Source organism: Alkalihalobacterium sp. TH-98 (assembly GCF_057473385.1).
Genome location: NZ_JBYCKM010000049.1, coordinates 1 through 40,923, shown reverse-complemented (window position 1 = coordinate 40,923; position 40,923 = coordinate 1). Strand labels below are relative to the sequence as shown.

Genomic DNA, 40,923 nt, shown 5'->3' with positions numbered 1-40,923 from the left:
TAGGGATAGAACCAATTTTTAAAAACTTTGCATTAGCGTCTTGTAAATCAATCATTGCTAGATCAAGCGTTGAAAAGATCTCATCTGTTGTCCGTAACGATAAAACTGAATTCACAGATTTAATTGCCACAGTTTCTTCAATTCCTGACTGCAACACTTTTTGCAAGAGTTGTAATGTTTCATTACTTTCCAAATGGGCACGTTCACCATTACCCATTCCATCACTGATCGCAATTGCGTATTTTCCAGAACCTAACTCGATCGTTGAATAACTATCGCCAGAAACATAGGCTCCGCCCTTTGCAACTGTAGCCACTCCGGTTTCAACTACATACTTTTTGGCTGACCCGAACGAAACATGACTATAGCCGTTCGGATAAAAACCTCGTTCCTCATTTTTAATAATTATGGTCTCTCCTAATATGTCAGAAAGCATCGGCGCAACAACCTTTTCACATTGGCCATGGCCGCCATCATTAGCAACACTCATTTCAATTTCGATATTTCCTTGTTCTAGTTGATAAATATCAATATGTCCTACTTCTAATCCAACACTTCTTAACGCTTCTAGTATTTGCTCCTCTTGAACATAATGAGCCTCTTTTTCTCTTTGAATTTCCTTTGCAAAGTCATTCATTACTCGAGAAACACCGAGTAACTGATCCGCTACCAGTTTTCGACTTTCTAATACTTGCTTTTTGAGCTTCTGGTTCGCTTGAAATTGACCTAACTCATTCCGGACAACATGAACAACCTTTTCATGTTTCACGCAGTACTTTTTCCATTCTGCTTTGAAAATAGGATCTTTAATCTCACCATTTTTTTCAACTTCATTCATAATCTTGTACATCGACTCATAAGTATTATTAAAGTTATTTACCCAGCAACGGTCTTTTTTGAAACAAGCCTGACATGTTTTTTCCGTAACATTGCTTAGGAAATAATCAACTTCTTTTTCAACATCATCTACTTCTACGTTTGCAGATGTCGATGAAAAACTATTCGATAAGGTTTGGAATAAATGGGAGAACTGCTCTACTCTACCAGCAGTAACATCTCTTATTTTTCGCAAGTATTGTTGTTGTTCCTTGGAATGCTCTACTGTACCTGGAATGTAGCGAGCTAGTTTACTAATCCATGATCTTGGTGTAATAAGAAAAACAGCAATGGCTACACCTGACTCCATCACAGTAACTAATACATGTTCTGACCCCTCACCATACAACCCAATCAGGAGAGTACCGATGAGCAAACCAATACTTACCCCTATCTTTCTTCCCTCTTTTAATAATCCACCAAGAAGACCAGCAAAAGCGAGTAAACTCATTTGATAAAGGCTGGCCACACTAGCCAAACTCAATATTAAACCAGTAACTACACCTACTGTGGATCCTATTGCCGCCCCAGCCACAAATGCAAATAATAAAACTAGATACCGGGCTAGTATATGTTCAACTGTTAAATCATAAATCATCCAACCGATCGTTCCTGTCATTACGGATGCTAATAATATAATTAAACAAACAATTTCTTCATTTTTTAACGGCTGTTGACTTCGTTTGGCTGTAATTAACGGTACACTTTGCAGAAAAATCATCGTAAGAATAAAGCTTAGACTCGCCTCTACTCCAGCCATCATCCAATCATAGCTCGTGATTTGTCCTTGCATAAAAAACGTCAATAAAATGCGTGCGGATAGACTTGCAAAGAAAACGGTAAAAGGTAAGACCTTTGTCGTATTGTCATTAAATTTCTCGACTACTTTTTGATAGATTATAAAGATTAACAGTGAGGTTAGTACAAACCAACTGCTCTCTACCAAATGTGTCATTGCCCCTGCAAATACTGCAAGTGCTGCAATTCCTAACTTGTCCCGTTTTAATACATAGATAGCAGCAACAAAAGGTAAGACAAATGGTGTGATTTCCGATAGGATCATAGCTCGTCCAAGTAAAAAACCAACCACAAAAATAAGCAGTCCCCATTGATAGAACACAATGTTTGTTCCCTTTTTGATTTTTTCTGTTGCTGATGTAGTTAACGTCAATGCTTTGTCAGGAAATGCCAAACCACGAACGGGCTCAATAACTCCTTTTGTAACTCTACGTAACATTCGCAACACCCCACGGTTAATTTTCGTGGTTTCATTATAAACATAGGTTGGATTCAGTTTTTGTCAGAATTACAAGTCGAATAGAAAAAAGTCTTCGACGCCTTTCGTGTAAATGGTCGCTCGATTTCCATTCTTACCCATAACTAAGACTAGATTGACAGCAAAGTTTATAAAAATTGCAAAAACAGTGACTTATCACCGATAGTTATGACGAAAGCTTTTTAGTATATAATGGTTGCAAAAACAAAAAAAACCGCATCCTATAAGGATACAGTTTGGTCATTAATATGTATGGTAGCGGCGGAGGGAGTCGAACCCACGACCTCACGGGTATGAACCGTACGCTCTAGCCAGCTGAGCTACACCGCCATAATATAAATATGATGTTAACGACAAGTTTTATTCTATAATAGATATCCTACTATTGTCAACACTGTATTTATAAATAGATAGGAGATTATTGAAAAAAATAAAGACAAGCGTATAACGCTTGCCTTTCATTTATTTTATTAAAAAGCCGGCAGCAAGACTTACCCACGTCTAGCGCCTCGACCACCTCGCTTCGACTCTGTTTGGCGTTTTAGCGTGGAGAGACGTTCTTCACTATCTTTTAAGAAGCGATTCATTTTATCTTCAAAAGACAAGGATGGACGCTGGTTGCGCGCACCACTATTTCCACCTTTACCGTAATTTCCTCCAGATCTTGCTGGGCGAGGTGGTCGGGCCGGACGAGGAGGACGGCTTGCCATCTCCTCTTTAGGGCGTTCTTGAGCTTTTCTGATTGAAAGTCCGATCTTTCCATCTTGCTCAACATTGACAACTTTAACTAGAACCTCATCGCCTACTTTTAAGACTTCTTTAATGTCTTTTACATAATTGTCAGCGACCTCACTAATATGAACCAGACCAGTAGTACCTCCTGGCAGCTCCACAAATGCCCCAAAATGGGTAATACCCGTTACCTTACCTTGCAACTTGCTGCCTACTTCGATTGACATGTTAAAAATTGCTCCTCCTTAAAAAACAAATAAAATAATGTTTTATAGAGATGCTTCAAAAGATTAAGCACGTAATGCCTTCTTTTAAAAACACACTTATATTATAAATTATACTTGATGCGGAAAAAGAGTGTCAATCTGTTGATAATTTAGGTAATTTAAACAAAATTTCCCCATCCTTAGCTAAAAAGTAATCTCGCCTTGCAATTTCTGCTATATACTCTAAGTCGTTATAGTTTTCAATCTCTTGTTCGAGATAAACTTGTTCAAGCTGCAGCGCTTCTAACTTTGCCTCAAGCGCTTTTCTCTCTTCCGTCTTCTCATCTATTAACTGAGCTTGAGTATGAATAGTCATAAAAGCAACGATACTAAGGGTGACTACAATCACTGCGAGTGCTGTTAAACGGCGAAATAAACCTCTTTTCTTACGAAGCTGTTCTTCCGACACTTGTTCCTGCGCCCGATTGAAGCTGGCATCCAACTCCCTTACCTTTCGCTTTCGTTCCGTAACCATTAATCATCCCCCTTGTTGCCACGGGTGCGTATATACTTCCATAAGGCAACTGCTTTTTTCACCCATTTACTCTTCTTTATACTATTCACTAGTCGATCTAACCTAGAAAGCTTGTATACTATTTTTCCAAGCCAGCTAAGCGGTTTAAAGATGACCTTAAAGATAAACATGAATATGGATAATACTAGTGATATTACCATGATAACCAAGGAATATAAGAGTTTCAATAGCCATTTAATAGGATTGATGAAGATACTGATAATAAGTGCACGAACAAAACGATAAATAGCAATAGATGCACGGATGCAAGTTTCTAAGCTTCGTAAATAAATCCGTTGAAACAGGGCCTGATAGGCAGCATACCCGCATATAAGAGCAAGAAAGATATAAAATCTCATTTCACCCTCATTGACTTTGAGCAGAACATAGAAAATGAGAAGACCTTGAATTAACCAGAATAAGAAATCATTGAATATCGTCATCCATGACCATTTAGGCCGAGGCTGTCTGGCAAATCTCCTATATGTATCAATAGAAGCCCCAAGCCAAGTGCCTGCAGCCACCATTGATAACATTGTATAAAATTGGATAGTTAAGCTCACTTGAATAACTTCCCAAACAGGCCTTTTGTTTTTCCGCCCTGGCTTTCATCAAGGTATACAAGGTCAAAGATTTTACCTTCAATCGAAACTAGCCCTTGCTCAACATTTAAGTTTTTCATATGCAGGTTTTGCCCTCTAATTGATAGAAAGCCCATTTCTGTTTCTAGTAAAAACTCCTCATTATCAAAGCTTTCTACTTGTCTTACACCGGTGATATCCAGCTTTTTTCGACCCCGTAACGTAATGTCATGTTCTTTTGTTTGTCTTGCATGCCCCATCGGTGTACCAAACTCGTAATTCTGTTCCATTCTGACTCCTCCTCAACACGTCATTTATTACAAATTTATGATTAGAGGATAAAGAATAGAACAAGCTGTTTATTTTTCCTATTCGGATGTTGCTACGGGTTCTTCTTTAATGATTTTATACATCATACTTGCTTCTTCTTTTCTCGTTGTATCCTTAATAGCTTCTACTTTCACTGTTACGAGCTTTTGTCCGAAACGAACAACTAGCTCGTCATCTACACTGACATTTGTTCCCGCTTTTGCGACATGTCCGTTTACAGTAATTCTTCCTTGATCACATACCTCTTTAGCTAGCGTGCGACGCTTAATTAATCTTGACACCTTTAAAAACTTATCCAACCTCACTAGAAATTCCTCCTTTTATTGAAACTTTTCTTTACTTTTTTCCCAAATTTCATCCATCTTTTCTAATGTAACATCTGCGAAAGTTAAACCTTCCTCTGTTAGCTGGTCTTCAATGGCTTTAAATCGACTTGAGAACTTTTGATTCGTCATATGTAGTGCTTCTTCTGGGTTGATCTTATAAAACCGTGCTAAATTAACGACAACAAAGAGTATATCCCCTAGTTCCTTTTTCTTCTTCTCTTCATTATTCACTTTTAATTCGGTAAAGAACTCGCCGATTTCTTCTTGAAGTTTCATCCACATTGGAGCAGCATCATCCCAATCAAATCCTACCTTTGCAGCCTTTTTCTGTATTTCAAAAGCTTTCATTAGAGCTGGCATACTTTTTGGTATTCCATCTAACGCAGATTTTTTTCCTTGATCCTGCTTTTCTTTCCGCTTAATTTCTTCCCAATTGGCAACAACTTCGGCGGCGTCTTTTGCATCCTGATTGGAAAAGACATGAGGATGTCTGCGAATCATTTTTTCCGTAATCGATTGAATGACATCATCAATTGTAAACCATCCATCATCTTCACCAATCTGTGCATGTAACATCACCTGAAGCAAAACATCACCAAGCTCTTCTACTAAGTGATCGTCATCTTCTTCATCGATGGCTTCTAACACTTCATACGCTTCCTCTAACAAAAAAGGTTTCAATGATTGGTGGGTTTGTTCTTGGTCCCATGGACAGCCTTCTGGTCCTCTTAATGTAGCGATAACTTCTCTTAGTTTTTGGAAGTCTTTATACAATAGTTGATCATTCTCTACAGGAGGAACGTAAACAGCCGTTAAGTTGTTCAGCTCAGTCACGTGGTCAAGTTCATACAGTGGACACGTGATAATCGTTTCCTTTGACGTTCCAACTGCTGTTGCAACACTAACTTCATAATCGTCTGGCAGTAATTCCATTAACGTAAGCTTTACTTCCGAAGCAATAAACGCATCATATACTTGGCAAATTATGATGTGTTGGCGTATTTGCAAGTCTTCTCTTCTTAACTGGGTTCCATCCACAATCTGACACCCATCAATCGGGTCAATTTTCAACGCATTGAACATTGGATCTAAGAAGCTTTGTCCTCCTTCGATCTCTACTTGAATGTCACGTTCTTTTCCTTCCTTCAACAAAAGTTGGACCGTCTCTTCTGCAACTAATGGGTGGCCAGGTACTGCATATGTAACTTCCGCTTGCGTTTCTAGTTCAGTTATAAGTAATTCGACAATCGATCGATAGACCTCTTCAAAGCGCTCATGCTTTTCATACTCATCATCAAATGATGAATACGTTAAACCTTCGCTTTTTAACTCTTCAATAACCGGGTGCCTCTCTGTTCTTAAAAAGAGCGGTTTCGCCTTTTTTAGGATTTGATAGGTACCTAGTGATAATTGAGCAAGCTCACCAGCCCCTAAGCCAATGACCGTTATTTTTTTCACTACAAATCTCTCCTTCGATTAATTACATTGTATAGTTTAGCGAGAACAGGAATAATAGATACTTCATTCTCAGAAAACACTCGCAACTTTATAATTAAATAAATCGCCAAAATTCCTCCCACAGATACACTAGACAATGCAATTACACCATCTATTATTCGTGAGGACTCATCAAGCACATACTCTAACCCGCTTCTCCAAACTAACGTTGAAACTCCCATTATAATTACTGTAAAAACGATGCCGAAGAACTGTTTTCGTTTGATTGGGGCAGCTCCATCCAATTTATATATGATGACGATATTTAAACAGGCAATAACCGCTAAAGAAAACGTCGTTGACATTGCCGCACCTGCTGTCCCAAGTAAAGGAACGAGCCATACATTACTGAGAACTTTCATCACTAACCCGATGACGATATGTCTAGCTGCAATATGCCCTTTATCATATCCTTGAAGGATCGCTGCTGATGTCATAACGAGTGCTCCAAAAATAATCGAAAACGCTAGAATAAATAGAACGTTTGAACCTTCACGATTTGTAAACAAAAGGTGATTAGTTGGTTCAATAATAATGGCCAATCCTACCGATGCTAATAGGCCAAACACATAAGTTAAACGAAGTGTTAATTCTGTTTTCTGCCTTGCTTCAGTTTGATCTCTTAAAGATTTTGCTCTTGATATCATTGGTACAATAGTTAACGCAAAAGCCGTAGCGACAATGGTTCCTAACTGAATTAAAGGTTGACCTCGATCGTAAATTCCTTTAGATACTTTAGCAACTTCTATATGAACACCGCTTTCAAGTAATAAACGCAGTACCGTTAAACTATCGATAAGCTGAATAAAGACGATTACTAAAATGGTCATCGAGAAAAGGACGCTGTTTTTTACAAAGGGTAATATATAATCTTTATTTACTTTCCCTAAACGTATTGAAATTCCTTTTCTTTTCTTATTTTGACGATAATATAATAATAAGCAAATCGCACCTGCTACTGCTCCTAGTACTGACCCAATGACTGCCCCTAGCCCCGCCCCATAAGGACCATACCCTAAAAACATCATGACGAAAGCTAAAACTAAGATTAAAATGACACGCAGGCTTTGATCCGTTAGCTGAGAAACAGCTGTAGGTGTCATCCATTCCTGGCCTTGAAAATAGCCACGAAAAACAGAAAGAATTGGAACAATGAAATATGTCAAAGCGGTTACGCGTAGAGGAGACGTAAGCAGTGGATCACCCATCCATTTTGCAAGCGGCTCAGCTAAGAAGAACAATAATAAACCTGTTACAGTTGAGATTAAAATAAGCGCAAAGAAATAGGTTGATAAAAGCGTCTGTTCTTTCTTATTTTTTTGTTGGCTTGAAAGCTCCTTTGAAATGATGACAGGAAAGCCATAAATGGATAAGATAAATGCAACTGCATAAAAAGGATACACTTGTTGATATACATAAAAACCGACATCACCTGCAATATTTTGGTAAGGGATACGGTACACGGCGCTTAGCACTTTTGTTAGTAACGCAGCAACTGTTAATATTATTGCGCCTTGCCATACTCTCTTCGTTTGTTCACCATGTTGAGCCACAAACCATTCTCCTCCCCCATCTTGAGTGTTTACTTGAGGCCCACACGCGATGCGGGTCAAACAGGATAAAACTAATCGCTATTATATCACAGTACATCGATATTCGGTTATTTACACAGTACATAGTCACAGCTGTCATTTATGAAAAGCCGCAACGGTTAGTTAGCAGACAGCCGATAAGAATTTCGGGGGCCTTCACACGAGCCGCGTAAGCACCCGTTTAGCGAGATATCGCTAGTCACTTATTATAGTTTACCTGTGAATAAAAAAAGAGGAGGGATATCATCCCCCCTTCTTTTTAAGCTTACGATATTAAATAATTTCGCTTTCAATTACTTACATTGCGTAAGCTTCCTGTCAGAGTTATTTTTCTCTTATTGTTCCATTTGTCGTGCTAAAAATCCGGCCGCGGTCTCCGCTAATTTTTGCTCAACCTCACCTGAAAAAGTCTCTTCTTTATTAAACATGACCACTGCACCAATTGGGTCACCATTAGCAATAATAGGTGCAACAACTAAACCTTTTACATCTTCTTTATGGTCACCTACAATATTGAACTCTCCTGCTGAAACCTCTACTTTAGATTTTCTCTCATCCATCGTAGCTTCTACAATTTCACCAATGCTCTTACTGTAATACTCTTTCTTTGAACCTCCAGATACAGCAATATATGTATCACGGTCCGCGATAAGTACAGTATGGCTTAAGCTGTCGTAAAGAGCTTCAGCATACTCTTTTGCAAAATCACCTAACTCTGAAATAGGTGAATATTTCTTTAATATAACCTCACCGTCTCGATCAACGAAGATTTCCAACGGATCCCCTTCTCGAATTCTCAACGTACGTCGGATTTCCTTGGGGATGACAACACGACCTAGATCATCAATGCGACGAACAATTCCAGTAGCTTTCATACCTAGATGCCTCACTTTCTAATGATGTAGTAGCATAGGAAATGGTTGTTAAAAAACCTCATTTAGTTTTTTTAACCTTTGAAAAACCATCCACAAATGTTGAATTCGTCTTGTCTATATTATCTATTGCTTGGAAAAGAACTATTCACCAATTTTTCATATTTCTTGTCAAGTTTCTATTTCCAATTTTTGTGAAAAATTAGAAATACAAGCTTACTTTTGCTTTTTGACAAGGTTGAGTTCACTTAAAAGCCTTTCGCAAGTCGAAAGTAAATCTTTACTCGTCATCCCTTTTGTTTTAATTACAACTTTAATCTTATCGCCAGAAGTTCCTAAAGTAACCGCTCGCCCAAGTTGATTCACTAACTCAAACAACTTAGCCCCATCGATTCGCTTACTTTCCTCTTCTGTGATCATTAATGTGCAGTTATCTTTCGTTTGCGTAATTTCACTTACTTTCTCTTCTCTTGCGTAGAGCTTGAGTTTCGTAATACTTAATAGGTCAGCAACTTCCTCAGGATATTCCCCAAAACGGTCGATGAGCTCATCTTGTAAATCTGACAGGTCTTCCATATTTTCGACGCCACGGAATTTTTTATACATTTCTATTTTCTGCTTAGCATCTTGTATATAGGTTTCCGGAATATATGCATCCACTAACATATTGATTTCAACTGAAAATGGAGGTTCTTTCGGTTTGTCTCCTTTTCGCTCCTCAATCGCTTCTTTCAGCATTTGTGAATAAAGATCGAATCCTACAGACTCGATAAATCCATGTTGCTGAGCCCCTAACAGGTTCCCGGCACCACGAATTGATAAATCACGCATCGCAATCTTAAATCCAGAACCAAGCTCCGTAAACTCTTTAATTGCCTGTAAACGTTTTTCAGCAACTTCTGTAAGGACCTTATCCCGCTGGTACGTAAAATAAGCGTAAGCAACTCGATTAGAACGACCTACCCGGCCCCTTATTTGATAAAGCTGGGATAAGCCCATCTTATCTGCGTCATAAATGATCAACGTATTAACATTTGGAATATCTACACCCGTTTCAATAATAGTAGTCGTAACTAACACATCACTGTTTCCTTCAAGGAAGTCAATCATAATCGACTCTAATTCACGCTCATTCATTTGACCATGCGCAAATGAAACTCTCGCATCTGGGACAAGCATTGATATTTGGTCTGCCATTTTTGTAATACTTTCCACACGGTTATACAAGAAGTAAACTTGACCACCTCTTGTCAACTCTCGTTCAATCGCTTCTTTTACGAGCGAAGCGTTATATTCAACAACATATGTTTGAACTGGAAAACGGTTTTCTGGCGGGGTTTCAATGACAGAGAGATCACGAACACCTAACATCGACATATGCAGCGTTCTCGGAATAGGCGTTGCAGTTAATGTTAAAACGTCAACGTTGGATTTTAACTGTTTAATCTTTTCTTTATGTGTAACGCCAAACCGCTGTTCTTCATCAACAATCAGTAAGCCTAGATCCTTGTACACGACATCTTTCGATAATAATCGATGAGTTCCCACGACTATATCAACTGTACCAGCTTTTAACCCTTTTATCGTTTCATTTTGTTCTTTTCGGGAACGGAAGCGACTCAGTACACCAATTCCAATCGGAAACTCTGAGAACCGCTCCTTGATCGTCTCATAATGCTGTTGAGCAAGAATCGTTGTCGGTACAAGTACAGCAACTTGTTTCCCATCCATAATTGCCTTGAATGCTGCACGAATAGCCACCTCAGTCTTACCGTAACCTACATCTCCACAAAGAAGACGGTCCATCGGTCTTTGTCTTTCCATATCTTCTTTAATTTCCTCAATAGCACGTAGCTGATCTTCTGTTTCTTGATATGGAAATGAGTTTTCAAATTCTTGTTGTTCTATCCCATCTTTTGAAAATGGATGTCCAACACTTGCTTCTCGTTCTGCATAAAGTTTAATAAGATCATCGGCAATATCCTCGACAGAAGATTGAACTTTACGCTTTACCTTCTTCCAATCACTACCACCTAAAGCATAGATCTTTGGTTCTTTTTCTTCACTACCTACGTACTTCTGGACTTGATCAATTTGTTCAACCGGAACATAGAGCTTGTCATTTCCTGCATACCTTAAATTTAAGTAATCTTTATGTGTTCCGTTAATTTCAAGTGTTTCAATTCCTAAGTACTTCCCAATTCCATGATTCGAATGAACGACAAGGTCACCCACTTGTAACTCGGAGTAACTTTTAATTCGTTCTGCATTAGAAATTTTCTGTTTTCGTTGCGAGCGTTTTATTTTCTTTGTAAAAACTTCTTCTTCAGTGATCACAACAAGCTTTTGAAGCGGTAGCTCGAATCCACTATTTAAAGTCCCAGTAAAAATTTGCGCTCTACCTTGTAAAAGCGGACTCTTCTCCTCTATTAATTCTGCTTCTATTTTATAATCGTCCAGAACATGTTGAAGCCTTTTAGCGCGGTCTTTATTTGCCGCTAGAAAAAGGACAGTCCATTTCGATTTAAACCAGCGATCGGTCTCCGTCTTGAGCAGATGTAATTGCCCATGAAAGTTTTGCATGGCCTTACAATTAATATTGACAATATTTTTTGGATTGGTCGAAGGTACATGCTTTAGAAATAGTGATAAGTAAATGATTGGAAACCTGCCTGTGTTTAACAAACCTTCAAATGATCTAGACATTTCCAAATCTGAGATAACTTCTCCTTGTTCTAACAGAGCGGTTAACCATTCAGCTTCCTCTTTTTCTAAATTTGTCGCCATCTCCTGGACACGACTAATCTCATCGATGATTATGACACTATTTTTGCTAGCATAATCAAGAATTGTCGATTTTTCATCGTAATATAAGGACATGTATTTGTTCATACCTTGGAAGGCAATCTTTTGTCTTAATTGACTCACTTCATAGGATATATGTTGAGTGATTTTTTCTTTTACTGTTTTGTTCTTTATTTTCTTTAACGTCTGTGACAACCCTTCCTCCAGACGCTCTGCACCCTTAACATAATGCTCTTCATCTAAGATTAGCTCGTTCGCTGGACCAATTACAATCTCGTCCAATTGTCCTTGTGAGCGTTGGTCTTCAACACTAAAATAACGAAGTGAATCGATTTCAGTATCAAAAAACTCAATGCGAATAGGCTGCTCTTCAGTGAGGGGGTAAATATCTACTATTCCTCCACGAATAGAAAATTCCCCTGGCGAAGCAACCATGTCTGTTCGGACGTAGCCAATCTTTATTAATTTTTTCAGTAATATCTCAAAATCAATGTCTGTACCGACTTTTAAATGACATTGACTTTCTCTCCATAATTGAGCAGGTGGTAATAACCGTCTGAAACCTGCCATTGGTACAATAACGATTCCATCATACCCATTAACAAGCTGATTTAACACTTCAATTCGTTGAGCTCTCATTTCAGGACTGGCTATTGCTATTTCAGATGAGATCAACTCATTGACAGGATAAAGAAACACTTTGCTGCTATCAACAAGTGTGGAAAGGTCTTCATATAATTTTTGAGCTTGAAAAAGATTATGAGTGATAACGAGCTGAGGACTTTCAATATCCTGGTAAAGTGCCGATAAAAACAGGGTTCTTGCTGAACCTGTTAGCCCTGTGATTAATTGCTCTGAAAGTCCTGCTTCAACACTGGTTGAAACCGCTTTAATCTCGTCACTTTCTAATATATATTGTTGTAAGCCAAACATGGATGTTCCCCCTATTACTTCCGACCATCTATTATTAACATACTGATACTATGGTTGTACCTATTCTACAGTTCTTTTGTATTTTCTATGTAGTAATCGTATTTCCCTTTTTTTTATTTTATGTTTCTTTTTAAATCCCTAGGATTATAAAACTGTTAGTAGACAGGGATCTTACAATAGAAAAATGCTTTGGCTTTTCAACCAAAGCTGTAAAACATTGTTTTGATTTTACTGCATTATTGAATAAAAGATTCAAGTTGGTGGAGATCTGGATTTCTATTTAAAGCTTCTTGACAGTCTTCACAGATGACTTTTACATGGATATTGCCATTACCATCATAATGAAGCATCTCTTTTCGTTCCACATCATTTAAGTGATCAAAACCTAATTGTGTAGATGTGAGCGTGTGTTCCTCTATCTTACCTAGATCTAATTGACAATGCCGACATTGGTAATGAATAGCCATAGATTTTCCTCCTTGACGATTGACAGTCTTATTGCTAGTCTCTCCACATTAAGGTAATCTATTCAGCACTTATCCATAGTTCTAATTATACTGATTCATGACATTTGGAAATTCATTTTTCAGCCAAAATCGACAAGCTTCCGTCGCTTTGCTTATCGCTTGATCAAGTGCATCCTTCTCTTCCGCTCGAAAAGTCCCAAGTACATGATTAACGACACTCACACCTGGATCTGGGCGTTCAACACCAATTCGAATACGCTTAAATTCGTTAGTACCTAAATGCGCATTTAATGATTTTATCCCATTATGACCACCATGGCCACCTTTTTGCCTCAATCGGATTTGTCCAACCGGAAGATCCATATCATCAAATATAATAAGTACATCTTCAAGATCTATCTTAAAATAATCCATAAATGGACGAACACTTTCTCCTGATAAATTCATATATGTAAGCGGCTTTAAAAGAAAGACTTTTTCTCCGTCTATAACCGCTGAGCCATACACACCTTTGAACTTCGTTTCACTTAGTTCAATACCCATCGATTTGGCACATTCATCGATCACCATAAACCCAGCATTGTGTCTCGTATTTTCATATTTTATCCCTGGATTACCAAGTCCGACAATCAGCTTCATTTCTCCAACTCCTCAACTCTATATTCTGCTATAAAGGTTTTCCCCTTTATTCTCTAGAAAAAGGTATAACCTTTAAGTAGGCTATACCTTTAGTTTCTTACTGCTCTTCATTTCCTTCTGTTTGTGCTTCATCGCCTTGTACAGCTTCAGGTTCGCCTTCTTCCTCTACTTGGCCGGACTCCTGTTCCGCTGGTTGTACAAGAACGGTGACAATCGTTTCTTCAGGGTCATTCGTAATTTCTACAGACTGCTGACCCATTATATCTTTCACTTGGATAGAGTCACCAATATTCAGGTTCGATATATCCACTGTAATTTCTGATGGAATCTCTGAAGGTAATGCACGTATGGATAGTTGGTGAACTAAATGAGATACCATTCCACCTTCACCTACACCTGGTGCTTCCCCTACAAGATGAACTTTTACTTCTGTATCGACTTCAGAACTCATATCGACCGCACAGAAATCAATGTGAACAAGTTCATTTTTTAATGGGTCGACCTGCATATCATACACCATTACTTCATGCTTCTTCCCATTTACATCAAGTGAAATAATAGAATTGCGTCCTTCATCTCTTATTAACTTTACAAAGTTAATTTGGTCAACGGCAATTGGTTGACTCTCAATTTTTTTCCCGTATAATATCCCAGGAACTTGGCCGTCTTCCCTAAATTTCCTCTTTGTTGAATTTTTCAAGTCTGGACGTGTTGTTGCTTGAAGTGCTACTGCCATTCGAATCACCTCTAACTTGTTTTTCATTCCTCTATATAAGGTTTTCCCTTTTTATAGTAATTCAAACAAATAAAGTGAATAAACTAAGCAGCCTTACAATTTTTAATCAAACAACGTACTAACTGACGTGTTTTCATGAACTCGAATAATTGCTTCTGCCATTAATGGAGCAACAGACAATTCGGTAACTTTATCAATTTTCTTTTCTTCCCCCAAAGGAATTGTGTTCGTGACAACAAGTTCACAAATTTTTGAGTTTTGAATGCGTTCAATTGCTGGACCTGAAAGTACAGGGTGAGTACAGCATGCATATACATTTTTAGCTCCATGCTCTACAAGAGCATTTGCTGCTAATGTAATCGTACCTGCAGTATCAATAATATCATCAATAATAATCGCTGTTTTTCCTTCGATATTACCAACAATATTCATCACTTCTGCTACATTTGGCTTTGGTCTGCGCTTATCAATAATCGCAATTGGTGCTTTTAAACGATCAGCAAGTTTACGCGCACGAATAACGCCGCCATGGTCTGGAGATACAACAACAACATCATCTAATTCTTTGCCTTTAAAATAGTCAGCTAAGATCGGTACACCCATTAACTGATCGACAGGAATATCAAAGAATCCTTGAATTTGTGTTGCGTGTAAATCAAGTGTTAATACTCTAGAAGCTCCGGCAGTTTCTAAAAGGTTTGCTACAAGTTTAGCTGTAATTGGTTCACGCGAACGGGCCTTACGATCTTGACGTGCATACCCGTAATACGGTAATACAACGTTGATCGATTTAGCTGATGCGCGTTTACAAGCATCGATCATAATAAGAAGTTCCATCATATGCTCATTAGCTGGAGCACTTGTGGATTGAATTAAGAAAACGTCTCCACCACGGATGCTTTCTTCAATGTTAATTTGTACCTCACCATCACTAAATCTTGTGACAGAGCTTTTTCCCATCGGAATTCCGATATGCTCGACAATTTGATGAGCTAATTCTGGGTTTGCATTTAATGTAAATACCTTTAAACTTGGATCACCATATTTGGGCATTGTTGTTTTACCTCCAACCACTTAGTCGTTCTTCTTTTTATCTTTAATTTTTGATACATAGCCTTCTTTATTCACTTGCCTTGCCCGTGCAACAGAAAGTGCTTCGCCTGGTACATCGTCTGTTATCGTTGAACCTGCAGCGACATAGGCATTTTTCCCAACTGTAACTGGAGCAATTAAATTGCTATTGCAACCAATGAACGCACCATCTTCAACCTTTGTTAAATATTTATTTATACCGTCATAATTTACGGTTATTGAACCACAACCCAAGTTTACATCTGTACCTATTTCGGCATCGCCGATATAACTTAAATGGGAAGCTTTGCTTCTTAACCCCATCGTTGTTTTCTTAATCTCGACAAAGTTGCCTACCCGTACTTCATCTTGAATAGAAGATGACGGTCGAATATGAGCAAATGGGCCAATGGAGACTTCATTTCCTATTGAGCTTTTATGGACAACCGATTGTTTAATCGTTGTTTGATTACCAATTTGACTATCCACAATTTCTGATTGAGGACCAATTACACAGTCACTGCCAATAGTTGTCGTCCCCATAATCATTGTTCCTGGGTAGATAATAGTATCTTGCCCAATTTCAGCATCAGCAGAAATATAAGTGTTAGAAGGATCAATAATAGTAACTCCTTCTCTCATCCACTTTTTATTAATCCGTTCCTTCATAATCCGTTCTGATTCAGCTAATGCTACACGGTCATTTACACCTAACGTTTCATCGAAAGAAGGCGTCTGATAAGCAGCAATATTTTCCCCAGCATCCTTTAGGATTTCAATGACATCAGGAAGATAGTACTCCCCTTGCACATTTTGATTTCCTACATTTTGAAGCGCTTTAAATAATGCCTGGTTATCAAAACAGTACGTACCTGTATTTATTTCTTGGATCGTTTTTTCTTCCTCTGAAGCATCTTTATGCTCGACAATTCGTTCAACCAGACCACTTTCGTTTCGGACGATTCGTCCATATCCCGTAGAGTCCTCTGCATGAGCTGTTAATACAGTCGCTAGTGCACTCTCTTGTTCGTGATAAGAAAGCAAACCTTCGATCGTCTCTGCTGTCACAAGAGGCGTATCACCACATAAAACAACAGTCACTCCTTCTTTTGCTGCTAATAGCTGTTCAGCTTGCAACACGGCGTGACCTGTCCCTAACTGTTCTGCCTGAAGCGCATAGGTTACATCTTCACCTAATTGTGTTTTTACCAGCTCAGCACCATGGCCAACGATGACGACGATATCAGAAAATTGCAGTTGCTTGACTTGGTCTACAACATGCTGTACCATCGGTTTTCCGCAAACAGGATGTAGAACTTTATAAAGCTTTGATTTCATACGTGTTCCTTGTCCCGCGGCTAAAATGACCGCAAATCGATTGCTCATGTTTACCCTCCACAGTTTTATTCCATTAAGAATATATCTTAAATACGGTCTTATTTCAAGATAAACTCCGTTTACTAAGGTCGGAAATCACGTCGGAAAACAAGGGGAAATGCCAGTGACTGGTTAGTCTGTACGCAAATATGCAGTAATTTGAATTTCACAGATTTGTCACTTATTTTGTCATTAGAATCAAAAGAGGCTGACTCACAAATGTCCGCTCTCTTCCCAACTAGTACTCTTTGCACTATTACTAGCACTTGAAAGTACGGGAAAAGTTGCTTGACTTTTGTCTGAGTCAGCCTCTATCTAAACCTATGTTTAGGCACCAGCTTCTTCGAATTCGACTCCTTCAGTTTCACCTGCTCGCTCATATTCAGCAAGAACAGCAGATTGAATTTTTTCGCGAGTTTGTGAAGAAATTGGATGAGCAATGTCACGGAACTCCCCATCCGGAGTTCGTTTACTTGGCATTGCAACAAATAATCCATTATTGCCATCAATTACACGAATGTCATGTACAACAAATTCGTTATCGATCGTAATTGAAGCAATCGCTCTCATACGTCCCTCCGTGTTGACACGGCGTAGTCTCACATCTGTCACTTCCATGAATGTCACCACCTTTTTTCAATGTAAATCAACATCTATTTATTTCGCCATTTCCTCTTCATTTCCTTTTTTTTTGTAAGAAAATTATAATTTTTTTTTGGTTTTACAAATTTGTTCACAAAATGTTCATAATTTAGCGTATATCTATCTACTTTTGACATGAGGTTTGGATAGTAAGGAGACCGGTCCATTAAAGCTTTGTACTTTACACGCTTCAACGAAGAGCCTAACCTCTACCTCGCACTGTAATCGGAGGTTAAGAACGTATGTGTTAAACCAATAAAAAAGCTGACCTAGATATAGGAATATACTTCACTCTTCTTTCCAGAAGGGAAGTCAGAACACCTAAACTAGAGTCAGCTTGATTTATTATTTTTCTAAGCTTATTTTACTAAAGCAATAACTTCAATTTCAACTAGAACGTCTTTTGGTAGTCTCGCTACTTCAACACAAGAACGTGCCGGTTTATGTGTGCTAAAGTACTCACCATACACTTCATTTAAAAGTGGAAAGTCATCCATGTTTTTAATAAATACAGTTGCTTTTACAACCGTATCTAAGGAAGCACCTGCAGCAGCTAAAACAGCTTTTAAATTTTTAAAAACTTGGTGTGTTTGCTCTTGGACGTTTCCCGTGACTAAATCGCCTTCTGCTGTTAGTGGAATTTGTCCTGAGCTATAGAACATATTATTTACGATAATTCCTTGTGAATAAGGCCCAATTGCCTGTGGTGCATCACTTGTGTGTACTGTTTTCATTTTACTTCCTCCTTCATGCGCTCCTGTAATTTACTTAAATAATTTCCCGGCTCTACTTTTATTTCTTTCTCTCGAATATCTACATTCGATATTTTAGAAATTGAAATATAATTATCAACTAGCCGTTCTTCTTCGCCTTCAGACTCAACGAGTACACCAATCCCAACTACATTTGCTTGGAACTCTGCCAGTAAGTCCATCATTCCTCGTACAGTCCCACCAGCTACCATAAAATCATCGATAATAAGAACATTCGATCCTGGTGAAAGACTTCTTCGTGCGAGCGACATCGTTTGTATCCGTTTGGATGAACCTGAGACGTAATTAATACTAACCATCGATCCTTCTGTTACTCGATGGTCTCTACGAACAATACTAACAGGAACATCTAGATGACTCCCAACGGCATAAGCTAAAGGAATTCCTTTCGTTGCTACAGTCATAACTGCATCAATTTTAACATTTCCATAAACAGCAGCAAAAAGTCGACCGATATTGTTCATAATTCGAGGTTGTCCTAATACATCCATCATATATAAATAACCACCAGGTAAAAGCCGATCAGCTTTCGATAATTGAGCATTCAGTTCTTCTGTATACTCCTTCGCTTGCTCGACTGTTACCATAGGCATATATTTCACGCCGCCACTCGCTCCCGGTATCGTAAGTAAAGAACCAATTCCCTGTTCTTCAAAAATTTCTTTAACAATCCCCAAATCCTCACTAATGGAAGATTTAGCAGATTGATATCGTTCCGAAAAGTGAGTTAATGAAATGAGTTTATGTGGATTTTGTAACAAAAAGTTAGTCATATCAACTAACCTACCACTTCTTCTTAGCTTTTTCATTGCACCCTCCAACCAAAATCCGAATATTTATAAATAAATATTACACTTTTGTACGGTTTTTATCAAGGTGTTGTTGACTAATTAAACGAACGGCATATACATTGCTACAAAATCCTCGAAGACCGTTATAAATACGATTTAATCGAGATTCTTTTTGAACAAGCCCAAAGACGGTCGGCCCGCTTCCACTCATAAGGACGCCGTCCGCTCCAAAGCGCTCCATTTGTGCTTTAATATGCTTAACTTCTGGATAAGCTTTAAAGGTCACATCTTCTAGGACGTTATGTAGTAACGAGCATATCTCAGTAAAGTTTTTTTCCTCAATCGCCTTTACCATTGCTTTCGTATCTGGATGGGTAATGTGATCAACTTTAAGCTTTCCGTAAACCTCAGCCGTAGAAACTCCTATTGGGGGCTTTGCTAAAACGACCCAACAAGGTGGCGGAGAAGGAATCCTTTCGATGATTTCGCCCCTACCTGTAGCTAAAGCAGTTCCTCCATAAACACAAAAGGCAACATCTGAACCGATTTCCGTACCGATCGAAGCAAGTTCATCAAGAGAAAGATTTAATTGCCATAACTCATTAAGTCCTCTTAACGTTGCTGCAGCATCACTGCTGCCGCCTGCTAGTCCAGCTGCGACAGGTATACGTTTTGTTATGTATATTGAAACACCTTTATTAATGTTGTAACGCTCTTTTAAGATTTTAGCTGCCTGATAAGCGAGGTTCCGTTCATCGTTAGGAACAAAGCCTTCAGATACATCGACAATGATTTGATCTGTCTCCAAATGTACAAGGTCGATACGATCTGCCAAGTCAACAGTTGTCATCACCATTTCTACTTCATGATAACCATCTTCTCTTTTCCTTAGAACATCTAATGATAAATTAATTTTAGCAGGTGCCTTCACCGATATTTTTAACTCCACCCTAATCCACCTTCTACCTTGACCGAATTCCAAACACTTACGTTATTTTACCATTTTCAATAACTAAATGACAAATCGAACATTATTTTTATAAAATAAGCCGAACGACCGTTTAGCGACGGTTCCAACGTAAGCCTTTTATTGTTTCGAGGCATCCTCTCGATTTTAAGTTAGCGGACACACAGGCCCTTATTTTTGTCGAAAATCTAGTTACTTTTGATTTAGAGGACTCATAAGCCCTTATATACTAATATTAATGATATTTTTAAGTAATTTTGACTAAATAAAGGCCTATGAGTCCGGGAAATATCCAAATTTGATGTTTTAATCAGAATAAGGGCCTCTCAGTCCGCATAGAACAAATAAATTAAACTATTGAGGTTCCAGTCCTTACGCCGGAAAGTAAGCGCAACACAGTGAACGATAGTCATCCAGTGTTAACTTCTCGTAAGGCGGTAAGGGAATGCTCGCTAGTCGCTAGACGCTGGAGCAAGATATCTTTTCAAAATATGAAACAAGCCGAAGCGAATGCTCCGGCTGTCTCCCATCTAATTCTGTTGCTTAGCTACCAATTGTTTTTCAGCAATTTCAATAGCTCTTTTTACCATATTACCAGCATCGCGAGCACGAATGCCGCCCCATCCTTCTTGTTCGACGACATCATAGAAGCCAAGCTCCTTCGCAAGCTCTTCTTTAAAGCGATCCGACATAACCCCTCGTCTTCTGCCCATGGTAAAACAACTCCTTTGTTGTCTAAGTTAGATGGTGAGACGTTTATATTATGAGTCTTTCTAGGCACAAATATGAAATTCTCTTCTATGTATCATTTTTTATCAGAAAATAAATATAGCCTTCCGATTGGACCCGGAAAGCTAATTTATAATAATATGACATTCCTACGATTATACTTGCACAGAATGCCCTTTTTCTTCTTCCTCAAAAACCGTAAGTTCTACTGTCTCTGTCAAGATATCTGCATAACTATACGATACTCGCTCAAAAGCATTTTGCTGTTCATCGAGTTTAATAATAAATACAGATGGATATGTTTCCTCTAAAAAGCCTGTCCGTTCAATGGTTTTTCTTCTTCCACCATTTGCCTTAATCGCAATCCGTTTTCCAACATTTTCATCCAGTTCACGTTTAATATCCAGCAACGTTTTCGCCATTTAAACACCCCACCTCACTATACAATAGTATACATGATCCAACATTTTTTGTCAAATAAATTTAAAATTATATCAATTAGACAAGAATTTTGTCAATAATATTTATTTGACTGCATGTACTTTTTTTCTAACATCTTTAATACAATGGTATTATTCCTCATTTTTCTAAATATATGTATGATTTTTCAATACGTATAAACGAAAAGTGCCTCGCCCTCATCACAGCCTATAGTTACAAGGATTTTGATTGCAACTATAAGCTAAAAAGGTACGTAGACACCATTCGACACTTATTGTTCGTCTTCGTATTCAGAGATTGGCATACCTCTTCTCATAAAACCTTTCGTTTCTATTCCTCCAAGTCCACGCTCGCCAGTAATTGTATTCTTCAATACATCCCATACATTGACTTGGTCCATAAACGGCGTTAAGCTGATTTTTGCAACGATATAAACGGGGTCTAACGCATGAATGTTGATACGGTCCGGAGAACTCGCATAATTTGCACCAGTTTTAATTAATGTTTCAAAGTGGGACTGACAAGCTCCTGCGAATATTACGAGATCGTCGAGGCTTGGAACCCTTTTACGGGCTATCCTAACCGTTTCTGCAAAATACTTGGAATGACGGTATCCTTTTATATCTTTTTGATTTCCTCTTGTTTTTAAATAGGCATCATGACCTGTTACAACTAAAATATCAGGTCGTACCATTTCTAAAAGAGAATCGATTTGTTGAGGCATCTCTTTTTCAACCACATGCACACCGTAAACAGGCACACCTAGTTTTTCATAAAGCTCCATACACTTTCTTAAATACATCGAGTCTCCATCAATATGGAGGACTCGACCTCGAATTTCAAAATAGGAAGGTTCGGTACTATAACCTGATGTCGCTTCATAATCGCCTCGCTTTTTTATGACACGACTATCTTGGCGAAACAGATAATAGCAGTTATCCTCTTTTTCTTTCTCCTTTTTTCTTCTTTCTCTATGCTCATCTTCACTAATAGCAACTAAATCGTCTAAAGGTGCATCTGCAACGAGACGCACATCTTCTCCATACAATTCTGCAACATTATCGTTTATAGAAGAAATCCGAAATAAAATATCACATTGATATGATTTCCGGCCTACAATCTGCCCTACCTTCAACTTCATAAAAAACTCCTCCTCACCAATTAGCCTATGTGAGAAGGAGTGAAAGGGTGCTTCAGTTTTTAGTTACCAGCCTAAATCATTTAACCTTTAATAATCCGATCAATTCGTTACTTAATTGTGCAAATTCTTCAATAGAGAGTGTTTCTCCACGACGCTTCGGATCGACATCTGCATTTGTCAACGCTGATTCAATATGTTCTTTATGATCTTTTCCAAAATGATGAGTTAGATTATTAAAAATCGTTTTCCGACGTTGAGCAAAACTTGATCTTATCACTTGGAAAAAGAAACTTTCATCTTCAACTTCAACAGGCGGCTCCTCACGAATGGTCAATCTTAATACAGCAGACTCAACATTCGGTTGAGGAACAAAGACCGTTTTGGGAACGGTAAAAACAGTTTCAGCCTTTGCATAATACTGAGCAGCAATTGATAAAGAACCATAATCTTTGGAGCCTGGCTTTGCTGCAATTCGATCAGCTACTTCTTTTTGTATCATAACAACAATTCCTTTAATCGGTAGCTTTTCTTCTAGTAACTTCATCAGTATAGGAGTCGTTACATAATACGGGAGATTAGCGACAACCATTACGTCTTGTCCCTCTTTAAACTCCTCCCTCATAACTTGGCTTACATCTGCTTTTAGGACGTCTGAGTGAATAATTTTTACGTTATCATATGGCGAAAGCGTATCACCTAAAACCGGGAGTAGACGTTGATCGATTTCAAAAGCTACCACTTTATCAGCACGCTTTGCTAATTGTTCTGTAAGAGCCCCTATTCCTGGCCCTATTTCAATCGCTCCAACTTGTTCATTCACGCCTGCAGCATCTAGAATACGTGCTAATATGTTTAAGTCGATTAAAAAGTTTTGCCCTAAACTTTTCTTAAATGAAAACTTATATTTCTCTAGTATAGCTCTCGTTCGTATCGGTGTTGCAATATCTTTATTCATTATTTTCCTCCTCAAGCACCTGTTGTAACGCTTGTGAAAATTCTTCTTTTGTAATTTGAAAAACATGCAGTCGTTTATGTAGTTGTTTCCCGTTAGCGTAACCAATTTTAAGAGCCAATCCAATCCGTTCTCTGCGGTCACGAGATTGAGGCCCTCCAATCAGCCCGCCATCAATCAGATCCTGCCATGTAATTTCTTCTTGCGGGTTTTCAAACTCTTGTTTTACATTAGCTAAAGCTTGGCGAATAGCTTCGGGAGTTGCATTTTCAACTCCTAAATCGTTTCCTCTCTTTGAAATGGCATCCACTTTAGGTAAAAAAGCATGCTTACAACCTGGAACCCGTTGACTTACAATATGCCTGATGCGCTCTCCTGGGTAATCTGGGTCGGTTAAAATAATGACACCTCTACGGGCTTGGGCTAATTGAATCCGGTGAATGACCGCTTCTCCAATCGCTGATCCGTTCGTTTCAATCGTATCTGCATTAACCGCACGTTGAACCGCAACCGTGTCATCTCTCCCTTCAACGACGATTACTTCTTTAATTTTCATAAAAAATCCTCCGAAAAAATGAAACTTTTTATAGTATAGAACGTCTAATAAGTAAAGACAAATATTAAAATAGATTTAACATCTATTCCTACCTCATACTGCCGAATGCACAGCACTGTTTTGAGTGGGGTTACCTACAGGTATCTTACCTGTATTTTAGTATTTAGCAGGGAAGCGACATCTGCACAGGACCTCTAATGTGATGTTAGTTACAGCGACCGACCGTTCGGTGGCGCTGACAAACATGGCACCTGTCGCCTTGCTTGTTTGTTTTAGAACGACTAGCTTATCTTTGCCTCTACAATCCTAATTTACGTCGTTGAGCTTGAAATACCGGACTCTGAGGCCCTTATTTTTTGCCAAAAGCTGCTCTTTTGAGTTTAAGCGGACTCTGAGGCCCTTATTTACTCATATTCATGCTGTTTTTACGTGATTTTTATCAAATAAGGGCCTCTCAGTCCGCCAAGTACTGAAATATGGTGGTTTCCGGTAAAATAACGTCCTCTCAGTCCGCTAAATGATTCCAACTTTAAAAAAACATGCATGCGATGCGAGTTCACACCGAGATGCATCTAGGTCTATCTGTGGTGCTGCCTGGGACATTCCTTGACTAACTATAAGTACCATACCATCGGCTCGAGGCCCTCCAGTCCTTACGCTACTTAACGACGGCTTCCGTTTTTTTTGTTAGTATTTATCTTTATTCGCTTATCTATTTATGATAGCAAACAGAAAAAGCACAGAGAGGTCTCTGTGCTCATCGAGTTAATCTAAAATGGTAATCGTCACTGTCCTTCTTCCCCAGTTATATGCATCCGCTTTGGTCGGAACATGAACATCAATTTTATTCCCGCGGATCGCACCGCCTGTGTCACCAGCTATAGCTGTACCATAACCTTCGACATGGACTCTTGATCCGAGAGGAATGACATTAGGATCGACCGCAATGACTTTCATATTACGATTATTTTTTAAATTAATACCAGTTGCTGTAATACCACTGCAACCACTGCAATTAGCAGTATAAGCAGTTGCTGATACCCTTAGTGTTTTACCACTTGGGCTAGATTGACTTGGGCTTGACTGACTAGTTGAAGTTTGTGTTGGAGAACTTCCACGAGAAACGGTCGGAGTCGGTTGACGTGTGCCTACTGCGACTACTCGATCCTTACTCTCTCTTGTCGTCTCTGTTTTTATGAGTTCCCTAGAGACTTCCTTTCCATCTTCTAAGACAACTTCATAATGCTTTTCAACAAGACCACTTTGCCCCGAATCTACAACTTTCTCTTTTCCTTTTTGTAACGAACTGTCATTTTTCGTTACTGTGGCAAATGCTACAGTCTCTTCCACTACATCGGTGACTTTTTCTACTCTAACTACCTTAATTTCTTGTTCACTATTAAGTACGTCTTCCAAAGCTGGTTCAACTCGATCCAGCTCACCTATGGCGATCGATTCTCTTTCTAAAAAGTCAGCGACAGTAGTCGAAGTTGTCCATACTTCATGTTCTTCCCCGTCACTTTTGACTCTTACCATAAAAGCAGATTCATACGTAACATTCATTTCAGGTTGAATTTCTGTATTTAAGCTAGGACTGATTTTATCATGTTCTTTAACCGTAATATCTAATTCAGCAATTAAATCTTCTACATTATCAGCAGTTGTCCAGACCAGCTTTTCATCACCGTTGATAGCTACATTGATTTCTTTAGCTAATTTCCAACTTATGGACATATTTCCTGTAATCTTTTCACTTATAGCTGGTTCTAACTCATCGTATTCGCCTACAACGAATCCAAGTTCTTCCATTACCTCTGCAACAGTATTGGCATGAGTGCGAATTGTCACTTCTTCTTCATCTGCAGTTACCGTTACATTCGCTTTCGTTGTTTCATAGATTGCAAAGCTCATTGTCCCGATAACTAGGACAAAACATAGTATGGAGATCGTCAGCTTTTTCCCAAAATTTAGGTTAGAAAAAAGCAAGCTTATCCTACTGGGTTCCATGTTTAATCTTCCCCCTTCTTAAGGTACGAATTATAAACACTTCACCTCCTTTTGTCAACTAGTATAATGTTAATTTGTTTCCCTCATAACAACTATTATCCATAAAAATCCGCCTGAAGGAAACAAATATTTATCGACAAGTTCAATGTATGCAAGCCCGCTTCATTGTAGAACTCATACGAACTAAAGAAAATTTAGACAAGCCCTCTCAAAATACGACAGAATATTCTATCAAATTATGTTAAATAACTTTTTAGCATTGTCCATTGTTTGTTGTGTCAGTTCCTCATATGTCATTTCTTTTAATTCAGCAATTTGTTTGGCAACGAGTTCAACATATGCTGGTTCATTTCGCTTCCCACGATACGGATGTGGTGCTAAATATGGACAATCCGTTTCAATTAACAAACGATCTAAAGGTACTTCAACAGCCACTTCTTTAGGTTTCTTCGCATTTTTAAAAGTTACAGGTCCACCAAAAGAGATATGGAAGTTCATATCCAGGCAAGCTTTTGCAATTTCAACACTTCCACTAAAGCAATGCATAATCCCACCGACTTGTGAAGCTTCTTCTTCTCTTAGAATATCAACAATATCTTGACTCGCTTCACGGTTATGAATAATGATTGGCAGGTTTACTTTTTTTGCTAAACGAATTTGTTTTCGAAATACTTCTTTCTGAACGTCTTTTGGCGACTTATCCCAATGGTAATCCAGACCCATTTCACCTAAGGCAACTACTTTCGGATGTGCAGCGAGCTCCTCTAATAAGGCTAAGTGCTGATCAGTCATATCTATTGCGTCCACTGGGTGCCATCCTACAGCTGCGTATATGTTCTCATACTTCTCAGCGATTTGTAGAGCTCCTTTTATCGTCTTCTCATCAAAGCCAACAACCACCATGTGAGTGACTCCAGCTTCTTGCGCACGCTGGATCACTTCCGCTCGGTCTTCTTCAAACTGATCCGCATTAAGGTGGACATGTGTATCAAATAACATACTTTTATCATCCTCTCGTTGTCTAAATATACTAGTGAAACTAATTATTATCTCAATAAAACAATGTTAGTATCATCATTTTTTAAAAAAGGGAAAGAGTAAGCTGTCATCTAAAAGCTTACCCTAACCCTGATTATCGTTTGCTATTATTTTACTTTTGCTCCGTTCGGCATTGACTGGTCAACTGAAGCAAGTGTAAGTTGATCCCCTTCAGAAGCAGCTAAAATCATTCCCTTAGACATTTCACCACGAAGTTTTATTGGTTTTAAATTCGTCACACAAATGACTTTACGACCGACTAAATCTTCTGGAGAATAATATTTCGCTATACCAGAAACCACTTGTCTTTGCTCGTAGCCGAGATCAAGCTGAATTTTTAATAACTTATCTGCTTTTTTCACAGGCTCTGCTTTGATAACTTCTGCAACACGTAAATCCACTTTCATAAAGTCATCAATTGTAATTTCTTCTGTTTCCTCGACCTCACTATTAGTTACCTCAGGTTTTGGTTCATCTTTTACTAGTGAACCGCCCATCATTTCAACAATATACTTCACTTCTTCTTCAACGTCGAGACGTGGAAAAATAGGCTCACCTTTGGATACAGTCGTCCCAGAAGGAATTTGGCCAAATACTTGGATTGAATCCCACGTTGTGATGTTTTCAGCTAAACCTAATTGCTGCCAAACTTTTTTCGGTGTTTCTGTCATAAACGGCTGAATTAAAATGGAGATATATCGTAAAGACTCAGCCAGGTGATACATAACAGCTCCCAGCTTTTCCTTTTCATCTTCGTTCTTTGCTAATACCCAAGGTTGTGTTTCATCAATGTATTTATTTGTTCGGCTTACAAGCTGCCAGATCGCTGAAAGTGCAACGGAAAACTCCATATCTTCCATTGCATTTTCCACTTTTTCAACTGTAGCATCTACAAGCTCGACTAAACTTGAATCAAACGGTGTCCCGTCTTTCACATAAGAAGGGAGTTGCCCATCAAAGTACTTATTAATCATTGCCACCGTACGATTTAATAAATTACCGAGATCATTCGCTAAATCGTAATTGACTCGTTCTACGAAGCTTTCCGGCGTGAATACGCCATCTGAACCAAATGGAACTTCTCGTAATAAATAGTATCTAAGTGCATCTAAGCCGTAGCGGTCAATTAATGGTACCGGATCGACAACATTTCCTTTGGACTTTGACATCTTGCCATCTTTCATTAGTAACCAACCGTGACCAAACACTTTTTTCGGTAATGGTAAATCAAGGGCCATTAGCATAATTGGCCAATAGATCGTGTGGAAACGAACAATTTCCTTCCCGACAAGATGAACATCTGCTGGCCAGTATTGTTTATATTTCTCATCATTCGAATTTCCATAACCGAGAGCTGTAATATAGTTAGAAAGCGCGTCAATCCAAACATAGACTACATGTTTTGGGTTACTCGGAATTTTTACGCCCCATTCAAACGAAGTACGAGACACAGCTAAATCTTCTAGTCCCGGTTTAATGAAGTTATTAATCATTTCATTTTTTCGTGACTCTGGTTGGATAAACTGCGGATTATCCTCATAGAACTCCAACAAACGATCAGCATATTTACTCATACGGAAAAAGTACGATTGTTCACGGACTTTTTCTACAGGGTGCCCGCTATCCGGACTTTTTCCACCGACTACTTTACCATCTTCCATAACTGGATCAACGAGTTGGTGTTCCGTGTAAAAAGTCTCATCTGGAATGGAGTACCATCCTTCATACTCATCTAAATAAATATCACCTTGAGCGAGTAATTGTTCGAAAATCTTAGCAACTACGTCTTTATGTCGGTCTTCTGTCGTACGAATAAAGTCATCATATGAGATATCAAGTTTCTTCCATAAATCTTGAATACCACTTACAATTTCATCCACAAATTGTTGCGGTGTTACGCCTTTTTCTTCTGCTTTTCGTTCGATTTTTTGACCATGCTCATCAGTACCTGTTAAATACATGACATCATAGCCACGTAAACGCTTATAACGAGCCATCGCATCTCCGGCTACTGTTGTATAAGCATGACCAATATGCAGCTTATCACTCGGATAATAAATTGGTGTTGTAATATAAAATGTCTTCTTCTCACTCATTTTAAAATGTCCTCCACTTAGTTAATTTTTTCTTTATTCCTTTCAAATTCTTCAATAAAACTTTACAATAACACCCTTGTGTTCCACCTTTACTCAAACTAAAATTGGTTTTAGGTAATCGTTACCCTTTATGTACTGTTTAAGAAAGGAGCTGAACATATAAAAAAGCCCTCATCCAGCAAGGGACGAGAGCGAACTCACGTGGTACCACCCTATTTCCCCATTCTTTCACAAGAATAGGCTCAATAAGTCGTTTGACTTCTCTAGTAACGCTAGAGTACGTTGCTCCCTTATTAGTGTCTAACTCGAAAGCAATTCCTCACTGGACCATCTTCTAATAGTGACTATACTGGTTCCCAGCTATCCCAGCTCTCTGTCTTAGCTTCCTTGCTAAATAGTCGACCTATTATACTCATCCGTTCATTGGAAAGAATATTCATTTCTTTACATTTAAGTTCTTCCACATCTCACCAAAAAATATACCGAATAAATACAGCTAATGTCAAGGTCGATCATAGATTGTTGCAAATGGATTTTTGACCTTTTTTAGTTTTCCTTTTTCTGCTAATTGTTCTAACTCTCTTTTGAGTTGAGCAACATCCCAGCTTTTCCCCAGATCCTGATTGATCTCATCGGTATGACGAATTAATGCTGTTTCTGATAATGGGAGTAAAGACTGTAACACCTCTAGTATATCTGCATCATCCTGCTCATTCATTACCTTTAATTCATCAAAAGGATTTAGTACGTGTGGGCTCGTCGTATCTGCAAGGCGAATTCTGATCGCAAGCGTTCTTCCAAATATGGCTGACGAAACAAAGACATCTCCAGAACGCAAATACGGCAATCTTTTTCCTTCTTCGTGTGTTAAATCGGTTTCTTCCTTTATTGTTTGTATATCTGTACCACGAACCGTCCGGAAAACAAACTTTGAGTTTAATTGAGCTGTGATCGTTTCATCTAATAGAGTCGGTCGTTGTGTTGCAAAAATAAGAAACACACCATATTTTCGACCCTCTTGCGCTATTTCTTTTAAAACACTTTTGGCAGGAGCATCATATCCTTTCGGAGCAAAATTATGAGCCTCATCTGTAACGATCACAAATGGAGGGAAAAAGGTTCCTTGTTCATTTTGAAGTTTAGCATCTCTATACGTTCTTCTTTTCGTATAAAGTACTCCAATCACAAAGCTGGAGAATACTTGCAATAGCCAAACCGAACCTTGGATGACTACTAATTTACCACTATTCAAGCCATCTTCAATGGCACGGATATTATGTTGAAACAAACCAGATTGATATAACCGATTTAAACGCCACTGAATTCCTTTTACCGAAGACAAAGGCAAGCTGCCAAACTGATTTAATAGCTTTTGATACGTATCATATTGTTCCAGTTGCTCACGGGACAAACCATTGCCATCATAAATAAATGCTTCTACTTTCTGTTTACCTAACTCTAAAGCATCCACTAGATTAGCAATGCGGTCACTAAATGATTGGTAGCTGTCTTTTCGCTTATGTACACTTTGAATTACATTGACCATCGATTCCGTTAAAGAACCAGCAGCACCGAGGAGACGTTCAATATCTCTTGTTGTTAAAGAACTAAAATCAACCCCTACATCTCTTCCAATTTGAACAGATACGTATTTATTAGAATAATCTGCTCCATTCAATCCGTCTGATACATGACTAAAATTCATTTCAAAGTGAGGGTCAAACACGATTGTAGGAATCGATTGTTTCATAATTTCTTCCAACATCACTCGTAAACCAAAGGATTTTCCAGAACCAGATCCACCAAACACACCGATATGCGGGTATTGTTGCATCGCTTTTATATCAAAAATAAAAGGTACTCCATTTTGGTCACGTTCCACTTCTTGCTCTTGAATTTTCATAAGCTGCTTGAGTTCAGAAGGCAACGATTCCATTAAATGATCTGTACTCCTTATTTCACCTAACACTAAACCGTCTTGAGGTTGTACTTTTACTAAGAAATGTTTAACTTCTGCAAATTCAGGAGTCCTTACAGAAGCACCCGTTTGAATCGGTTGAATCGCTTCTTCAAATAATCTCACTTTAGAAAGATTAATCTCATCAGCACCAATATCATACCCAAGCTGTTCTAGCGTCTTTAACACTTGTGCATCAACAATTCCTTTATCATACCCCATCGGAATAAAGCGATTATAGGAAAAGGTTTCGACGACTTCACCCATTGGATTTCCAAGTCTATCATCTTCAATGAGTAAAATTTCATTGATTCTAAATTTATGTTCTTTTGAAACGATATATATTTCATGTTGTGTTGTTATACCAACAACTTGCATACTACCCTCTCCCTTTTACTAATATAATCTATGTGTTCGTTTCGGTGAGAATAAACGTCGAGTAAGTTCTGGATCAATATACTGTTCAACTAAAGCTTCTACTAACTTATCAGTAATGCGGACATCTCGATCAACCATATCTAAAAATAAGGGAATTCCTCTTCCCTCTTTCGGAGTAATCGAGAAAATAAAATCACAAATTCGATTGATTTCTTCTGTTTGTTCAATTAATACATCAACACCAATTACCGCTGGATCCGTCGAGGGTCTCAGCCATGCTGTATGAACTTGAGGTTTATGTTGAACCTTTTCAAGAAACAACATCTCACCTTGCTTTAATACACCAAACAACAGATCTCGGTCATACACCAACTGTTGACCCTGTGCCTCATTAAACTCCAGCTCTAAAACTTGATACAAGAAGCTTGTACCCACTTCCTCTGTCACACCGGCAATAAGAACATTGTTCAACAGCGCCAGATCTCTTACCTCTTGCCAAAGCTTTGGTGCATCAATGGCGTAATGTGTGAGTGAACCATCCATTAAAATAAGTTTGATAGCTCCTTGTTCCATCATCGCTTTAGCAACCATCAATTCTAATTCAGCCATTTTTGATGAACGGACTCGCTTTTGACTTTGAATTTCCTCTTCACTTGTTTCTATGATCTCTTCTAGCAAAGGAGTGTATAGATCAAATTCCCACTCTTCTACTCCTCTAATGGTTCGTGCCAATGCTTGAAAGAAATAGATAACATGAGGATATTCACCTTTCGTCTGGTTGACAGACCCATCAACAGCTACTACTTCAAGCTCCCCAATCCAGTTCGACAAAAAGTCAGCTTCATTTTGAGACATTTGTCGAAACTGTCCGTTTTTGTCGAATAAACTTTGTCGAATTGTCGAATTAATCCTTTGCTTATTTCCATATTTCATCCTTAGTTCATTATCCAATTTTGTCATTTTTTCTATAAAATGTCTTGGCACTTCTAACAACTATACTCACCTCTCATTTTAAAACCCTTGTTATACAACAATCTAACATACAAATTAGAAAAAATTACTAGCAATATACTTAATTTTGTAAAAAAAATAAATTGACTTGTTTTGGAAACACTGGTATTCTTGGTTTATAAAGAATTTTGTCGAAAAATGACATCAATAAAACAAGATATAACCATACATTGGGAGGAGAAAAGAACATGAAATCTACAGGTATTGTTCGTAAAGTTGATGAGTTAGGACGGGTGGTTATTCCAATCGAGCTTCGTCGTACACTTGATATTGCAGAGAAAGATGCATTAGAGATTTATGTGGATAACGACCGTATTATTTTAAAGAAATATAAGCCAAATATGACTTGTCAAATTACTGGGGAAGTATCTGATGATAACCTTTCAATTGCAGACGGAAAAATCATCTTAAGTCCTCAAGGTGCTAAAGCAATCATTGATGAGCTTTCTAGTTACTTAGAAAAAACTAATAAATAAATTGATATAAAAAACGTGGCTCTGCAAATGCAGAGCCTTCTTTCTGTTACTTATGGTATTCTGCATATACATCCCGCTTTGGCAACTGCCTTTCTTTAGCTACTTCCTTAATAGCTTCCTTACTACTCATCTGCTTCTCTATATAATGTTCGACATGTTCATTAATTGAAAGGTTTTCCCACCATACGTCTTCTGTTAGCTGAAATTCACTTGCTCCATCCACAACGACACAAAATTCTCCTCTAACCTGGGAAGATTGACACCATTCAATTACTTCAGATATCGTTCCACGAATAAATTCTTCGTATCTCTTAGTTAATTCGCGACAAATGGCTATATTCCTATCACCTAATTGTTCTAATACATGCTTTAACATTTCTTCTAAACGATGAGGAGATTCATAAAAGATAATTGGCACTTGAATATTCTTTAATTGCTCTAATTCCTTTTTTCGCTCTTTTTTTTGTCGATTTAAAAAGCCATAATAGTAAAAATGCTGTGTATTAAGTCCTGATGCAATCAGAGCCGTAATGGCTGCATTTGCTCCTGGTAAAGGAATAACTGAAATTTCTTCTGCTAGACAATCTACAACGAGTTCATATCCCGGATCTGAAATAGCAGGGGTTCCCGCATCACTCACTAAAGCCACATTTCGTCCTTCTCTTAAAGTTTGGAGTAACTTCTCCCCACTGCCTCTTTTATTATGATCATGATAACTTACAAGTTTAGTATCGATTTCAAAATGGAGACATAATTTTTTCGTTTGTCTCGTATCTTCTGCTGCAATGACATCTACCTCTTTTAAAATTTTGACCGCTCGAAACGTCATATCTTCTAAGTTACCGATAGGAGTTGGTATTAAATACAAACTTCCTATACCTTCTCTTTCTTCAAAGCTCTTTTGCTGCCACATCATTTAACTTCCCTTCTTGTATTAAACGCTCTTTTTCTCGTTTTGAAAGTTGTTTGATCGCATATTCTGATTGCATTGCTTCCTTTTTCGTCCAATATTCCTGACAGAATTCTAGTACAAATGGGCCCTTCCCACGAGTGTACTTTGCTCCTTTTCCAGCTTCGTGCATTTGGATTCTACGCTCAATATTATTGGTATAGCCTGTATAGAGCGAGCCATCTTGGCAACGAATCATATATACATAATGATTATCCATAATAAATGGCTTGAAACTCCTTCGTATACGTTTTTTCATCTTCATAGACGACAATTGTCGGTAAACATTTAACGCCTGGTTTCCCGTCTTTTATTCCTTCAACAAGGACGATATTGGCTTCTTTATTGGCTTTCGGCTGAACAAACTGAACTCGTTTAGGCTCAATTCGATATTTCCTCATCTGCTCAAAAATATCCGTGAGCCTTTCTGGTCGATGAACGAGAGCAACCTTTCCCTTTTGTCTTACTAATTTTGAACAAACCTGAACAACATCTTCTAATGTACAATAAATCTCATGCCGTGCTATTTGAAAATGCATATTTACATTTCGATCCGATAATTCTTTTTTCTCAAAATAAGGTGGGTTGCATGTGACTACATCATATTCTTGACTTAAAATTTCTTGAGGCAATGACTTAATATCGGCTTGAACAAAATTGATCTGACTGGAAAGTTGATTAAGTTCATTACTCCGAGCAGCCATATCAAACAACCTTTCTTGAATTTCCACACCAGTAATCGCAGCTTTACTTCTTGTACTTAACATAAGTGGTATGATCCCGTTTCCTGTACATAAATCGATAATCTTTCCTTTTTGGATCGGAACATAAGCGAACTTCGCAAGTAAAACTGCATCAATTGAAAACGAGAATACATCACTAGCCTGTATGATTTGCAAGGACCGGTCCGGTAAATAATCTATTCTTTCACTCGTATGTATTGTAACCATTACTTCCTCCAAATTTCATTGCGTTAGTCCTATTGTACACTAACACTAACAATTACATAAATAGATACAAAAAAAGCCCAAGCGCCCGTTTAGCGAGGTACGGACTGGGGCACACCGTATGAGATAAAGGAAACACGGTGAAATGTTAATGAGCCGAAGTTGATTTATCGCAAGGAGGAGAGCGAAGTCTCGATAGTCACTGGGCGCTGGGCTAGACACCTTCGATTTTATACTTTCTTACCTCAAAAAAAAGAGGATGACTCTTCAATAAAGTGTCCAGACCTTCTGCTACAATCCTGATGTAATTAGCCAGGTTCTATTGTAAACAGATGATCAAACACTTTTGAGTCATCCTAAATGCTGTTCGATTATTTTTGATTAAAAAATGATAAGCAAAAGAGACAATCATCTTTACGGATACTACCGTAATCCGTACTACAAATGTGGAACCCTTCTTGATACAACCTAGCTAAATTATCATACCCTTCACCTACTGGTTTCTTCTTCGTAGGATCTCTTTCTTCAATCGCTTCTTCTTGTTCAACTGTTTCATCAAGGCGTTTTCTCAAATTTTCATTCTCCACCTTTAAATAGTGGTTCTCCTCAATGAGTAGCGCAAGCTGTTCCTTTAAACCACGGAGTTCATCGTGTAAACCGCCAATTCGCTCTTCAATTGAACTAACTTGTGAGAAAATCTCCTTTTTATCCACGTTTCCCACCTCATTACTCTGTGACTTGGGTCGAAACCGTTTCTTCAAAAAGCTCTTCAAGTGTGAATTCAACGATTCGTTGTTGTTCAAATAACTCAACTTGAATAATACGCTCTAAAATGTTAAGTCCCACTACTCTACCTCGTCCATTTGGCGTTTTAATTTCCTTCCCAATATCAGGCAAAGATTGTTTTACAGACTCATAATGATCATTTTCATATTTTAAACAACACATGAGACGACCACATAACCCTGAAATTTTTGCCGGATTTAACGACAAGTTTTGATCTTTAGCCATTTTAATTGAAACAGGTTCAAAATCGCCTAAGAACGATGAACAGCAAAGAACTCGCCCGCACGGACCAATTCCACCTAGCATTTTGGCTTCATCTCGAACACCAATTTGACGTAATTCAATTCGGGTTCTAAATATAGCTGCTAAGTCTTTTACAAGCTCTCGGAAGTCAATTCTTCCATCAGCTGTAAAATAAAACAGAACTTTATTGCGGTCAAACGTATATTCTACATCAACAAGCTTCATATCTAGTTGATGTTCTATGATTTTTTCTTGGCAAACATTGAAAGCTTTCTTCGCTGCTTCTTTATTTTCATTGACAATTAGCTTGTCTTTTTCATCAGCAATACGAAGAACTTGCTTTAACGGAAGGACGACATCGTTATCATCGACTTCCTTTTTTTCAATGACTACCCTTCCATATTCCACCCCTCTTGATGTTTCGACAATTACCCATTCACCTTTAGGTAACTCGAATTCACCAGGGGAAAAGTAATAAATTTTACCCGCTTTTTTAAAGCGAACACCTACGACATGATGCACTATCAACTATCCCTCCTGTAATCTGAGCAAAAGCCGCTCCATTAATAATTGCGGATTTACATTTGAACTCAGATGTCTCTTTGCATCAAAAATAGCCGACATTTGTCTGGAAATCTTTTCTTGTGAGCTATATAATGCTTGGTGATCAAGGCGTTCTAACTGGTCAACAAAAATAAGACCATCTTTTTCCCCAAGCTGTGTGTATAATAAATCTCTATACCATAAGAGCAATAAATCAATTCCTAACCCAAGCTCTTCTTTTCCTTTAAAGTGCGGTAACCACTTTTCTTGAAGGGTAAAGAACATTTGCTGGGGGCGAGAATAGATCTCTTCCGTTAATTGTAACACTACATTACGTGCTTGTACAATCCAGTCTTCCTGACAAAGTTGGCGTGCATCTTCTAGATTGGAAGTCATTTCCGTAAGAATTTTCGCTATAGGGCGTGATAGACCTTCTTCATCCACTAACACCTTTTCCATCTCTTTATTAGAAAGCGGGGAAAAAGATAAGACTTGGCTGCGTGAAATGATTGTATTTAACATTTGATGTAAATGTTCAGTAAGAAGCACTGCAATAGTAGGTGCTTCAGGTTCCTCAAGAAACTTAAGCAAACTATTTGCAGCACTTGGAGTCATTTTCTCCGCATGTTTAATAATATAAAACTTTTGTTTTGATTCCATTCCTCGGTAAGAAAACTCTGTTCGCAGTAACTCTACTTGCTGTTTTTTAATGGATTGCCCATCGGGTGCAATCAGATGAACATCTGGATGATTTCCAGAAGCAATCCGTTTACAATCGCGGCACTCACCACATGGTTCAGCTGTCGTTTTTTCTTTACAAAAGTAACTTTTCCCCAGTTGCAGAGCGACTTCCATTTTTCCCGTGCCTCTGCTTCCCTCAAAAACATACGCATGGGTTAAGCGATCTTTAGTAATACTATTCGTTAATATTTGGACAACCTTATGTTGAGTTTGATTAAGCTGCTCCCACGTCATTAATTCCCAACACCTTTTATTTTAAAATTGCTCAAACTGTTCAACTGGTAAAACAAATACCGTTGCTCCACCAATTTGCACCTCTACTGGATAAGGAACATACGAGTCAGCATTTCCACCCATTGGTGAAATAGGAGCCACTAGTTGTTCTCTGCTTTTACAATTGTCTTTAATAATTTGTAGGACATCATCGACATTCTCATCTTCAGTTCCAATTAAAAAAGTCGTATTTCCTGCTTTTAAAAAACCACCTGTACTGGCAAGTTTCGTTGCACGATAGTCCGTCTTTACTAATGCCTCCGACAGGCGATTACTATCTTTATCTTGAACTACAGCTATAATTAACTTCACTATACATACCTCCTCAGTCTTTATCTAACGCTAACGCTTCTAAGTGTTGTTCGATCATCAGAAGAGCGCTGGAATATACACTTTCAAAAGATCCATTGGCATTAATAACTTGTATGCGGTCTCTATACAATTTCGTAAGTTGATCATAGCCTTCGAGCACTTTCTTATGAAAAGTTTCATTTTCTTGGTCCAGTCGATTTACTTCTCTGCCTCTATCTTTTGCTATTCTTGCTAAACCAACTTCCGGCTCAACTCTAAAATAAAGCGTTAAATCCGGCCAATATTCATCTATAGCTATTTGATTAATTGTTAATATATTCTCAAAACCGATTCCTCTAGCAAACCCTTGATATGCTAAACTACTATCAATAAAACGATCACAGAGAACAATCTTGCCTTCTTCTAAGGCTGGAACGATTTTCTCTACTAAGTGCTGGCGTCTCGCAGCGGCATATAGTAATGCTTCCGTTCTTCCGTCCATTTCTGTATGTTTTTCATCCAAGATCACCGAGCGGATTTCCTCAGAAATTTTAATTCCACCTGGCTCCCTTGTCATGACAACATCATAGCCTTTATCTATTAAATAGTCATATATTTTTGATAAAGCCGATGTTTTCCCAGCTCCTTCTCCACCCTCTGCTGTAATGAATAAACCCTTTCTCATCCTTCTTCTTCCTCTTTTCTCTCATCTATAATAAAAACTTTAACTCCCGTTTCTTTTAAGTTCGTATGACCTTGAAAACGAGTTTCTGCATCGATTAACTTTAAAATAGTTTCAATCTTTTCTTCAGTTATAGTTTCCCCCGGTATCAACATCGGCACACCTGGTGGATAGGGAATAATCGGTTCCGCAATCAAATGACCTGCTGCATCTTCTAAACGTACATTTTTCGTGACATAAGTACTCATTGCCTCTTGCGTTAATTTTACAGGTGATAGTCGTTGTAATTCTACTTTCTTACGCCTGCTTAATCTTTCTCTAACCTTGTATGGCTTTAAAGCACTTTCTAGCACTGACACGATAGTTTCGATTTCTTTAAAAGGTGCCAAAGGTAATACAAGAAGCAAAAACTCCTCATTGGCTAACTCTATATATATATCCTTTTCTTCTAATAATCGTTGAATTTCGATCCCAGTTAATTCACAGTTCGTTCTTAAAGTTATTTTAAGAGGATCTATTGTCAACGAAGCATTTTTCTTTAACTCAACAACGGTAATCTGAGGAATTTCTTTTAATAGATCTTTAAACTGGTTAATGATTTTTACTAACGTAGACACTTCATCCTGATTTAGGTTGGCCACATAATATCTGGCTAAATCCAATGAAGCCATTATCGGATACGAAGGACTACTAGATTGTAGAAATTGCAAGTAGTACGCAATTTTTTCGTTAGAAATTAACGCACTATTAACATGTAAGAAGGAGCCCATCGTCATTGCCGGTAACGTTTTATGTGCCGATTGAACGACAACATCAGCACCTTGGCTAATTGCTGGTGCTGGTAACCCTTCTCCAAATCCAAAGTGGGCACCATGTGCTTCATCGACAAGTACTGGGATATTATGTTGATGAACTGTTTTAATGATTTCTTCCAAATTTCTCGTCATCCCGTAATAACTCGGATTTGTTAAAAAAAGTGCTTTTGCCTTCGGATAAGTTTGAATTGCTTGGATAACCGTCTCCAAGCTGACACCTGTTGATAACCCAGAATCTTCATCGTAATCGGGTGTTAAATAAATGGGTGTTGCTTGTGCTAATTGTATGCCATTCATTACTGACTTGTGACTGTCTCTTTGAACGAGAATTATCTCATCTTTTTTACAAACAGATAGGATCATTGCTAAATTGCCAACGGTTGATCCTCCCACTAAAAAATAGGATGATGCTGCACCATATGCATCTGCTAATAATTGTTGGGCTTCCTTTATAATGGTTTGCGCATCATGGAGATCATCTAATCCATTCAATTCTGTCGCATCGAGTTTTAGTATGGAAGCAAATGAATTCTTTGCAAATGCAGGGAAGACACTCCCCCACTTATGGCCTGGAACATGAAATGAATGAGGCTTCTTATGAAGGTGGTCCATCAACTTTGTAAAAAGTGGTGTCGTTTGTTGATTTGTCATATAGATTTCCTTTGTAATATATTTGGTTTCTATTATAAAGCATTTCATCAAAACATGCTTGTCACACTGTACATAAAAGTGTTTTAAATTCAATAAATACTAAAGGCTGACTCATACGTGTCTCATCTCCTAAAACATATACGATAATGAAGGCCTCTACTGGGCACTTCATTTCGCATATAAGATGTGTGACACAATACTTGAGTCAGCCTCTATTAATTAATCGTTGGTATCTTTATCTTTTTCATCTTCTTTAAGTAGTAATGATAGAACAAGTCATCTGGGTCTGTAAGTACAATCTGTCTTTCACAATCTTCACAAATAAATTGTTCAACCAAATGAATTCCTTCACTTTTCTCCTGATCACATACTACGCATTGCTTGTGACCTGTATTCGTTACCTTTAAGTTATCGATAACAATCACCCCCATTATGAATTAATGGACAAGTTGATCGAAAACTATACATTTTTTAAAATATTCTTTTACTTTTGTGAGCAAATACCTAGACCTATTCTTTACTATATGTTCTCCTTTATCTCAATGTGTCTGTCTTCATACTGAAAGTGCGTTTTTTTATGAGGACTGGGCGCGTCTGAATAAGCAACATTTTCATTACATCGGCTGAATTTATGATCTATCAGCGTAACTCCTTGATATATCGGCGAGGCAGGATTTTTAGTCATTTTATATATTAAAAAATACAAACCGTATTGGCTGTGCTTTTTACCTAGTGACGGTTCCTGCCAACGATGACATGGTGGATGAGAAATCCTCGCTCCGATGAGTTAAGACTAACCTGTTAGATTAGGTTTGCCGTATGGTTCTCTACGATTTTTTCATCGTAGAAGTACTGAATTTTGTAGGTTTTTGTCGAGAAATCGATAAAGTGAAAAAGTTGAATGTAAAATCGGAAAAGTTGAAAATAAATTGACCGAAGTTGAAAATAAATGCATAAAGTTGTTAAAATCAAGCCAGTCAAGATCAAAGCAACCTTGCAAAAATTAACGAATTACAAAGATAAAATTTAAATATAGTTATGTTTTAGCTGACATCCTAACAAAAAAAGCACAACCCATTTGGATTGTGCTTGGTGCCTAGCGACGTCCTACTCTCACAGGGGGAAGCCCCCAACTACCATCGGCGCTGAAGAGCTTA

40 protein-coding genes, 1 tRNA gene and 1 other annotated feature are annotated in these 40,923 nt (G+C 38.1%); of the genes, 1 reads left to right on the top strand and 40 read right to left on the bottom strand.

What is annotated here, in order from left to right:
- The 30 genes from spoIIE to AC2VNP_RS20090 form a co-directional block, all read right to left on the bottom strand.
- Positions 1–2,113 (bottom strand): stage II sporulation protein E (gene spoIIE, locus AC2VNP_RS20235; protein WP_486919048.1); only part of this gene is annotated, 2,113 nt, incomplete at its 3' end.
- Positions 2,114–2,405: 292 nt separating this feature from the next.
- Positions 2,406–2,482: transfer RNA gene (locus AC2VNP_RS20230), tRNA-Met, on the bottom strand.
- A 161-nt stretch (positions 2,483–2,643) separates the two neighbouring features.
- Positions 2,644–3,111 (bottom strand): S1 domain-containing RNA-binding protein, encoded by a 468-nt coding sequence (locus tag AC2VNP_RS20225; protein WP_275120568.1) that lies wholly within the window; start codon positions 3,109–3,111, stop codon positions 2,644–2,646.
- A gap of 133 nt (positions 3,112–3,244) precedes the next feature.
- The gene (locus tag AC2VNP_RS20220) at positions 3,245–3,625 is read right to left on the bottom strand and encodes an FtsB family cell division protein (RefSeq protein WP_486919047.1); all 381 of its coding nucleotides are present in this window, start codon (positions 3,623–3,625) and stop codon (positions 3,245–3,247) included.
- Entirely contained in the window at positions 3,625–4,227 is a 603-nt protein-coding gene (gene yabQ / locus AC2VNP_RS20215) for a spore cortex biosynthesis protein YabQ (RefSeq protein ID WP_486919046.1), read from the bottom strand. Before yabQ ends, AC2VNP_RS20220 begins: the two co-directional genes overlap by 1 nt.
- Positions 4,224–4,535: a sporulation protein YabP gene (gene yabP, locus AC2VNP_RS20210; protein ID WP_275120571.1), complete on the bottom strand. Its 312-nt coding sequence runs from the start codon at positions 4,533–4,535 to the stop codon at positions 4,224–4,226. The genes yabQ and yabP overlap by 4 nt, the downstream gene beginning before the upstream one ends.
- Positions 4,536–4,613: 78 nt before the next feature.
- The gene (locus AC2VNP_RS20205; protein ID WP_486919045.1) at positions 4,614–4,880 is read right to left on the bottom strand and encodes an RNA-binding S4 domain-containing protein; all 267 of its coding nucleotides are present in this window, start codon (positions 4,878–4,880) and stop codon (positions 4,614–4,616) included.
- Between the two features lie 15 nt (positions 4,881–4,895).
- The gene (gene yabN, locus AC2VNP_RS20200; RefSeq protein ID WP_486919044.1) at positions 4,896–6,359 is read right to left on the bottom strand and encodes a bifunctional methyltransferase/pyrophosphohydrolase YabN; all 1,464 of its coding nucleotides are present in this window, start codon (positions 6,357–6,359) and stop codon (positions 4,896–4,898) included.
- The gene (locus tag AC2VNP_RS20195; protein ID WP_486919043.1) at positions 6,359–7,951 is read right to left on the bottom strand and encodes a putative polysaccharide biosynthesis protein; all 1,593 of its coding nucleotides are present in this window, start codon (positions 7,949–7,951) and stop codon (positions 6,359–6,361) included. The genes yabN and AC2VNP_RS20195 overlap by 1 nt, the downstream gene beginning before the upstream one ends.
- A gap of 374 nt (positions 7,952–8,325) precedes the next feature.
- Complete coding sequence (gene spoVT / locus AC2VNP_RS20190; protein ID WP_486919042.1) at positions 8,326–8,865, bottom strand: stage V sporulation protein T; 540 nt, start codon at positions 8,863–8,865, stop codon at positions 8,326–8,328.
- A 213-nt stretch (positions 8,866–9,078) separates the two neighbouring features.
- On the bottom strand, positions 9,079–12,600 hold the full coding sequence (gene mfd, locus AC2VNP_RS20185; RefSeq protein WP_486919041.1) for a transcription-repair coupling factor: 3,522 nt from the start codon (positions 12,598–12,600) through the stop codon (positions 9,079–9,081).
- A 236-nt stretch (positions 12,601–12,836) separates the two neighbouring features.
- Complete coding sequence (fin, locus tag AC2VNP_RS20180; RefSeq protein WP_486919040.1) at positions 12,837–13,067, bottom strand: anti-sigma-F factor Fin; 231 nt, start codon at positions 13,065–13,067, stop codon at positions 12,837–12,839.
- A gap of 81 nt (positions 13,068–13,148) precedes the next feature.
- Positions 13,149–13,706, bottom strand: coding sequence for an aminoacyl-tRNA hydrolase (gene pth, locus AC2VNP_RS20175; RefSeq protein ID WP_486919039.1), 558 nt, complete (start codon positions 13,704–13,706; stop codon positions 13,149–13,151).
- Between the two features lie 97 nt (positions 13,707–13,803).
- Complete coding sequence (locus AC2VNP_RS20170) at positions 13,804–14,442, bottom strand: 50S ribosomal protein L25/general stress protein Ctc (protein WP_486919038.1); 639 nt, start codon at positions 14,440–14,442, stop codon at positions 13,804–13,806.
- 102 nt (positions 14,443–14,544) lie between these two features.
- Entirely contained in the window at positions 14,545–15,495 is a 951-nt protein-coding gene (locus tag AC2VNP_RS20165) for a ribose-phosphate diphosphokinase (RefSeq protein WP_486919037.1), read from the bottom strand.
- A gap of 21 nt (positions 15,496–15,516) precedes the next feature.
- Positions 15,517–16,899, bottom strand: a complete 1,383-nt coding sequence (gene glmU / locus AC2VNP_RS20160) for a bifunctional UDP-N-acetylglucosamine diphosphorylase/glucosamine-1-phosphate N-acetyltransferase GlmU (RefSeq protein WP_486919036.1) — start codon at positions 16,897–16,899, stop codon at positions 15,517–15,519.
- 318 nt (positions 16,900–17,217) lie between these two features.
- Positions 17,218–17,508 carry a septation regulator SpoVG gene (gene spoVG / locus AC2VNP_RS20155; protein ID WP_075388474.1) on the bottom strand — a complete coding sequence of 97 codons (291 nt, stop codon included), beginning with the start codon at positions 17,506–17,508 and terminating at the stop codon, positions 17,218–17,220.
- 383 nt (positions 17,509–17,891) lie between these two features.
- Positions 17,892–18,266, bottom strand: coding sequence for a RidA family protein (locus AC2VNP_RS20150; RefSeq protein ID WP_275120583.1), 375 nt, complete (start codon positions 18,264–18,266; stop codon positions 17,892–17,894).
- Positions 18,263–19,114, bottom strand: coding sequence for a pur operon repressor (purR, locus tag AC2VNP_RS20145; RefSeq protein ID WP_486919035.1), 852 nt, complete (start codon positions 19,112–19,114; stop codon positions 18,263–18,265). Before purR ends, AC2VNP_RS20150 begins: the two co-directional genes overlap by 4 nt.
- 40 nt (positions 19,115–19,154) lie before the next feature.
- Positions 19,155–20,045 (bottom strand): 4-(cytidine 5'-diphospho)-2-C-methyl-D-erythritol kinase, encoded by an 891-nt coding sequence (ispE, locus tag AC2VNP_RS20140; RefSeq protein ID WP_486919034.1) that lies wholly within the window; start codon positions 20,043–20,045, stop codon positions 19,155–19,157.
- Positions 20,046–20,593: 548 nt separating this feature from the next.
- Complete coding sequence (locus tag AC2VNP_RS20135; RefSeq protein ID WP_486919033.1) at positions 20,594–20,776, bottom strand: small, acid-soluble spore protein, alpha/beta type; 183 nt, start codon at positions 20,774–20,776, stop codon at positions 20,594–20,596.
- A 171-nt stretch (positions 20,777–20,947) separates the two neighbouring features.
- A complete protein-coding gene (gene veg, locus AC2VNP_RS20130) occupies positions 20,948–21,214 on the bottom strand; it encodes a biofilm formation stimulator Veg (RefSeq protein ID WP_418201231.1) in 267 nt (88 codons plus the stop codon).
- Positions 21,215–21,504: 290 nt separating this feature from the next.
- Positions 21,505–22,374, bottom strand: a complete 870-nt coding sequence (yabG, locus tag AC2VNP_RS20125) for a sporulation peptidase YabG (RefSeq protein ID WP_486919032.1) — start codon at positions 22,372–22,374, stop codon at positions 21,505–21,507.
- A gap of 76 nt (positions 22,375–22,450) precedes the next feature.
- Positions 22,451–23,329 carry a 16S rRNA (adenine(1518)-N(6)/adenine(1519)-N(6))-dimethyltransferase RsmA gene (gene rsmA, locus AC2VNP_RS20120; RefSeq protein ID WP_486919031.1) on the bottom strand — a complete coding sequence of 293 codons (879 nt, stop codon included), beginning with the start codon at positions 23,327–23,329 and terminating at the stop codon, positions 22,451–22,453.
- Positions 23,322–23,882 (bottom strand): ribonuclease M5, encoded by a 561-nt coding sequence (rnmV, locus tag AC2VNP_RS20115; protein WP_486919030.1) that lies wholly within the window; start codon positions 23,880–23,882, stop codon positions 23,322–23,324. Before rnmV ends, rsmA begins: the two co-directional genes overlap by 8 nt.
- 765 nt (positions 23,883–24,647) lie before the next feature.
- Positions 24,648–25,793, bottom strand: coding sequence for a ubiquitin-like domain-containing protein (locus AC2VNP_RS20110; RefSeq protein WP_486919029.1), 1,146 nt, complete (start codon positions 25,791–25,793; stop codon positions 24,648–24,650).
- A 327-nt stretch (positions 25,794–26,120) separates the two neighbouring features.
- Positions 26,121–26,888: a TatD family hydrolase gene (locus AC2VNP_RS20105; protein WP_486919028.1), complete on the bottom strand. Its 768-nt coding sequence runs from the start codon at positions 26,886–26,888 to the stop codon at positions 26,121–26,123.
- A gap of 146 nt (positions 26,889–27,034) precedes the next feature.
- Positions 27,035–29,023 carry a methionine--tRNA ligase gene (gene metG, locus AC2VNP_RS20100; protein ID WP_486919027.1) on the bottom strand — a complete coding sequence of 663 codons (1,989 nt, stop codon included), beginning with the start codon at positions 29,021–29,023 and terminating at the stop codon, positions 27,035–27,037.
- A gap of 178 nt (positions 29,024–29,201) precedes the next feature.
- Positions 29,202–29,456 (bottom strand) — a binding site (T-box leader).
- Positions 29,457–29,525: 69 nt separating this feature from the next.
- Complete coding sequence (locus AC2VNP_RS20095) at positions 29,526–31,358, bottom strand: ATP-binding protein (protein WP_486919026.1); 1,833 nt, start codon at positions 31,356–31,358, stop codon at positions 29,526–29,528.
- Positions 31,359–31,376: 18 nt separating this feature from the next.
- Positions 31,377–32,318 (bottom strand): DNA double-strand break repair nuclease NurA, encoded by a 942-nt coding sequence (locus AC2VNP_RS20090; RefSeq protein ID WP_486919025.1) that lies wholly within the window; start codon positions 32,316–32,318, stop codon positions 31,377–31,379.
- Between the two features lie 239 nt (positions 32,319–32,557).
- Between AC2VNP_RS20090 and abrB the strand changes: the two genes are divergently transcribed.
- Positions 32,558–32,845: a transition state genes transcriptional regulator AbrB gene (gene abrB, locus AC2VNP_RS20085; protein WP_275120596.1), complete on the top strand. Its 288-nt coding sequence runs from the start codon at positions 32,558–32,560 to the stop codon at positions 32,843–32,845.
- Between the two features lie 46 nt (positions 32,846–32,891).
- On the opposite strand, the gene rsmI is transcribed toward abrB, so the two are convergent.
- The 10 genes from rsmI to AC2VNP_RS20035 all read right to left on the bottom strand — a co-directional run bounded on the left by rsmI (position 32,892) and on the right by AC2VNP_RS20035 (position 40,197).
- Positions 32,892–33,758: a 16S rRNA (cytidine(1402)-2'-O)-methyltransferase gene (gene rsmI / locus AC2VNP_RS20080; RefSeq protein ID WP_486919049.1), complete on the bottom strand. Its 867-nt coding sequence runs from the start codon at positions 33,756–33,758 to the stop codon at positions 32,892–32,894.
- Positions 33,736–34,014, bottom strand: a complete 279-nt coding sequence (locus AC2VNP_RS20075) for a GIY-YIG nuclease family protein (protein WP_486919024.1) — start codon at positions 34,012–34,014, stop codon at positions 33,736–33,738. Before AC2VNP_RS20075 ends, rsmI begins: the two co-directional genes overlap by 23 nt.
- On the bottom strand, positions 34,007–34,744 hold the full coding sequence (locus tag AC2VNP_RS20070) for a tRNA1(Val) (adenine(37)-N6)-methyltransferase (RefSeq protein WP_486919023.1): 738 nt from the start codon (positions 34,742–34,744) through the stop codon (positions 34,007–34,009). Before AC2VNP_RS20070 ends, AC2VNP_RS20075 begins: the two co-directional genes overlap by 8 nt.
- Positions 34,745–35,112: 368 nt before the next feature.
- The gene (gene yabA, locus AC2VNP_RS20065) at positions 35,113–35,454 is read right to left on the bottom strand and encodes a DNA replication initiation control protein YabA (protein WP_486919022.1); all 342 of its coding nucleotides are present in this window, start codon (positions 35,452–35,454) and stop codon (positions 35,113–35,115) included.
- Positions 35,455–35,467: 13 nt separating this feature from the next.
- Entirely contained in the window at positions 35,468–36,292 is an 825-nt protein-coding gene (locus AC2VNP_RS20060) for a PSP1 domain-containing protein (RefSeq protein WP_275120610.1), read from the bottom strand.
- Between the two features lie 6 nt (positions 36,293–36,298).
- Positions 36,299–37,288 (bottom strand): DNA polymerase III subunit delta', encoded by a 990-nt coding sequence (gene holB / locus AC2VNP_RS20055; protein ID WP_486919021.1) that lies wholly within the window; start codon positions 37,286–37,288, stop codon positions 36,299–36,301.
- 21 nt (positions 37,289–37,309) lie between these two features.
- The gene (locus tag AC2VNP_RS20050; RefSeq protein WP_216831175.1) at positions 37,310–37,639 is read right to left on the bottom strand and encodes a cyclic-di-AMP receptor; all 330 of its coding nucleotides are present in this window, start codon (positions 37,637–37,639) and stop codon (positions 37,310–37,312) included.
- Positions 37,640–37,652: 13 nt separating this feature from the next.
- A complete protein-coding gene (gene tmk, locus AC2VNP_RS20045) occupies positions 37,653–38,303 on the bottom strand; it encodes a dTMP kinase (RefSeq protein WP_486919020.1) in 651 nt (216 codons plus the stop codon).
- On the bottom strand, positions 38,300–39,766 hold the full coding sequence (locus AC2VNP_RS20040; protein WP_486919019.1) for an aminotransferase class I/II-fold pyridoxal phosphate-dependent enzyme: 1,467 nt from the start codon (positions 39,764–39,766) through the stop codon (positions 38,300–38,302). The genes tmk and AC2VNP_RS20040 overlap by 4 nt, the downstream gene beginning before the upstream one ends.
- A 215-nt stretch (positions 39,767–39,981) precedes the next feature.
- Positions 39,982–40,197, bottom strand: a complete 216-nt coding sequence (locus AC2VNP_RS20035) for a sigma factor G inhibitor Gin (RefSeq protein ID WP_486919018.1) — start codon at positions 40,195–40,197, stop codon at positions 39,982–39,984.
- Positions 40,198–40,923: the final 726 nt, after the last annotated feature.

Excerpts from the sequence above, each read along its gene's own strand:
- AC2VNP_RS20225 (WP_275120568.1), bottom strand. The coding sequence starts at position 3,111 with ATGTCAATCGAAGTAGGCAGCAAGTTGCAAGGTAAGGTAACGGGTATT.
- AC2VNP_RS20220 (WP_486919047.1), bottom strand. The coding sequence starts at position 3,625 with ATGGTTACGGAACGAAAGCGAAAGGTAAGGGAGTTGGATGCCAGCTTC.
- yabP (WP_275120571.1), bottom strand. The coding sequence starts at position 4,535 with ATGGAACAGAATTACGAGTTTGGTACACCGATGGGGCATGCAAGACAA.
- spoVT (WP_486919042.1), bottom strand. The coding sequence starts at position 8,865 with ATGAAAGCTACTGGAATTGTTCGTCGCATTGATGATCTAGGTCGTGTT.
- mfd (WP_486919041.1), bottom strand. The coding sequence starts at position 12,600 with ATGTTTGGCTTACAACAATATATATTAGAAAGTGACGAGATTAAAGCG.
- fin (WP_486919040.1), bottom strand. The coding sequence starts at position 13,067 with ATGGCTATTCATTACCAATGTCGGCATTGTCAATTAGATCTAGGTAAG.
- pth (WP_486919039.1), bottom strand. The coding sequence starts at position 13,706 with ATGAAGCTGATTGTCGGACTTGGTAATCCAGGGATAAAATATGAAAAT.
- AC2VNP_RS20170 (WP_486919038.1), bottom strand. The coding sequence starts at position 14,442 with ATGGCAGTAGCACTTCAAGCAACAACACGTCCAGACTTGAAAAATTCA.
- AC2VNP_RS20165 (WP_486919037.1), bottom strand. The coding sequence starts at position 15,495 with ATGCCCAAATATGGTGATCCAAGTTTAAAGGTATTTACATTAAATGCA.
- glmU (WP_486919036.1), bottom strand. The coding sequence starts at position 16,899 with ATGAGCAATCGATTTGCGGTCATTTTAGCCGCGGGACAAGGAACACGT.
- spoVG (WP_075388474.1), bottom strand. The coding sequence starts at position 17,508 with ATGGAAGTGACAGATGTGAGACTACGCCGTGTCAACACGGAGGGACGT.
- AC2VNP_RS20150 (WP_275120583.1), bottom strand. The coding sequence starts at position 18,266 with ATGAAAACAGTACACACAAGTGATGCACCACAGGCAATTGGGCCTTAT.
- purR (WP_486919035.1), bottom strand. The coding sequence starts at position 19,114 with ATGAAAAAGCTAAGAAGAAGTGGTAGGTTAGTTGATATGACTAACTTT.
- AC2VNP_RS20135 (WP_486919033.1), bottom strand. The coding sequence starts at position 20,776 with ATGGGCAGAAGACGAGGGGTTATGTCGGATCGCTTTAAAGAAGAGCTT.
- veg (WP_418201231.1), bottom strand. The coding sequence starts at position 21,214 with ATGGCGAAAACGTTGCTGGATATTAAACGTGAACTGGATGAAAATGTT.
- yabG (WP_486919032.1), bottom strand. The coding sequence starts at position 22,374 with ATGAAGTTGAAGGTAGGGCAGATTGTAGGCCGGAAATCATATCAATGT.
- rsmA (WP_486919031.1), bottom strand. The coding sequence starts at position 23,329 with ATGAATAAAGATATTGCAACACCGATACGAACGAGAGCTATACTAGAG.
- rnmV (WP_486919030.1), bottom strand. The coding sequence starts at position 23,882 with ATGAAAATTAAAGAAGTAATCGTCGTTGAAGGGAGAGATGACACGGTT.
- AC2VNP_RS20110 (WP_486919029.1), bottom strand. The coding sequence starts at position 25,793 with ATGAGCTTTGCAATCTATGAAACAACGAAAGCGAATGTAACGGTAACT.
- AC2VNP_RS20105 (WP_486919028.1), bottom strand. The coding sequence starts at position 26,888 with ATGTTATTTGATACACATGTCCACCTTAATGCGGATCAGTTTGAAGAA.
- metG (WP_486919027.1), bottom strand. The coding sequence starts at position 29,023 with ATGAGTGAGAAGAAGACATTTTATATTACAACACCAATTTATTATCCG.
- AC2VNP_RS20095 (WP_486919026.1), bottom strand. The coding sequence starts at position 31,358 with ATGCAAGTTGTTGGTATAACAACACAACATGAAATATATATCGTTTCA.
- AC2VNP_RS20090 (WP_486919025.1), bottom strand. The coding sequence starts at position 32,318 with ATGACAAAATTGGATAATGAACTAAGGATGAAATATGGAAATAAGCAA.
- abrB (WP_275120596.1), top strand. The coding sequence starts at position 32,558 with ATGAAATCTACAGGTATTGTTCGTAAAGTTGATGAGTTAGGACGGGTG.
- rsmI (WP_486919049.1), bottom strand. The coding sequence starts at position 33,758 with ATGTGGCAGCAAAAGAGCTTTGAAGAAAGAGAAGGTATAGGAAGTTTG.
- AC2VNP_RS20075 (WP_486919024.1), bottom strand. The coding sequence starts at position 34,014 with ATGGATAATCATTATGTATATATGATTCGTTGCCAAGATGGCTCGCTC.
- AC2VNP_RS20070 (WP_486919023.1), bottom strand. The coding sequence starts at position 34,744 with ATGGTTACAATACATACGAGTGAAAGAATAGATTATTTACCGGACCGG.
- holB (WP_486919021.1), bottom strand. The coding sequence starts at position 37,288 with ATGACGTGGGAGCAGCTTAATCAAACTCAACATAAGGTTGTCCAAATA.
- tmk (WP_486919020.1), bottom strand. The coding sequence starts at position 38,303 with ATGAGAAAGGGTTTATTCATTACAGCAGAGGGTGGAGAAGGAGCTGGG.
- AC2VNP_RS20040 (WP_486919019.1), bottom strand. The coding sequence starts at position 39,766 with ATGACAAATCAACAAACGACACCACTTTTTACAAAGTTGATGGACCAC.
- AC2VNP_RS20035 (WP_486919018.1), bottom strand. The coding sequence starts at position 40,197 with ATGGGGGTGATTGTTATCGATAACTTAAAGGTAACGAATACAGGTCAC.